This is a genomic window from Azospirillum palustre (genome assembly GCF_002573965.1).
GTDB lineage: Bacteria > Pseudomonadota > Alphaproteobacteria > Azospirillales > Azospirillaceae > Azospirillum > Azospirillum palustre.
Map to the genome: position 1 here is coordinate 1167852 of NZ_PDKW01000043.1, position 55739 is coordinate 1223590.

The 55739-nt window shown below is 67.2% G+C and carries 54 protein-coding genes, 2 tRNA genes and 2 pseudogenes (1 of these 58 only partly in view); 25 read left to right on the plus strand and 33 right to left on the minus strand.

All coding sequences use genetic code 11. The features are described from left to right. Positions 1 to 14: 14 nt before the first annotated feature. Positions 15 to 434, minus strand: coding sequence for an NAD(P) transhydrogenase subunit alpha part 2 (locus tag CRT60_RS27855; RefSeq protein ID WP_045582195.1), 420 nt, complete (start codon positions 432 to 434; stop codon positions 15 to 17). 26 nt (positions 435 to 460) lie between these two features. Continuing rightward, a pseudogene (locus CRT60_RS27860) lies at positions 461 to 1155 on the minus strand (Rossmann-fold NAD(P)-binding domain-containing protein). Between the two features lie 385 nt (positions 1156 to 1540). Between CRT60_RS27860 and CRT60_RS27865 the strand changes: the two are divergent. Continuing rightward, entirely contained in the window at positions 1541 to 1789 is a 249-nt protein-coding gene (locus CRT60_RS27865) for a DUF2312 domain-containing protein (RefSeq protein WP_012973951.1), read from the plus strand. A 53-nt stretch (positions 1790 to 1842) separates the two neighbouring features. Here CRT60_RS27865 and CRT60_RS27870 read toward each other — a convergent pair whose 3' ends face one another. From CRT60_RS27870 to phoU, 3 genes and pseudogenes are all read right to left on the minus strand, one after another. Further along, positions 1843 to 4095 carry an anthranilate synthase gene (locus tag CRT60_RS27870; RefSeq protein WP_098739729.1) on the minus strand — a complete coding sequence of 751 codons (2253 nt, stop codon included), beginning with the start codon at positions 4093 to 4095 and terminating at the stop codon, positions 1843 to 1845. A gap of 404 nt (positions 4096 to 4499) precedes the next feature. Further along, positions 4500 to 4835, minus strand: a pseudogene (locus tag CRT60_RS27875) (ISAs1 family transposase); the annotation flags it as partial. Between the two features lie 104 nt (positions 4836 to 4939). Next, complete coding sequence (gene phoU / locus CRT60_RS27880; RefSeq protein WP_098741065.1) at positions 4940 to 5659, minus strand: phosphate signaling complex protein PhoU; 720 nt, start codon at positions 5657 to 5659, stop codon at positions 4940 to 4942. 188 nt (positions 5660 to 5847) lie between these two features. Here phoU and CRT60_RS27885 point away from each other — a divergent pair, with 188 nt between their 5' ends. Further along, positions 5848 to 7161, plus strand: a complete 1314-nt coding sequence (locus tag CRT60_RS27885; protein WP_098739730.1) for a pentapeptide repeat-containing protein — start codon at positions 5848 to 5850, stop codon at positions 7159 to 7161. 95 nt (positions 7162 to 7256) lie between these two features. On the opposite strand, the gene CRT60_RS27890 is transcribed toward CRT60_RS27885, so the two are convergent. Then, positions 7257 to 7790, minus strand: a complete 534-nt coding sequence (locus CRT60_RS27890) for a MarR family winged helix-turn-helix transcriptional regulator (RefSeq protein WP_098739731.1) — start codon at positions 7788 to 7790, stop codon at positions 7257 to 7259. A gap of 532 nt (positions 7791 to 8322) precedes the next feature. On the opposite strand from CRT60_RS27890, the gene aguB reads away from it, so the two are divergent. Next, positions 8323 to 9231, plus strand: a complete 909-nt coding sequence (gene aguB, locus CRT60_RS27895; protein WP_098739732.1) for an N-carbamoylputrescine amidase — start codon at positions 8323 to 8325, stop codon at positions 9229 to 9231. A gap of 50 nt (positions 9232 to 9281) precedes the next feature. Here the strand turns inward: aguB and CRT60_RS27900 are convergent, their stop codons facing one another. Beyond that, a complete protein-coding gene (locus tag CRT60_RS27900) occupies positions 9282 to 9878 on the minus strand; it encodes a putative metalloprotease CJM1_0395 family protein (RefSeq protein WP_098739733.1) in 597 nt (198 codons plus the stop codon). A gap of 101 nt (positions 9879 to 9979) precedes the next feature. Next, positions 9980 to 11014, minus strand: coding sequence for a histone deacetylase family protein (locus CRT60_RS27905; protein ID WP_098741066.1), 1035 nt, complete (start codon positions 11012 to 11014; stop codon positions 9980 to 9982). 391 nt (positions 11015 to 11405) lie between these two features. On the opposite strand from CRT60_RS27905, the gene CRT60_RS27910 reads away from it, so the two are divergent. The 3 genes from CRT60_RS27910 to CRT60_RS27920 all read left to right on the plus strand — a co-directional run bounded on the left by CRT60_RS27910 (position 11406) and on the right by CRT60_RS27920 (position 15549). After that, positions 11406 to 14156 (plus strand): SLBB domain-containing protein, encoded by a 2751-nt coding sequence (locus tag CRT60_RS27910; protein ID WP_244592803.1) that lies wholly within the window; start codon positions 11406 to 11408, stop codon positions 14154 to 14156. A 35-nt stretch (positions 14157 to 14191) separates the two neighbouring features. Next, a complete protein-coding gene (locus CRT60_RS27915) occupies positions 14192 to 14947 on the plus strand; it encodes a glycosyltransferase family protein (protein ID WP_244592804.1) in 756 nt (251 codons plus the stop codon). A 134-nt stretch (positions 14948 to 15081) separates the two neighbouring features. After that, positions 15082 to 15549, plus strand: coding sequence for a helix-turn-helix domain-containing protein (locus CRT60_RS27920; RefSeq protein WP_098739736.1), 468 nt, complete (start codon positions 15082 to 15084; stop codon positions 15547 to 15549). On the opposite strand, the gene CRT60_RS27925 is transcribed toward CRT60_RS27920, so the two are convergent. Genes CRT60_RS27925 through CRT60_RS27945 form a run of 5 tightly spaced genes read right to left on the minus strand, consistent with a single transcriptional unit; the run spans position 15459 to position 20587 of the window. After that, positions 15459 to 16523, minus strand: coding sequence for a glycosyltransferase family 2 protein (locus tag CRT60_RS27925; protein WP_244592805.1), 1065 nt, complete (start codon positions 16521 to 16523; stop codon positions 15459 to 15461). The genes CRT60_RS27920 and CRT60_RS27925 overlap by 91 nt on opposite strands. Continuing rightward, positions 16520 to 17521 (minus strand): hypothetical protein, encoded by a 1002-nt coding sequence (locus tag CRT60_RS27930; protein WP_098739737.1) that lies wholly within the window; start codon positions 17519 to 17521, stop codon positions 16520 to 16522. Before CRT60_RS27930 ends, CRT60_RS27925 begins: the two co-directional genes overlap by 4 nt. Then, positions 17514 to 18770: a glycosyltransferase family 4 protein gene (locus CRT60_RS27935; protein WP_342210685.1), complete on the minus strand. Its 1257-nt coding sequence runs from the start codon at positions 18768 to 18770 to the stop codon at positions 17514 to 17516. The genes CRT60_RS27930 and CRT60_RS27935 overlap by 8 nt, the downstream gene beginning before the upstream one ends. A gap of 43 nt (positions 18771 to 18813) precedes the next feature. After that, positions 18814 to 20052, minus strand: coding sequence for a hypothetical protein (locus CRT60_RS27940; RefSeq protein ID WP_098739738.1), 1239 nt, complete (start codon positions 20050 to 20052; stop codon positions 18814 to 18816). A gap of 31 nt (positions 20053 to 20083) precedes the next feature. Continuing rightward, positions 20084 to 20587, minus strand: a complete 504-nt coding sequence (locus tag CRT60_RS27945) for a hypothetical protein (protein ID WP_098739739.1) — start codon at positions 20585 to 20587, stop codon at positions 20084 to 20086. Between the two features lie 380 nt (positions 20588 to 20967). On the opposite strand from CRT60_RS27945, the gene hutG reads away from it, so the two are divergent. Then, on the plus strand, positions 20968 to 21792 hold the full coding sequence (gene hutG / locus CRT60_RS27950) for an N-formylglutamate deformylase (RefSeq protein WP_098739740.1): 825 nt from the start codon (positions 20968 to 20970) through the stop codon (positions 21790 to 21792). Positions 21793 to 21900: 108 nt separating this feature from the next. On the opposite strand, the gene CRT60_RS27955 is transcribed toward hutG, so the two are convergent. The 7 genes from CRT60_RS27955 to CRT60_RS27985 all read right to left on the minus strand — a co-directional run bounded on the left by CRT60_RS27955 (position 21901) and on the right by CRT60_RS27985 (position 29246). Beyond that, positions 21901 to 23520, minus strand: a complete 1620-nt coding sequence (locus CRT60_RS27955; RefSeq protein ID WP_244592807.1) for an ATP-binding protein — start codon at positions 23518 to 23520, stop codon at positions 21901 to 21903. A 534-nt stretch (positions 23521 to 24054) separates the two neighbouring features. Further along, positions 24055 to 24537 carry a MarR family winged helix-turn-helix transcriptional regulator gene (locus tag CRT60_RS27960; protein ID WP_425290420.1) on the minus strand — a complete coding sequence of 161 codons (483 nt, stop codon included), beginning with the start codon at positions 24535 to 24537 and terminating at the stop codon, positions 24055 to 24057. Positions 24538 to 24760: 223 nt separating this feature from the next. After that, positions 24761 to 25540 carry an SDR family oxidoreductase gene (locus CRT60_RS27965; RefSeq protein WP_098739742.1) on the minus strand — a complete coding sequence of 260 codons (780 nt, stop codon included), beginning with the start codon at positions 25538 to 25540 and terminating at the stop codon, positions 24761 to 24763. A 23-nt stretch (positions 25541 to 25563) separates the two neighbouring features. Further along, positions 25564 to 26286: an HdaA/DnaA family protein gene (locus CRT60_RS27970; protein WP_098739743.1), complete on the minus strand. Its 723-nt coding sequence runs from the start codon at positions 26284 to 26286 to the stop codon at positions 25564 to 25566. A gap of 13 nt (positions 26287 to 26299) precedes the next feature. Further along, complete coding sequence (locus CRT60_RS27975) at positions 26300 to 27367, minus strand: AI-2E family transporter (RefSeq protein ID WP_098739744.1); 1068 nt, start codon at positions 27365 to 27367, stop codon at positions 26300 to 26302. After that, on the minus strand, positions 27364 to 27924 hold the full coding sequence (locus CRT60_RS27980) for a CDP-alcohol phosphatidyltransferase family protein (RefSeq protein WP_098739745.1): 561 nt from the start codon (positions 27922 to 27924) through the stop codon (positions 27364 to 27366). The genes CRT60_RS27975 and CRT60_RS27980 overlap by 4 nt, the downstream gene beginning before the upstream one ends. Next, the gene (locus CRT60_RS27985; RefSeq protein WP_244592808.1) at positions 27921 to 29246 is read right to left on the minus strand and encodes a DUF2066 domain-containing protein; all 1326 of its coding nucleotides are present in this window, start codon (positions 29244 to 29246) and stop codon (positions 27921 to 27923) included. The genes CRT60_RS27980 and CRT60_RS27985 overlap by 4 nt, the downstream gene beginning before the upstream one ends. A 142-nt stretch (positions 29247 to 29388) precedes the next feature. On the opposite strand from CRT60_RS27985, the gene purM reads away from it, so the two are divergent. The 3 genes from purM (at position 29389) to CRT60_RS35885 (ending at position 31394) form a co-directional block, all read left to right on the plus strand. Beyond that, positions 29389 to 30450 carry a phosphoribosylformylglycinamidine cyclo-ligase gene (purM, locus tag CRT60_RS27990; protein ID WP_098739747.1) on the plus strand — a complete coding sequence of 354 codons (1062 nt, stop codon included), beginning with the start codon at positions 29389 to 29391 and terminating at the stop codon, positions 30448 to 30450. A gap of 22 nt (positions 30451 to 30472) precedes the next feature. Next, complete coding sequence (gene purN, locus CRT60_RS27995) at positions 30473 to 31126, plus strand: phosphoribosylglycinamide formyltransferase (RefSeq protein WP_098739748.1); 654 nt, start codon at positions 30473 to 30475, stop codon at positions 31124 to 31126. A gap of 124 nt (positions 31127 to 31250) precedes the next feature. Next, positions 31251 to 31394, plus strand: coding sequence for an aa3-type cytochrome c oxidase subunit IV (locus CRT60_RS35885; RefSeq protein WP_109051686.1), 144 nt, complete (start codon positions 31251 to 31253; stop codon positions 31392 to 31394). A 47-nt stretch (positions 31395 to 31441) separates the two neighbouring features. Here CRT60_RS35885 and CRT60_RS28000 read toward each other — a convergent pair whose 3' ends face one another. From CRT60_RS28000 to CRT60_RS28020, 5 genes are all read right to left on the minus strand, one after another. After that, positions 31442 to 34090, minus strand: a complete 2649-nt coding sequence (locus CRT60_RS28000; protein WP_193548463.1) for a valine--tRNA ligase — start codon at positions 34088 to 34090, stop codon at positions 31442 to 31444. Between the two features lie 66 nt (positions 34091 to 34156). Beyond that, positions 34157 to 34849 (minus strand): DUF2497 domain-containing protein, encoded by a 693-nt coding sequence (locus tag CRT60_RS28005; RefSeq protein ID WP_098739750.1) that lies wholly within the window; start codon positions 34847 to 34849, stop codon positions 34157 to 34159. A 96-nt stretch (positions 34850 to 34945) separates the two neighbouring features. Next, entirely contained in the window at positions 34946 to 36349 is a 1404-nt protein-coding gene (locus tag CRT60_RS28010) for a TolC family outer membrane protein (protein WP_098739751.1), read from the minus strand. A gap of 2 nt (positions 36350 to 36351) precedes the next feature. Next, complete coding sequence (locus tag CRT60_RS28015; protein WP_098739752.1) at positions 36352 to 36678, minus strand: rhodanese-like domain-containing protein; 327 nt, start codon at positions 36676 to 36678, stop codon at positions 36352 to 36354. Positions 36679 to 36780: 102 nt separating this feature from the next. Further along, positions 36781 to 37437 (minus strand): protein-L-isoaspartate O-methyltransferase family protein, encoded by a 657-nt coding sequence (locus CRT60_RS28020; protein ID WP_098739753.1) that lies wholly within the window; start codon positions 37435 to 37437, stop codon positions 36781 to 36783. A 305-nt stretch (positions 37438 to 37742) separates the two neighbouring features. On the opposite strand from CRT60_RS28020, the gene CRT60_RS28025 reads away from it, so the two are divergent. From CRT60_RS28025 to CRT60_RS28035, 3 genes are all read left to right on the plus strand, one after another. Further along, a tRNA-Cys gene (locus CRT60_RS28025) sits at positions 37743 to 37816 on the plus strand. 231 nt (positions 37817 to 38047) lie between these two features. Further along, a tRNA-Asn gene (locus CRT60_RS28030) sits at positions 38048 to 38123 on the plus strand. Positions 38124 to 38387: 264 nt separating this feature from the next. Beyond that, positions 38388 to 38639 carry a hypothetical protein gene (locus CRT60_RS28035; protein WP_098739754.1) on the plus strand — a complete coding sequence of 84 codons (252 nt, stop codon included), beginning with the start codon at positions 38388 to 38390 and terminating at the stop codon, positions 38637 to 38639. A 35-nt stretch (positions 38640 to 38674) separates the two neighbouring features. Here the strand turns inward: CRT60_RS28035 and CRT60_RS28040 are convergent, their stop codons facing one another. Together CRT60_RS28040 and CRT60_RS28045 are read right to left on the minus strand one after the other, a co-directional pair. Continuing rightward, positions 38675 to 38917, minus strand: a complete 243-nt coding sequence (locus tag CRT60_RS28040; RefSeq protein WP_098739755.1) for a hypothetical protein — start codon at positions 38915 to 38917, stop codon at positions 38675 to 38677. 69 nt (positions 38918 to 38986) lie between these two features. Further along, on the minus strand, positions 38987 to 39166 hold the full coding sequence (locus CRT60_RS28045; protein WP_098739756.1) for a hypothetical protein: 180 nt from the start codon (positions 39164 to 39166) through the stop codon (positions 38987 to 38989). A gap of 226 nt (positions 39167 to 39392) precedes the next feature. On the opposite strand from CRT60_RS28045, the gene CRT60_RS28050 reads away from it, so the two are divergent. From CRT60_RS28050 to CRT60_RS37260, 8 genes are all read left to right on the plus strand, one after another. Next, on the plus strand, positions 39393 to 40421 hold the full coding sequence (locus CRT60_RS28050; protein ID WP_098739757.1) for a S1C family serine protease: 1029 nt from the start codon (positions 39393 to 39395) through the stop codon (positions 40419 to 40421). 98 nt (positions 40422 to 40519) lie between these two features. Next, positions 40520 to 41131, plus strand: coding sequence for an NUDIX domain-containing protein (locus CRT60_RS28055; protein WP_098739758.1), 612 nt, complete (start codon positions 40520 to 40522; stop codon positions 41129 to 41131). Positions 41132 to 41284: 153 nt separating this feature from the next. Further along, positions 41285 to 42286, plus strand: a complete 1002-nt coding sequence (locus CRT60_RS28060; protein ID WP_098739759.1) for a cysteine synthase A — start codon at positions 41285 to 41287, stop codon at positions 42284 to 42286. A 17-nt stretch (positions 42287 to 42303) separates the two neighbouring features. Next, complete coding sequence (locus tag CRT60_RS28065; RefSeq protein ID WP_098739760.1) at positions 42304 to 43011, plus strand: alanyl-tRNA editing protein; 708 nt, start codon at positions 42304 to 42306, stop codon at positions 43009 to 43011. Between the two features lie 53 nt (positions 43012 to 43064). Further along, positions 43065 to 43952 carry a sulfurtransferase gene (locus tag CRT60_RS28070; protein WP_098739761.1) on the plus strand — a complete coding sequence of 296 codons (888 nt, stop codon included), beginning with the start codon at positions 43065 to 43067 and terminating at the stop codon, positions 43950 to 43952. Continuing rightward, entirely contained in the window at positions 43949 to 44383 is a 435-nt protein-coding gene (locus tag CRT60_RS28075) for a GNAT family acetyltransferase (protein WP_098739762.1), read from the plus strand. The genes CRT60_RS28070 and CRT60_RS28075 overlap by 4 nt, the downstream gene beginning before the upstream one ends. Beyond that, positions 44359 to 44976, plus strand: a complete 618-nt coding sequence (locus CRT60_RS28080; RefSeq protein ID WP_098739763.1) for a GNAT family N-acetyltransferase — start codon at positions 44359 to 44361, stop codon at positions 44974 to 44976. The genes CRT60_RS28075 and CRT60_RS28080 overlap by 25 nt, the downstream gene beginning before the upstream one ends. 275 nt (positions 44977 to 45251) lie before the next feature. Beyond that, the gene (locus CRT60_RS37260; RefSeq protein WP_280177262.1) at positions 45252 to 45365 is read left to right on the plus strand and encodes a DUF6460 domain-containing protein; all 114 of its coding nucleotides are present in this window, start codon (positions 45252 to 45254) and stop codon (positions 45363 to 45365) included. 321 nt (positions 45366 to 45686) lie between these two features. On the opposite strand, the gene CRT60_RS28090 is transcribed toward CRT60_RS37260, so the two are convergent. The 5 genes from CRT60_RS28090 to CRT60_RS28110 all read right to left on the minus strand — a co-directional run bounded on the left by CRT60_RS28090 (position 45687) and on the right by CRT60_RS28110 (position 51297). After that, positions 45687 to 46772: a pyridoxal phosphate-dependent aminotransferase gene (locus CRT60_RS28090; protein ID WP_098739764.1), complete on the minus strand. Its 1086-nt coding sequence runs from the start codon at positions 46770 to 46772 to the stop codon at positions 45687 to 45689. 162 nt (positions 46773 to 46934) lie between these two features. Beyond that, on the minus strand, positions 46935 to 47720 hold the full coding sequence (locus tag CRT60_RS28095) for an amino acid ABC transporter ATP-binding protein (RefSeq protein WP_098739765.1): 786 nt from the start codon (positions 47718 to 47720) through the stop codon (positions 46935 to 46937). Positions 47721 to 47750: 30 nt separating this feature from the next. Continuing rightward, a complete protein-coding gene (locus CRT60_RS28100) occupies positions 47751 to 48857 on the minus strand; it encodes an amino acid ABC transporter permease (protein ID WP_098739766.1) in 1107 nt (368 codons plus the stop codon). Positions 48858 to 48862: 5 nt separating this feature from the next. Next, positions 48863 to 50062 carry an amino acid ABC transporter permease gene (locus CRT60_RS28105; protein WP_098739767.1) on the minus strand — a complete coding sequence of 400 codons (1200 nt, stop codon included), beginning with the start codon at positions 50060 to 50062 and terminating at the stop codon, positions 48863 to 48865. A 215-nt stretch (positions 50063 to 50277) separates the two neighbouring features. Next, on the minus strand, positions 50278 to 51297 hold the full coding sequence (locus CRT60_RS28110) for an amino acid ABC transporter substrate-binding protein (protein WP_098739768.1): 1020 nt from the start codon (positions 51295 to 51297) through the stop codon (positions 50278 to 50280). Between the two features lie 403 nt (positions 51298 to 51700). Here CRT60_RS28110 and metC point away from each other — a divergent pair, with 403 nt between their 5' ends. From metC to CRT60_RS28130, 4 genes are all read left to right on the plus strand, one after another. Beyond that, a complete protein-coding gene (gene metC, locus CRT60_RS28115; protein ID WP_098739769.1) occupies positions 51701 to 52879 on the plus strand; it encodes a cystathionine beta-lyase in 1179 nt (392 codons plus the stop codon). A gap of 30 nt (positions 52880 to 52909) precedes the next feature. Beyond that, the gene (gene hisI, locus CRT60_RS28120; RefSeq protein WP_098739770.1) at positions 52910 to 53344 is read left to right on the plus strand and encodes a phosphoribosyl-AMP cyclohydrolase; all 435 of its coding nucleotides are present in this window, start codon (positions 52910 to 52912) and stop codon (positions 53342 to 53344) included. 573 nt (positions 53345 to 53917) lie between these two features. Beyond that, positions 53918 to 54601: a calcium-binding protein gene (locus tag CRT60_RS28125; RefSeq protein ID WP_098739771.1), complete on the plus strand. Its 684-nt coding sequence runs from the start codon at positions 53918 to 53920 to the stop codon at positions 54599 to 54601. Positions 54602 to 54751: 150 nt separating this feature from the next. Next, positions 54752 to 55237 carry a PRC-barrel domain-containing protein gene (locus CRT60_RS28130; RefSeq protein ID WP_098739772.1) on the plus strand — a complete coding sequence of 162 codons (486 nt, stop codon included), beginning with the start codon at positions 54752 to 54754 and terminating at the stop codon, positions 55235 to 55237. A gap of 103 nt (positions 55238 to 55340) precedes the next feature. Here CRT60_RS28130 and CRT60_RS28135 read toward each other — a convergent pair whose 3' ends face one another. Continuing rightward, positions 55341 to 55739, minus strand: partial view of a TRAP transporter large permease gene (locus CRT60_RS28135; protein WP_098739773.1) — the 3' end only. Its footprint extends 1113 nt past the window's final position; 399 of the gene's 1512 nt are visible here — the last part of the coding sequence; its start codon lies off the right edge, out of view; it ends in the stop codon at positions 55341 to 55343.

Here is a 55739-nt window from a genome sequence, read left to right on the forward strand (position 1 = left end):
AGGTTTCCATGGTCTTACTTGCCCTTCTTCTTGAACATGGAGAGCATGCGCTGGGTCACGAGGAAGCCGCCGAAGATATTGACGGACGCCAGGATGACGGCGAGGAATCCCAGGACCTTGGAGAAGCCGAAGCCGGCCGGTCCGGCGGCGACCAGCGCGCCGACGATGATGACCGAGGACACGGCGTTGGTGACGGCCATCAGCGGCGAATGCAGGGCCGGGGTGACGCGCCAGACGACATAGTAGCCGACGAAGCAGGCCAGCACGAGCACCGTCAGGCCGGTGACGAAGAAGCTGCCATGACCGCCGGCGGCCTCGGCGGCGGGCTGGGCCGCGTGCGCGACCTGGGCGGCCAGCTGGTCGGCCTGCTGGCCGAGCGCCGCGAGGTTCGCCTTGAGCTCGGCAATACGGGCGGACAGTTGGGTCTGATCCATTGCGGTAAGTCTCCTCGGGCGCCCGGTCAGCCGGCGAAGGCGGGGTGAACGACGGCGCCGTCGCGGGTCAGCGCGATGGCCTTGACGATCTCGTCATCCCAGTTGACGACGACGCCCGTCTCCTTGCCGTGCAGCGACGTCAGCAGCGCCAGCAGGTTCTTGGCGTACAGGAGCGACGCGCTCTCGGCGATGCGGCTGGCGTAGTTGGCATGGCCGACGATCTTCACGCCGTTGGCCGTGGTCACCACCTCGCCCAGCTTGGAGCCCTCGACGTTGCCGCCCTGCTCGCGAGGTTGGCCTGGGAGGACAGCACGTCCATGACCTGGGCGCGGGTGATGCGCGGCATGAACTCCATGGCGAAGGCATTCACGCCGGCATCGGCGTAGGCCTTCACATGGTCGCGGCTGTTGTAGGGATTGAGGATGGCGAACAGCAGCGCGCCCTTGCGGATCAGCGCCAGTTCGTCCTCACCGCCCTCGGAAGCGATCAGCGGCCGCTGGACCTTCAAGACGATGTCGGCATCGGCCAGCGCCGAAGCCTGGTCGACGGCGATGGCGGCCCCCGCCGCCTCATAGGCCGCGTCGGTGATGCTGGAACCGAGGCCGGCCCCGCTCTCCACCACCACGTCCAGTCCCAACCCCTTCAGTTTCTTCACCGTTTCCGGTGAGGCGGCCACGCGAAGTTCGCCCGCACGTCGCTCCTTTGGAATGGCGACTTTCATTAGATAAAACTCCCCTGCCTCAAATACGCCGATCCCGGCATCCCCCATGGGTTATCGGCACAGACGACGCGCATACATGCCGGATCCATGTGACTTTGTGAAGCCGAACCCACCGATGGTAATACCAGCCTATTGGGTGCGCCGCAACAAAGGGAATGGCTGCGTAGACCTATCGTACGATTGTTTCATGCAAACAGACAAATCAGCCACGGGCTGTTCAAATTCCGCCGACGCTCCCGCTTGTACGAAGGAGTTGCCGCGACGCGATGACGCAGCCGTGCCCCTGCCGTGCGCCGGCGCGGCGCATCGCCGGCTTGCCATTCCCCCCGCCCGCCGATATTGTCCCGCCCCGTTCACGAACACCCCCATCGTTTGAGGTTTAGCCATGTCCGACGTCGGCGGCATCGCGGCGGATCGCCTGAAGTCCTTTGTCGAGCGCATCGAGCGTCTCGAAGAGGAAAAGCGCGGTCTGCAGGAAGACATCAAGGAAGTCTACGCCGAGGCGAAGGGCACCGGTTTCGACACCAAGATCATCCGGCAGATCATTCGCCTGCGGAAGATGGACAAGGCCGACCGCCAGGAGCAGGAAGCCATCCTGGAACTCTACAAGGAAGCGCTCGGCATGGTGGAGTGACGGCTTTCCGTCACTCTCCAGAGCTTACCGGACTTGCGAAGCGGCGGCCCCTTTCAGGCCGCCGCTTCGCGTTCCGGCACCTCGGCGGCACGCCCGGCCAGCGTTTCCATGACGTTGGCGACCAGCGCCAGCCCAGCCCCTCCATTGGCCCCGCCGCCGTCAGCCCCGTCCAGCGTCAGGATCGATTCGGGATGGAACTGCACGGCAGCCAGCGGCAGCGACCGGTGTTCGACCGCCATCACCGTCCCATCCTCCGTCTCCGCCGTCACCCGCAGGTCCGGCGGCAGGCTGTCGCGCCGCGCCACCAGCGAATGATACCGGCCGGCCCGCATCCCCTGCGGCAGCCCGTCGAAAAGCCCGTCCCCCTGGTGACGCAGGCTTGACGCCTTGCCATGCATCGGCTCCGGCAGGCGGTCCAGCGTCGCACCGAAATGCTCGACCATGCCCTGCAAGCCCAAGCAGACGCCGAACACCGGCACACCGAGATCAAGCGCCGCCTGCACGCTGCCGCCGACATCGAAATCGGCCGGCCGCCCCGGTCCCGGCGACAGCACCAGCAAGTCGGGCGGGTCGTTGCGCAGGGCGGCACGCGCATGGGTGTGGCGCAGGGTCGTGACGCTGGCGCCGGTCTGGCGGAAATAGTCGGCCAGCGTGTGGACGAAGCTGTCGTCGTGATCGACCAGCAGCACCCGCCTGCCCTCCCCGCTCCCTTGCCCTCTCCCCCGGGCAGCGCTCTCAACCACCGACAACCGCGGGCCGGCACCGCGCACCGCGTCGAGGAAGGCCGATGCCTTCAGCCGGCACTCGGCATCCTCGGCATCCGGATCGCTGTCGGACAGCAGGGTGGCGCCGGCGCGGACGAAGGCCACCCCGTCCTTCATGCGGATGGTGCGCAGTGTCAGCCCGGTGTCCATCCCGCCGTCGAAGCCGATGCGTCCGAACGCCCCGCCGTACCAGCGGCGCGGCGACCGTTCGGTATCCTCAAGGAACTGCATGGCCCAACGCTTGGGCGCGCCGGTCACCGTCACCGCCCAGCTATGGGTAAGAAACGCATCCAGCGCGTCGAAGCCGTGGCGCAGCCGCCCTTCCACATGATCGACGGTGTGGATCAGACGGGAGTACAGCTCGATCATCCGCCGGCCGATCACGCGGACGGAACCGGGTTCGCACACCCGCGCCTTGTCATTGCGGTCGACGTCGGTGCACATCGTCAGCTCCGCCGCATCCTTGGCCGAGTTCAGCAGCGTCAGGATCTGCGTCGCGTCGGTCAGCGCATTGCTACCGCGCGCCACGGTGCCGGAGATCGGGCAGGTTTCCACCCGCCCCTGACCGACGCGCACATACATTTCCGGGCTGGCGGCGACCAGGAACTCGCCGTCGCCAAGATTGATCAGCGCCTCGTAGGGGGCGGGGTTGGCGGTGCGCAGACGGCGGAAGATCGTCGCCGGGCTGTCGGCGCAGGGCTCGGCGAAGGTCTGGCCGGGGACGACCTCGAACAGATCGCCGCGGTTGAAGGCCTCTTTCGCCGCCCGCACCGCCTGCTGGTATTCGCCGGGGGCATGGTCGCACTCCGCGGCGGCGTTGGTGTCGGAACGATAGCCATGGACCCGCCCGCCACCCGCGATGCCCTCGGTCGAGATGCCGTCCACCACGAACTCATAGGCGAAGCGGCGCGCCACCCCGGCGGCATGGTCGACCACCAGCAGCCGGTCGGGCAGATACAGCACGAGGTCGCGCTGGTCGTCCGGCCGCACCAGCCGGCGGCGGATCGGCTCGAACTGGAAGGCGAGATCGTAGCCGAAGGCGCCATAGAGTCCCAGGAACGGCTCGTCCGGGCAGGCGAACAGCGCCATCAGCGCCCGCAGCACACTGAAGACGGAAGGCTGGCGGCTGCGCTCCTCCTCGGCGAAGGCCCCGGCCGGACGGCGCACCAGGGCGGTGACCCGGCCGGCGGTGACCTCCAGCCCGACAAGCGCCTCATGCCCGTCCAACGCCCCGGCCACGGCGGGCAGCAGCAGCCGGCCGCGCGGATTCAACGCATCGATGCGCACGGTGCGGCCGCGGGCGGTCACCGACAGCGGCGGATCGACGAAGCCCAGCGCCTGACGCCGGTAGCGGCCGGGCGCCTCCACCCCGCCGGACAGCAGCAGCCCGCGCCGCTCGTCGAGGGCGGTGACCAGCGCATCGACAGCCTCGGCCGACGCAACCGGCTCGGCAGTGCGGTGCAGACCGAAGCCACCGCCGGTCTTGGCCGCGAACGGATCGAGAAAGGCAGGATCGGCAAGGAACAGGTGGGACGGGATCATGGCGGCGGTGCTCCGGTTCGGGCGTCTTTTCGGTGACGCCACCCGGTGCTTCCGCCTGCCTGTCCGTTCTTCCGCTGGGTGACCCGCTGTGACGGGTCAGGAAAAAGGCCGCTCCGGATGCACCGGGCGGCCTTTTGTTCTCAATCCACGCTCACGCGCGTCGCCAGGCCGGCCCGTTGGAGACGGGCCACCACCAATGCTGCGACAGGAGGGGCGAGGACATGTTCATGACCGCAACCGCAACACAGGGCGGTGCCGCCTGTCAAGTGCTCCCTTCAAGCGGTCCAGGGTCATCGCATTTGGCCGAGGATGGATCTTGCGAAGTCGTCGGACCATCCTGAGCGTTTTCGCTTACGGCGGACGGAGACGTCAGGTCGGGCGCGGTTGAGGACGTTGAGGGCGAGCTTGCGCAGGGTCTTGCCATCGATGGCGAGCACGCCCGCGCCTGCCGCCCCCAGTTCGTCCAGAAACCGCCCGAAGCACGCCGCAAAGGCGGCCGGATCGAGAAGCCGGAAGATCCGCGAGAATGTATCGTGGCTCGGAATCCCGTTCTCCAGCCGCAAGAAGTCCCGGAACAAAGCCTCCCGATCCACCGCAAAATCGGCATAGTCCGAGCAGCTCTCAGCCCCGCAGATCGATGCCGTCAGCGCGATCGTGAGAACCTCCAGGAGGTCGTGCCGCTTGGCATTCCCCGTGCGAGGGTCTGGTAATGCGGCAAACACTTTGGCGTACCACGACATCGGGCGCTCCTCCTCTGACCGTCAGAGCCTCCCTACAGAATCCTTTTCAGATCGATGCGCTACCGTCTTTTCTCAAATGCGATTCCCCTGTCAAGCGGTCCCTGTTACGCGCGGTCCTGCGGCGGGGCGATGGCGTAGCTGCTGAGGTCCTCCTTGCGGCGCTCGTCCGACGGCAGACGGCCCTTGACCAGGAAGCTGATGTTCTCCGCCACGTTGGTGGCATGGTCGCCGATGCGCTCGATCGACTTGGCGGCGAACAGCAGGTGGGTGCAGCCGGTGATCTGCGCCGGCGTCTCCATCATGTAGGTCAGGAACTCGCGGAAGAGCGCGGTGTAGGCGGCGTCCACCTCCCCGTCACGGTCGCGGACGGAGGTGGCAAGCTCCGGATTCTGTTCGGTATAGGCGCGGCGCATGTCGCCGATCATCGCCTGCACCATCCGCCCCATGCGGACCAGCGAGGCGACCGGCGGAGCCACCGGCAGGGTCGACAGCGTGACCGCGCGCTTGGCGACCGATCCGGCGAAATCGCCCATGCGTTCGAGGTTGGAGGCGATCTTCAACGCCGCGACGATCTCGCGCAGATCCTTCGCCATCGGCTGGCGCAGGGCCAGCAGGCGGACGGTCATCGCCTCCACCTCCGCCTCCAGCCGGTCGATCTCGGCATCGCCCTTCAGAACCTCACCGGCGATGTCGGCATCGGGGCCGGCCAGCGAATCGAGCGCCAGCCCGACCTGCCGCTCCACCAGTTCGCCCATACGGTCGATGGCGCTGCGCAGCGCCGCCAGTTCGGTGTCGAAAGCCGCAAGCGTGTGTCCACCCGACATGATCCCCAACTCCTTGTTCCCACTTGGCTGCGACCGGCGTTTCGGCGCCCGACGCCCCGCAGATGGGGCCTGACCCCGTCCACGCCAAGGCGGCGCGGCACTGGATGCGGCATTAACCTTTGGCATAGATTATTTAGGAACACTGGTCTATCGATGGACCACGCAACCATGCAGACCGGACAGGATCGATGACACCGCACGAGTTGGTTGCCGTGCTGGAAAAGCACGAGCGCTGGCTGAAGAACAAGTCGGGCGGTTCGCGCGCCAACCTGACCATGGCGAACATGGAAGGGTCGAACCTGTCCGGGGTCAATCTGGCCCAGGGCAAGCTGTCCGGCGCCAACCTGTCCCATTGTGACCTGTCCAACGCCAATCTCAGCACCGCCGACCTGTTCGCCGCGCACCTGACGAAGGCAGACCTGTCGGGCTGCAACCTTTATCGCGCCGACCTGCGCGGTGCCCACATGCGTGGCGCCAAGCTGAAGCGCGCGATCCTGAAGGAGGCCGACCTGCGCGGCGGCGCCCTGCTGTATGGCGGGCATGGCGGCAAGAATGGCAAGGGGCTCGATTTCGTCCGCTCCGACCTGTCGGGCACGGATTTCGACGACGCGTCGCTGAACAACGCCAACCTGTCGGGCGCCGACCTGACCGACGTGTCGATGAACGGCGCCGATTGCGAGGGCGCGCTGCTGACCGGCGCCACGCTGATGCGCGCCAGCATGAAAAGCTGCAATCTCGCCCGCGCCGACCTGCGCGGCAGCAACCTGTCCGGCGTGAATTTGCAAGGTGCTGTGCTGCGCGACGCCAACCTGACCGGCGCCATGCTGGCCGGAGCCAACCTGCGCAACGCCGACCTTCAGGGGGCGAAGCTGGAGGGTGCCGATCTGGCCGGGGCCGACACCACCGGCGCCAATCTGGCGCGGTCGGCCGACAATTTCTCGGTCCAGATCCAGCAGGCGCTGCACAGCCATTACACCTGGATCAACACCAACGGAACGATGGGCGCCAGGGCCGACCTGACCGCCGCCGACCTCAGCCACATCGACCTGACGGGGGTCAACCTGTCGGGCGCCAATCTGAAGCGGGCCAATCTCAGCGGCGCCAAGATGCGCGAGGCGCTGCTGATCATGTGCGACATCTCAGAAGCGGTGCTGGACGGTGCCGATTTCAGCGGGGCGATCCTGGACGGCGCCAATCTGCGCGGCGCCAACATGACCGGGATCCGGCTGGACGGGGCGGGAGTCGGCTGGGTCGATATAAAGGGACCGGACGGCCAGCCGACCGGTCGCCTGTGGGCGGCGAACCTGACCGGCGCAAGGCTGACCGGCAGTTCCTGCATCCGCACCAACCTGCGCGGCGCCAACCTGTCCGACTGCGATTTCAGCAACGCCAACCTGACCGGTGCGATCCTGAGCGACGCCAACATCCGCGACGCGAAATTCACCGGGGCCAACCTGACCGGCGCCAGCCTGCCGCCGCCGCCGGACCCGGACGACGATTGACCCGAGATGCGGCCGATCGGGCGGCCGCTTCCGGCAGGTGTTCCGAGATCGACTGAAACGGGACGGCGGGAGCAGCGGACCGAAGCGGCCTTGCGCTACCTCTCGTCCCGCCCGTTCCCATCTTCGCCGTCGCGGGCCGCCGCACAGGCCGCGTTGAGGTTGGCGCCGACACGGCGCAGCACTTCCAGCGTCAGATCCAGATCTTCCGGCGCAATGCCGTCGATGGCGATCTGGGCGATCTCCGACGCGCTGGGCATCATCGTCTGGCGCAGGGCCCTGCCCTTGTCCGTCAGAAAGACGTTCATCTTGCGGCGGTCGTGGCTGTTGCGCACGCGCTGGACCAGCCCCTGGCTCTCCATCACGTTGACGGCGGTGACCGTGGTCGGCTCCATCATGCCCACGCGGTGACTCAGCTCCCGCTGGGTCAGTCCGTCCTCTTCCCACAGGGCACGCAGGAAGAACCATTGCCCCATGCTGACCCCCGACCGCGCGATGCGTGTCTGGAGGGCGCGGGCGAAGGCGCGATTCACGTCCCGGACGACGAACGATAAAGCACCGTCAGCCGAACCGGCCGCGTCTTCCGACTCGCCGGGGCGTTCCGGCTCCCACCCCTTGACAGACGCCTCCATACCGACAATCTCTCTGCCGTCGTTCCGCCCACAGCCACCCCAGCCCTTTGGCTGCGATGGACGGACAGCCGCCTGTCGAGGCGACGCCGCCGCATTGCATCCACCGGGTCCATGCCTGTCTGGTAACACCACCTTGACACGAGTGGGCATGGCTGCGTCATCCAATCATAACGTGTTGTGTGCAAAGCGCAAATCAATTGCGCAGCCATCGGTCGCCGGCATGCAATGATATGTCGGCTTTGGTCATCCAAATCGCCGGCACCGTAAGCAGAACACATCCACCGACTCTTCGCATGGCCGACTTGTGTCACATCCATCTTTTTGGCGCCGCCGCCAGACACCATATCCGCATATGATGATCGATATGATGATTGCCGATTGGATCGGTTTTATTTGGCAATTCGTACAGCACCGGAGCGTTAAATTAATATTTCGCTAAATTTTTGGGAATTCCCTTCCGACCGCTTGCAACTGCCGCGACCTTTGGTCACACAAGCCCCGAACCGCCCTTCACAGGAGCCGTGAGCCCGCAATGACCGCTTCGCCGACCGTCCCTTCGTCCCGTACCGTCACCGTCGCCGCCACCCAGATGGCCTGCAGCTGGGACCGTGCCGCCAACGTCGATGGCGTCGAATCGCTGATTCGCGAGGCTGCCGCCAAGGGCGCGCAGATCGTCCTGCCGCAGGAGCTGTTCGAGACCCCCTATTTCTGCAAGGACCAGAAGCAGTCGTTGTTCGAACTGGCTGCGCCGGCCGAAGGTCACCCGGTGATCGGACGGATGCAGGCCCTTGCGCGGGAGCTGTCGGTGGTCATCCCCGTCAGCTTTTTCGAGAAGGCCCGCAACGCCTACTACAACTCGATGGCCATGGTCGATGCGGACGGCAGCCTGCTGGGCATCTACCGCAAGTCCCACATTCCCGACGGCCCCGGCTATCAGGAGAAGTTCTATTTCAGCCCCGGCGACAGCGGCATCCAGGTGTTCAAGACCCGATACGCCACGGTGGGCTGCGCCATCTGCTGGGACCAGTGGTTCCCGGAGACGGCGCGCGTCATGGCGCTGAAAGGGGCGGAGATCCTGCTCTACCCCACCGCCATCGGGTCGGAACCGCAGGATTCCTCCATCGACAGCCAGGGCCACTGGACCCGAGTGATGCAGGGCCATGCCGGCGCCAACCTGATGCCGCTGGTGGCCTCCAACCGAGTCGGGGTTGAGCAGGGGGAAGGCTGCGCGCTGACCTTCTATGGCTCGTCCTTCATCGCCGGCCCGCAGGGGGAGATCGTCGCGCAGGCCGACCGCGAGAGCCGGACGGTCCTGACCGCCAGCTTCGATCTCGACCGCATCGCGGCGCAACGCGCCTCCTGGGGCGTCTTCCGCGACCGGCGGCCGGAGCTGTATGGCGCCCTGCTGACGCTGGACGGCGAAACCACCCCGCGTCGCTGACCGGTTGAGGGGGGAGCCGACGCTGGCGACCGGCTCCGGCCGCCGCGGCGTCAGACCGTCAGCCCCTTCCCCGTTCCGGAATTGCGTCCCGCAGTGCCGAGCGCCTGTGCCGCGCCATAGGCGGCGGCAGCGCGGGAGGATGCCGTATCGCCACCCTGCCGGCGCTGGTCTGATTGGGCTTGCAGCTTCGCCGCATCGGCCTGTGCGGCGACTCGCAAGTCCTGAGGCGAGGGATCGGCCGGTGCGAGCGCCGCGGCCTTGACCTGCTCCATCTTGGCGACGGTGGCCGCCGGTTCCGTTTCGGCGCTGACATCGATCGGCACCTCGCCGGCGGTGGCGTAGTTCTTGCCGTCCGGACCGCGGGTAAAGGTGAAGGAGGCGCCGCCGGCATGGGCACCGCCGGCCGCCTGATGCGCCGCCTCATGCTGGCGGACGCTGGTGTCGGCCTGCTTGAGTTTCTGGACCTGCTGCCGGGCTGCGTCGGACAGGGTAACGCTGTCGGCGGAGCCGCTCTTGGCATCCTGAGCGCCGGAGTCCTGGGCACCGGACGCGTCCTTCCCGTCCCGCCGCAGCGGCACGCTGCGCGGGGTGGAATAGGTTCCGACCGACGGGCTGGAGATGGAAAGGTCGGCAGCCACCGCCCGCATCCTCACTCAGATGCCGAACTTCCCATCAATTTAGGACGATTCGTCCGCACCGGCAACGGTATGGACATCCCTGCGTCCGTCCCTAGGCCCGTCCCTCCGCCTCAGACCTGCTCGAAGCCGGTCAGGACATTGGCGACATTGACGCCCAGATCGTCGACGGCATAACCGCCTTCCAGCACGAACAGGGTCGGCAGGCCTATTCCGGCAATGGCGGCGCCCATGCGCAGGAAATCCTCCGACACCAAGCGGAAGCGTGAAATCGGGTCGCCGCCATAGGTGTCGGCCCCCAGCGACAGCACCAGCGCGTCGGCGCCGAACTCTCGGATGCGCGCCGCCGCGACGGCCAGCGCCTGGGCGTAGGCGTTCCAGTCGGTCCCCCAGGGAAGCGTCAGGTTCAGGTTCGCCCCGTCCCCGACACCCGCTCCGGTCTCATCGGCATGACCGCAGAAATAGGGGAACTCGTCGGCCGGATCGGCATGGATCGACACGAACAGCACGTCGCCACGCTCCCAGAAGATCTCCTGGGTGCCGTTGCCATGGTGATAATCGACGTCCAGCACCGCCACGCGCGCGGCCCCGCCGTCGCGCAGGGATTGCGCCGCGATGGCCGCGTTGTTCAGGAAGCAATAGCCGCCATAGAAGGCGTGGCCGGCATGATGGCCCGGCGGACGGCACAGCGCAAAAGCGCTGCGGTCGCCGGCCCGCAGCCGGTCGGCGCCGGTCAGTGCGCTGTCGGCTGCGGATGTCGCGGCCCGCCAGGTGCCGGCGGTGATCGGCGTCCCCGCGTCGAAGGAGTAGAAGCCGAGCCGCCCGTCGATGGACCGGGGCACCCGCCGCCGCGACATTCCCGGCGCCACCCAGTTCAGCGGCAGCGCGTCGATGTCAGCGCCATGCTCAGCCACCCAGTCGTCCCAGGCTGTCTGGAGAAAGCCGAGGTAGCCGGCGTCATGCACCCGCTCCAGCGGGGCGATGCCGTGACGGGTGGGTTCCACGATCGGCCCCAGCCCGACCGCCTCGATCCGCGCCCGGACGATGTCGGCACGCGCGGGCTTCTCGTAGCAGGGAACGAGTTGGCCATCGTTGAGTTCGGACCGGCCGGCCTGCAACCGGTGCTCTTCGCTGTGGATGACGATCACGCCGTTGGCTTCCTTGACTGTTTCGCCGTCCCGGAAAGGGTCGGACCGGCGGAATGCGGCGTCATCATAGCGCCGCCCCACCATCCGCGGATGCCACCCTTTTGCATGGCGCCCCGGACGCAGGCCATTGCCTTCCGGCCTATTACACGCGATAGTGTTCAACGCTGATCACTCGCGCTGTGCGGGTGGTTGCTGGGGTTGTTTGACATCCATGTTGGCTGCTGCGTGCAGGATATTCGCCCAAATTGCGCCCGGGGCGGCGTTGATTCTGTGGGCGTGCGCCGTGTCGGCCGCCGAGCCCACGCGGGGCGATCCACTATTGCCGCGGTCTCAGTTGGCGTCGACGGACTCCCCCCTGGAGGCGGCCTTCTCCGCGCGTGCGGGAGAACCGTTGCGCCAGTTCGGCTATGACCTGTTCGCCTCCGCAACCGATGCGGTTTCGGCGGCCGAGGCCGCGCCCGGCGCCATCCAGGGCGACTATGTCCTGAACACCGGCGACACCGTTCTGGTCACCCTGCGCGGCCAGAAATCCTTCAGCAAACGCTTCACTGTCGACCGAAACGGCCAGCTGGTGGTGGACGATCTGCGACCGCTGACCGCCGCCGGCCTGACGCTGGACACCCTGCGACGCGACTTGGCCGCCACCGTCGCCGCCACTTGGCCCAGCACCGATGCCTTCGCCTCGCTGGCGGAGGTGCGGCGGATCGGGGTGCTGGTAACCGGCGCCGTCCACCGCCCCGGCCGGCAGGAGATCAGCGCCTTCGCCACCGTGCTCGATGCGCTGTCGGCCGCCGGCGGCGTGGATCGCGGCGGCAGCCTGCGCGCGGTCAGGCTGATGCGGTCCGGCGGTGCGGTCATGGTCGACCTCTACGCCCTGCAAATCGCCGGTGCCACCGGCAACGCGGATATGCCGTTGCGTGACGGTGACCGCCTGTTCGTCCCGCCGCTCGGCGCCACCGTCGCGATTGCCGGACCGGTGAAACGGCCGGGCATTTATGAACTGCCACCGGATGGTGGCCCCTTGTCGGCGTCGGAGATGCGCGACCTCGCCGGTGGCACGCTGCGGCCCGGCCGCGGCCGGCTTGTGCGATTCGGCATCGGGCCGTCGGGCGAGGAAGCGACGGAGGAGATCGCCGACCCCGACGCCAAGCGGTTCGGTGACGGCGACCTGCTGCTGATCGCGCCGGAACGGGAAGACCGCCGCGGCGAGGTTCGGCTCGACGGACATGTGCTGCGTCCCGGCCCGCGCGCGCTGACCCGGGCTAAATCCTTGTCCGGACTGCTTTCCCGTGCGGACCTGCGCCCATCGGCCTATTTTCCCTTCGCCGCCCTGGAAAGCACGGCCCCTGCCACGGCGGCGCGCAGCCTGCGGCCGGTCGACCTGTCGGCCGTTCTGAACGGACGCGACCGCCGGCAGCTTTCGGACGGCGACACGCTCTATGTCCTGGGGACCGCCGACGTCGATTTCCTGACGTCGGAGGCGGTGCTGGCCCTGCTGCGCGGCGAACGCCAGCCGCGGCAGGATGCCTGCCCCGGTCTGGTCGCGCTGGCCCGCATCCTGGCGGCGGAGCCGGCCGGCCCCCTCGCCACCGGTCCGCAGGCACGCGCCGCCGCCACGCTGACCGGTTCCCGCACTCCCTGCCCGCCCCTGTTCTCGACGGTGCCGGATCTGCTGCCCCTGGCCCTGCGCCATTCCGTTCTGCGCCTGACCGGCGCGCCGCGGCCCGGCTTCTATCCCGTGGCCGATGGGCCGGAGAGTGCCGGCGCGCGCGAGACCATCGTCGAATCGGAAGCGCCTCAGTACGAGCTGATCGGCCATGTCCGCCGGCCCGGAACCCGCCGGTTGCCGGCCGGATCCACGCTTCGTCAGGCGCTGGCGGAGGGCAAGGCGCTGAAGCGCGACGTGTATCCGCTGCTTGGCATCGTCGAACGTTATGACAGGCGGACCTTGACCCGCGCCTATCTGCCCTTCTCCCCGCAGGAGGTGGCTGCCGGACGTGCCGACCGTGCCCTGAGCGACGGAGACCGCATTCACCTGTTCGCCGCCGACGACATCCGCGGCCTGGTGAAGCCAGCCGAATCTAGGGCGGACAGCAAGGCGGACGACGAGTCCGAACCGCCGATGCTGGCGGCCCTGCTCGATCCGGCCATCGTGGCGGTGATTGGAGAGCGGACCGTCCAGCTGCGTGGCGCCGTGCGCGATCCCGGCGGCTATCCGGTCGCCGACCTCACGCCGCTGGCGGCCCTGGTCGCTGCGGCAGGCGGGCTGTCCACCGACGCCGACCCCACAGTGGCGGAGCTGATGGCCGCCAACGGCACACGCAACGCCATCGACCTGACCCGCGACGGCGCCCGCAGGATCGGCCCCGGCGATGCGCTGCGGATCAACCCGCGCCCACAGGCGCTGGAGGCGCGCGCGGTTGCCATCGAGGGGGCGGTGCGCCGTCCCGGCCGCTACGATATCGGCCGCGGCGAGACGCTGTCCTCCCTGATCGCACGGGCCGGCGGCCTGATCGACGACGCTTATCCGGCGGGAGCCGTGCTGACGCGCGAGAGCGAACGCCGCCGCGAGAAGGAGCAGTTCCAGCTGCAAGCGCGCGAACTGGAGCGCACGCTGGCGCTGGAGGTGGAGAAGGGCGAACCGGTGAAGGCGGAGAATGTCGCGCTGGCCCGCCAGCTCGCCGCTCAACTCCGTGCTGCCGAGCCGCTCGGCCGCGTGGTGGTGGAGGCGGATCCGGCTGTCCTGCGCAGCCGCCCGGCTCTCGACCCGCTGCTGGAGCCCGATGACCGGATCGTGATCCCGAAGCGACCGCTGACCGTGGCGGTGTCGGGCGAGGTTCTGCATCCGACCGCCGCGCAGTTCGTCAGCGGCAAGGGTGCCGAGGATTACCTGAACGAGGCGGGCGGCCCGACTCGCGATGCCGACACCGGCCGCAGCTTCCTGGTCCTGCCGGACGGCCGGGCACGGCCGCTGGCGCTGTCCTCGTGGAACCATCGGGTGGACGCTATCCCGCCCGGGTCGATCCTGGTGGTGCCGCGCGACCCCCGTCCCTTCGACGGGCTGGACGCCACCAAGGCCGTCGGCAACATCCTGAGCCAGCTGGCGATTACGGCCGCCTCGATTTCGGTGATCACGCGATGACGGCGTCCGCCCCGCTCCGACTCGCCATCCTGACCGTGGTCCGCAACGACTGCGCCGGACTGGCCGACACCTATGACAGCCTGCGCGGGCAGCTCGGTCCCGGCATCGTCTGGCTGGTCGCCGACGGCGCCTCCACCGACGGAACGGCGGAATGGCTGATGGACCATGCCGATGTCCCGCTGTGGTGGCGCTCTGCCCGCGACTCGGGACTGTACGATGCGATGAACGATGCGCTCGCCGCCGCGGGCCGGCTGGGCTGCAGCCATGTGCTGTTCCTGAATGCCGGCGACCGGCTGGCGGAGCCGGGCAGCGGCATGCGGCTTTTGCAGGCGATTGCCCGGCATCCCGATTGCGCCCTTCTCTATGGCGATGCGCTGGAACGGCTGGGTGACGGACGTATCCTGCTGAAGCGTGCCCGCTCCCACCGTTGGGCAACGTTGGGCATGTTCACCCACCATCAGGCGATGATCTATTCCGTGTCCGCACTGGCAGGGCTTCGCTTCGACTCCGGTTACCGGATCGCGGCCGATTATGACTTCACCTTGTCGGTGCTGAAGCGCGGACGGGCCGAACGGCTGCACTGGCCGGTCTGCCTGTTCGCGGCCGGTGGCCTGTCGCAGCGCGACGCAACCGCTGGCCGGCATGAACAAACTGCGATTCGACAAAGGCATTTCAGCCACGGAGCCATACACGCGGCAATGATCGCCATGGCTCAACGAGTCGCACTGGCATTACGCCATCGTCTTCCCGCTCTATACGCGAAATTACGTTTCCGATGCCCTGAAATTTAATGTCTTTCGCTCTCTTCCTCCCCCTTCCACCCAAACGGACCGTTGATACGCACAAATGGTTGCATAGAATTTACTTTCTGAACTAAGCATTCCCGCGGCGCCTTCCCTCTGGCTTTCCTTTCGAGGTACGACTTATGAGCGCGACCAAGACCAAACTCGCCCCCGCCCACACCCTGTCGCGCCGCGGCGAAGGTCCCAACCCCATCGACATCCATGTCGGAGCCCGCCTGCGGCTTCGCCGGACCCTGCTTGGCCTGAGCCAGGAGAAGCTGGGCGAAGCGGTCGGGATCACCTTCCAGCAGCTCCAGAAATACGAGCGTGGATCGAACCGCATCAGCGCCAGCCGCCTTTACAACCTCTCCCAGGTTCTCGGTGTGCCGGTCAGCTACTTCTTCGACGACATGCCGTCGCCCGACCAGATTGCCGCCGAAGTCCCGTCCGAGGCGATGAGCGAGACGGACGAGTTCGAATCGATGGCCCGCCGCGAGACGCTGGAACTGGTGCGCGCCTATTACCGGATCGAGGATCCGGGTGTGCGCAAGCGGACCTTCGACCTGCTCAAGGCGCTGGGTGGCGACCGGATCGCGCTGCTCGAAGAATAAGGGTCGCCGGCCGGACGGCCAGTCCGGACAGACTTGGAAGCGGCGCGGATGGACGGGAAACGGTCGAACGCTCCCGGTGCCATTGCCGCCGACCGCATCTTGAGCCCGACCTGCCAATAGTAGAACGCGCGCGCCAGCGCGTGGTCGAGCCCGGCTGCGCCATCGAGGACGCCAAGGCGCAGCACATAGGCATGCAGAAACGCCAAGAGCGGCCGGCCCGGCAGGCGCTGGAAAAGCCGCTTCTGCATACGCCGGCCGATGAGGGCGCGGAGGCTGGGAAAGGCACTAAAGCCGCCATCCGCTTCACCCATTATCAGCCGCTCCATCCGACCGTCGGCACGAATCGCCGCCTCCCAGTCGGAATAGCGGTTGTGGCGGTCGAACCAGGCCGAGAGCGGCTTGGCATCCTCATGGTCCATCGGGTGGCGAAGCCGGCCGGTCGTGCCGGCCACCTGCGGCTGGTAATGCCCCTCCACCTCCCACATCGCGGCGATATCCAGGTCGGGCTGATCGGGAAAGCGCGCGCGCCGACGGTCCAACAAGGCAAGCTTGCGATTCCAGCAGCCGAAACGCAGCCGTCGGCCGCGGACGACCGGCCTGCCGTCGATCCAGTAGGCCGCGCAGGCCGGGCCAGCCGCCATCAACCGGGCGATCTCCTCAACCAGTTCCACCGTCAGCCGCTCGTCGGCATCGACGAACAGAACCCAGTCATGGGTGAATGGCAGGGTATCCAGGCACCACTGCTTCTTCTTGGGGTAGCGGCCATTCCAGCGAAAGGGGATCAGGCGGGCACCATGTGATCGTGCGATGTCCGGCGTACCGTCATCGCTGCCGCTGTCGACCACGAAACACTCGGCGAATCGGGCAAGCGCCGGCAGGCACTGCGGCAGGTTCGCCGCCTCGTTGCGCGTCATCACCACCACGGAGACCGGAATGGCGGTCATGGCGGGCGCAGGCATGTTGGACATCCTCATGGCGCTGCCTCCACCCCCGTTGTCCGTTCCCGCAGGGCATGGGACACGGACAGGGCGAATCCGGCGGCGACAAGCCCGACCAGCCCAGCCAGCGGAATCACCACGGCCGGGTTCGGCCAATCCGGCAGGGTGGCGGCGGTCGGCGGCTGGATCATGTCGGCGGCGAAGGGCAGATCGACGCCGATCATCATCGCCACCCGCTCCTGGTCCAGCAGCAGGTCGCTCAGCGCCTGCCGGTGTTCCGCCACGGTGACGGCACCGAGACGAAGCTTGATGTGGGCGATCTGGGCGGCACTGCGCCGGGCCGCTTCCGCGCGCAGATGGGCGTCGGTGGCAGCGGCGATCCGCCCGAGCAGTTCCACTGCAATCGCCCTGTCGGCATGACGGAAGGTGATCCGTCGCATCGGCCCCGACCGCAGCATGTCGACAACCAGCCGGTCACGCAGGGCGCGCGCCACGCGGTCTCCGTCCGGCTCAACCCAATCCTCACGCCCGACCATCGCCAGCAAAGCCCGCTTCACCGCCGGAAACAGTCCGCGCGGCGGACGCCAACGCTCCGCCTCCGCATCCCAGCGTTCGGCAAACAGGGCGCGCAGGATGGCCGGGTCCGCAGCCAGACGGTCGGCCACCGGTCCCGAACCGAACAGTTCAAGATAGCGGGCGAAGTCGGACAGCGATTCGTCCCCCGCCCCCGGTTCGGCAACACCGGCGGAGTCGCGGCCGTTGAGCGTCGGCACCCGGGCACCCATCGCGGCGGAGCCGACCCGGGCCGTCGGACCGATCACCATTGCCGCCGTATAGGCCGGCGTCACCAGCCACAGAGCCGCCACCGCCAGCGCCAGACCGCCCAACCAACCGCCGAGCAGCCAGCGCCAGCCGGTCCGCAGGGTACGAACGACGCTGCGCAGGTCGCCCTCCCCTCCGGCCATCGGCAGGGCCAGCGTCACGGCATGCGGCTGAGGCTGGGAGTGACGCGGGGCGATGACGCCGTCAGGCATGGGGCAACGGCCTCCCCAACAGGGGCCGGACGGCACCGCGTGTCTCGACCAGACGTTCGGCCAACCCGACGAAGGCCGCGGCGGCACGGTCGGCCGTCCAGGCTTCGGCCTTTCTGGCAGCGCGCCTCCCCTCCGCTGCGCAGCGGTCGGGGGCGGCGGCATAGGCACGAACGGCTTCGGCGATGGCGGCCCCGTCGAACGGGTCGATCACCATGCCGCATCCGTCCATATGGGCCGCAGCCTCGCTTCCGGCCGGTCCCAGGAACAGGCAGGGCCGGCCGGCCGCCTGCACCCCGGCCAGCTTGCTCGGCACCAGCATCCCCTCCGCCGCCGGGTCCATCGCCACCAGATGCAGGTCGGCGGCGGACAGGCACTCCGCCAGCCGGTCGGCAGGCTGCCAGGGAAGCCGGCGCAGGTTGCGCACGCCCTTGCGGCGTGCTGCCTCTTCCACCGCAGCGAAGCCCCTGCCCTCGCCGACCAGCAGGAAAATCACGGATGGATCGCTGTGCTGCAGCCGGGCCGCCGCCTCCAGCACGCCGTCCATCGGATGGGCGAGCCCCAATGTTCCAGAATAGGCCACCAGAAAGCGGCCGTCGCCCTCCGCCAAACCCAGCAAGCGGCGGACGCTGTTGCCGGCCTTCTCCAGGGGGCGGATCGCCGGATCGGGCCAGTTCGGCAGCAGGGTCACCCGGTCCGCCGCCACGCCGGACGCGACGATGCGTTCGCGCATGCAGCGCCCGATGGCGATCACCCCATCCTGCCGCCGCAATGCCCGCGCCATGCCATGCCCGGCGACGCGGAGGAGAAGGTCCGGCACCCGCACACCCAGCACCGGAAGAAGGTCCGGGTAAAGATCCTGGCACCAGTGCAGCGACGCCGCACCATGGCGCGCAGCCAAAACCGGGCCGGCCAACGCCAGCATCGGCGGATCGGTCATCGTCACGACGAGGTCATGGCGTGGCAGGCGCAGGACCTGAGCCGTGAGTCGGCAAAGCGAGTCGAGATAGGCGCGCGTGTCGGGCCGCTCACCCTCCGGCACCCTGCGGCCGGTACGGATGATCGTGACCCCATCCGGAACAGCGCGGTTCGGCGCCTTGTCGCCGACCGGCCCGCCATCCGCCACCACCGTCACCCGCCAGCCGGCAGCCGCGATTCGCCCGGACAAGTCAGACAGGCAACGGCCGGTCGCCCCGCGGTCAGGCGGGAACACCCGGTTGACGAAAATGACGGACGGTCGGTTGAGCGGCACGGCGCACCGAAGCGTGAATTACACGCGAAAGTATGAAGATCCTCTAGGGATCAGACAACCCCTTCCTGCACTCGGCCGCCAAAAGCATCATGGAGAGGATGATTCCGGTGTCGAGATACTTGAAACTGGTGTGCAGGCAGAGCGCCATCGCCAGCGGCGGCACCACCGTCAGGGCCAGCGGCGGATCGGCCGCCAGCAGCCTGCACCAGGGCCTGACCAGCGCGCCGAGATAGGCCGCCAGCGCCACCATCCCGCACAGTCCGGTCTTCAGCAGGCTGTAGCTCGCCAGCGTGTGGGTATAGCTGACCCGCCAGCCGCCCACCGCCGGATTGGCGATCCGCGCGCCCCAGCCGTCGCCGAACAGCAGTGCCCAAGGAGAGGCGACGGCATGCTCGATCACCGCCGCCGCCTCTTCCCACCGGGCGTTGATCCCGGTCAGCCGCGTCTTCTCCGCCGCCTGCTGCCACGCCCCGACCAGCGCATCCCCACCGACGGCAGCCGCCAGCCCCAGACCGATCAGCAGAGGCAAGGCCAGCCACGCCTGCCGCCGCGCCCACCACAGGGCGATCAGCGCCAGCGACAGCAGCGCCAGCCCCAGCGCGGTGCGGTGGACCGCTCCGGCCAGCGCGGCAAGGCAGAGAGCCCCGCCGACGGCGCAGGGGATCGCGGCAAGCCACGAGCGGAACCGGCCGCCGATGCCGATCAGCGACAAGGCCGTCGCCGGCAGGACCACGGCGGCGAACAGCACCGCAGGCGCATTGAGCAGATAGGCGCCACCGTCGGCCATCGCCCGCTGTCCGATGGCGCCGAACCCCCAATCCGCCTGCCGCCACCAGCGCAAGGCCAGCAGCAGGCCGGCAATGCCAATCCCACCGGCCAGCGCCCGCACAGCGTTTCGCCCCGCGGCGCGCAGCGCCGGCACCAGAAGCACGGGAAGGAACAGGTATAGGAGGGGCACGACGTCGCGCAGGATGTCGACCACATCCCACCCCAACGCTGCCCCGCGCAGCAGCGGCACCCACAGCAACCAGGCGAATGCCGCAACCGCCACCGGCATCCATCCCCTGCCGGACTTCATCCATCCAGCGCCGGGAGGTGTCCGCAGCGCATGGCCGCTCGCCACCGCCAGCGGCCATTTCCAGCCGATCGACAGCAGGATCAGAAGGCCGATGGCCCCCTCCACCCCTCGCAGGGCCGGCGGCGCCGGCACGCTGAGGCCGCCATAGAGAAGCAGGGCCGCCGCCATCGCCAGCGCGCCCATCCGTGCGGCGGCCACCGTCATGGCCGCCCCTCGCGGAAATCGGCCGCGTGGCTCAGGCCCAGCGCTGCTCGGCGCGGTCCAGGCGGTAGAACAGACCCTCCTGCGGGCGCAGCCGCAAGGTTCCGGTCAGGGTCAGCGGTTCCCGCGTCGCCGGCAGGGCGATGGCGGTGTGGACATGCATCATTGTCGCCGGCCCTGGGCTTTCGCAGGCGGGACAGCCCATCGGATTGGCCGACAGGATGAAGCGGTTGTGGGCAGCGCCGTCGGTCAGCGGCACCATGAAGCCGCACACGGTGACCGGCCGGCCGTCCAACGCCGACACCTTCACGGGAAATTGCGGATCGCCGGCCAGACCGCCCATCCGCACGGCGCCCAGGTCGCGCCAGATCGCCGTGGACTCGTCCAGCGGAAGATGAAAGGGGCCGGCAGGGTGGCTCGGCGCCTCCGGCGTTCCGGCAGCCCAAACGGCCCAGCCGGCGACCGGGGCGAGCGCAAGCGGCAACAGAATCTGGCGCCGGCCGGGCATGGCCGTGCCAAGACGGGTGGCGGTGGTCATGGTCGCTTCTCCCCTGCTGCGTTGCTTCGTCACCGGGGCTGCGAAATCGGGGCGCCGTATGTTGTCGAAGTCTTTTGTCCGGTCGCCTGGGAACTATCCGAGGAACAGCTGTGTCCGGTGCGGGGCGACGCCTTCTGTTGGGCGGTCGCCGATTGCGCGAAAGTCTCCGGCAAGCGCAGGTCAAGGTCAACCGGCAATTCTGCCGGACGCAGCAGGAAATGGAACGCGTAAGGATAGGTTTCCACCACCCCGGCATCCCCACTCTTTCAAAAAAACGCAATCTGTTTGACGGGGTGCGGCACCGCCCGTCATAGTCCCACCGCTTCCCCTGCCGCACTGCACACAGTGCGGCGCAAGCCGTTCCGATGACGAGACGAGCCATGGAAACCTTCCGCTTCCAGCCGGGCGAAACCCCGGTCCTGCTCAGCATTCCGCATGTCGGGACCATGATTCCGCCGGACATCGCCGCAACGATGACGCCGGGGGGACTGGCGCAGCCCGACGTCGACCGCCATCTGGACCGGTTGTACCACTTCGCCCCCGCGCTCGGAATCGGTTTTCTGACGGCGCTGTGCTCGCGTTATGTGGTGGACCTCAACCGCGATCCCGACGGCATCGTGCCGCAGCCGGGACAGGATCCCACCGAGATCTGTCCCCTGACGACGTTCGACCGCGCCCCGATCTACCGGCCGGGACTGGAGCCCGACCGTGCGGAGATCGAGCGGCGGGTCGGCGCCTATTGGCGTCCGTATCATGAGCAGATGCGCAGCGAGCTGCGCGCCTTGCGCGACCGCTATGGCGTGGCGATCCTGTTCGACGCCCATTCGGTGCGCAGCACGGTTCCGCGCTTCTTCGACGGCACCCTGCCCGACTTCAACCTGGGCACCGGCGACGGCAGCAGCGCCGCCCAGCCGCTGGTCGTCCGGCTGATGAATGTGCTTTCGGCATCGGAGCGCTATTCAGCCGCGCTGAACGGCCGCCTGCGCGGCGGTTTCATCATCCGCAGCTATGGCCAGCCGGAAGAGAACATCCACGCCATCCAGCTCGAACTGACCCAGTCCACCTATATGGACGAGGACTCCCCTTATCACTTCCGCCCGGCACTGGCGGCGGAGGTGAAGCCGTCGCTGGAGCGGCTGCTGAGCGTCGTGGTCGAATGGGCATGGCAGAAGGCCAGCGGCCAGCGGCGGGCGGCGTTCCTGTAACGCCCCACCGCCTGCGAGGAGAACCGCCGTGCAAAAGGGTCCACCATGAAAGAGTGGCCCTCCCCCGTCACCGGGGAAGGGCCGAAGGACGGCCTGATCGGGGATGGATCAGATCTGGCCGCGCTCGCTGGCCTGACGCATCAGGACATATTGGCGCATCATCTGGTTGCGGAAGCGGTAGCGCTCCAGTCCCGGCTCGACCACCGGGGCCAGGACGCCGCCATGGTCCTCCCGCGTCAGGCGCTTCAGCAGGTCGAGCGTCGAGGCGCTCGGCAGTTCTCCGCTGTCACCAGCCAGATCGTTGGGATCGAAAACGCCATAGGCATCGGCCGGACACAGCGCCGCAGCCAGCAGCCCATCCTCCAGTTCGGCCCGGCGGTCGGCGGCCAGCGCACGGGCGTAGCTCTCGACAATGCCGCGCTCGGCTTCCTGCAGGCAGCGGGCGACGGCATAGGCCAAGTCCGGCCGCTCCACCAGCTTGCTTCCGCGGCTGACGGCGCTGCGCGCCGCATGCAGGCCGAGAAGCTGGGCGTAATAGGGCAGGCCACGCACGAACTCCGCAATCCGCCGCACCACGTCGGGGGCGAACTCGATGCCGGCATTCTGTGCACCGGCCTGGATCAGCCGGCCGATCTCCTGATCGGTCATCAGCGGCAGGTGCACCGGAACCAGCGAGCGCTGGATCGACGGATGCTTGCCCAGCAGCTGGTCGAGATTCTCGGCAACGCCGACCACCAGCAGGGTGACCGGGATCGAGCTGTCGGTCAGGTTCTTGAACAGCTCCGCCAGCTTGTTGCGGAAATCCTCGTCCTGGACGCGGTCGTACTCGTCCAGGATCAGCAGCACATGGGTGGCGTGGATGCCCGACAGAACCTCGTTCAGCTCGGTGACGCTGAAGGTGCCGTCCGGCAGCAGCTCGTTCAGGCTGGCGAAGTTGCGCCGCGCCGCGAAAGGATTGTCGAGCGCGGAACGGTAATAGGTCGACGGGATCTTCTTCAGGAAGTGCCTGAAGATGTCCTCGAAACTCAGTTCGCCGCTGCAGGTCAGCTTCAGCGACAGATAGCCCGCCTGCCCGGCGATCTTCTCAATCGCATTGGCGACGGAGGTCTTTCCGCGGCCGCGGTCGCCATAGAGGATGACATGCGCCCGCTCCTCCTCGATGGCCGAGATGATGCGGCGCAGCGTGTCGTTGCGGCCGATGAACAGGCCGTTCAACTGCTGCTTCGGCCGGGTCGGCGTGAAGGCTTCGCGCAGCAGGCCGTTCAGCTCAGGCGTCAGGCCCTTCAGCATGGCCGGCGCATTGGCACCCATGCCGCCGCGATAGCCGCCGTTGACCGACATGGTGAAGCGCGGCAGGTCGTGCTCGCCCTCGGCATCCTGGCCGCCCGGCTGCGGGAACATGTGGCCGCGGCGGTCGCCGGTGGCCTCGTTGTCGATGATATCGGGCAGCCGCGGCGCAGCCGGACCGCGCATCGCTTCGAATCCGGCACGGCCACCGATGCCGCCGCCCATGTTGCCGTCCACCGGACGCAGGTGAGCCCCACCGGGCCGGGCGAATCCCGGTCCATTGCCAAGGCCACCGGCCCCGGCATTGCCCATACCAGGCCCCGCGACGCCGGGAGCGCCCATGCCCGGACCACCCATGCCCGGCCCGCCGGTCAGCGGGTTCGAACCAAGGCCGCCACCGGTGATGCCCGGATTTCCAAGGCCGCCACCGGCAGCCGGCATGCGCTCGTCGGCCACAGCGGCCGAACGACGCTTTCGAAAGAAATTCCGCATCCGTCCCAATCCCCACGCGTTGTCGGCGTTCGCGGAACCGCCCCCCTTTCGGCTTCTCGGATGGGCCAGGGACGGGTCCGCGTGTTCCCGATGTAAGCGCTGCGCCGGCCGGGGTGGGCTGGGATTTCGGATATAATACCGACGCGGCATTCCCCCTTTGGGGACCTCTTTCGAAGGGATGCGCCCCCGAAACCCTCGGGCGCATCCCGGCCATCCTCAGCCGATCAGAATCGGCCCGACCGTGGCCCAGCCGTAGAGCACCGCCAGGAAAATTGCGAGAGTCATGCATTCGCGCAGGAAAGCCAGAACCGACATGCCAACCTCCATTGTTCGCGTCTTGTTCTTACAGAGCTACCAGAACGGACGCAGAACGGCAACCGGTCAGTTCTTCCTATGTTCTCGTTCCGGACTCAGGTGTTCCATTCCGGACACAGATCGAACGGACAGGAGGTTGGAAAGTTACGTGTCGAATGCAGGAATCTGTCAGGCCGGATCGGCGTCGTCGTAGCGGATCAGGTCGGTCCAGGCGCGCTCCAGCCGGCGCAGCGTGCGATAGGTGGTTTCGAAGTCGGCACCGTCACTGTCGGTGCGCAGCAGGCTGTCGGCGCGCGTCGCTTCCAGCTTCTTCAGCGCTTCGCAAGTGGCAAGCCCCTGGGCGGACAGCTTGAGGCGGGCTGCCCGCCGGTCGCGCTGGGACGGGCTGCGGTCGACATAGCCGGCCTCCACCAGATGCTTCAGATTGTAGGATGCGTTGGAGCCCAGATAATAGCCGCGCTCCAGCAGGTCGCGGACCGACAGTTCCTCGGTGCCTATGTGCAGCAGCATCAGCGCCTGTGTCGGGCTGAGGTCGGTCACGCCGATGCGGGCCAGTTCCATCCGAAGCACGTCAAGGAAGCGCCGGGTGATGCTCTCCATGACGCGGCCAAGGTCGGTGTAGACCGCGGGGGCCGCCACACTCTGCTGCATGCTCATCGTTCCTGTGCCAGTGGCTCGCAAAAGCCGTTGTCCGGTCGCCGCGGCACTGCCGCGTTTTGCCGACCGGCGGACCGGGGAAGCGGCGCCCAAGCCGATGCTGGAGCCCCCCTTCCCGTCGCCGTTTCTTAATGGCCTGTGACGATGGGCGGATTTTATTGCGAATTGGAGAGACAAACTTGAGACGCGGCGGCGGCCCGTCTCCCGATACCGCAGGTTACATCGTGCCGGGGAAGGCTCCGCCATCCAAAAGGATGTTCTGCCCGGTCATGAAACCGGAGCTTGCGGCACAAAGAAAGGCACAGGCAGCCCCGAATTCCTCCGGATCGCCGAATCGGCCGGAGGGATTCGACTTGCGGCGCAGTTCCATCTCTTCGTCGATGCTGCGTCCGCCGGCCTTGGCACCGCCTTCCATCGTCTTGCGCAGGCGGTCGGTCTCGAAGGGGCCGGGCAGCAGGTTGTTGATGGTGACGTTGTGCTTCACCGTCTGGCGTGACAGGCCGGCGACGAAGCCGGTCAGGCCGGTGCGGGCGCCGTTCGACAGGCCCAGGATCGGGATCGGAGCCTTCACCGCGGCCGAGGTGATGTTGACGATCCGGCCGAACCCCCGGGACATCATGCCGTCCACCGTCGCCTTGATCAGGAAGATCGGCGTCAGCATGTTGGCGTCCAGCGCGCGGATCCAATCCTCGCGGTCCCAATCGTGGAAGTCGCCCGGCGGCGGACCGCCCGCGTTGTTGATCAGGATGTCCGGCTCCGGGCAGGCGGCGAGCGCCGCCGCCCGCCCCTCCTCCGTCGAGATGTCTCCGGCGGCAGTGGTGACGGTGACGCCGGTCGCCTTGCGGATCTCCTCGGCGGTCACCTCCAGCGCATCGGCGTTGCGGGCGGTCAGGGTGACATGCACGCCCTCGCGGGCCAGCGCGAAGGCGCAGGCGCGGCCCAGCCCCTTGCTGGCGGCGCAGACGATGGCGCGGCGGCCGGAGATACCCAAATCCATGGTCGTCTCTTCCCTTGTCGGTATCAGAGGGTCGTTTTGGAACCGGATCGTTGCGGTTCCGTCCGTTGCAGTTCCGAAAGGACTTCGCGGGCCAACGGCACGGTCACGCCGCGATGGGCGGCCAGCGACGCATGGTCCAGCGCCGCCACCAGACGGCGGGCGAAATCGAGCGACCGCTCCATCCGCGCCAGCAGATAGGTGACGACCTCCATCCCCGGCCGCAACTGGCGGTCGGCGAACAGCTTGACCAGCACCGCGGCGAGCAGCGCGTCGTCGGGCGGCCGGACCTCGACAGCCGGCGCGCCCTTGATGCGCGACCGCAGGTCGGGAAGCTTCGTCCGCCAGCGCGACGGCGCCTTGCGCGACAGCAGCAGAAGATGGCCCCGCTGTTCGCGGGCGAGGTTGTACAGGTGGAACAACGCCTCTTCCCGCTCCGGCCGGCCGGCGACCATGTCGGCATCCTCGACGACCACCGCGTTGGCGGGGGCCAGCAGCGACGGCACCGTTGCCGACTCGAGGGCATCGCCCCGGGTCACCAGGGCATGGCTGCGGGCGCGCCACACCTGGGACAGGTGGGTCTTGCCGCAGCCGGCGGGTCCGTACAGCGTCAGCGCCGGGGCGGGCCAGGACGGCCAGCGGTCCAGCCACGCCACGGCATCGGCGTTGCTGGGTGCGACGAGGAAGTCCTCGCAGCCCATCGCCGTCCGGTGCCCGAGGTCGAGCGGTATCTGCGCCGGCAAGCTCATGCGGACACACTCATCAGCGTTCCGCGTCGGTGCCGCGGTAGTACGGGCTTGAGAGATACTGTCGCAAGGCGAAGCGGGTCAACACGCCGATCACCGCAGCCACCGGAACCGCCAGCAGCACGCCGACGAATCCGAACAGGCTGCCGCCGGCCAGCAGGGCGAACATCACCCACACCGCATGCAGCCCGACCTTGTCGCCCACCAGCTTCGGCGTCAGGACATTGCCTTCCACCGCCTGCCCGAACAGGAAGATGCCGATGACGATGGCGACGCGCCAGAATTCGTCGAACTGCAGCAGGGCAAGGCCGGTACTGGCGACGAAGCCGAACAGGGTGCCGACATAGGGTATGAAGGACAGGAGCCCGGCCATCAGGCCGATCACCAGCCCGAAATCCAGCCCCGCCGCCGACAGCGCCAGCGCATAGAAGACGCCGAGCACGACGCAGACCGTCGCCTGTCCGCGCACGAAGCCGGACAGGGTGACGTTCACCTCGCGGGCCTGCTCGCGCACCGTCTCGGCATGCTGGCGCGGCAGCCAGGAATCGACCTTGCCCACCATCAGGTCCCAGTCGCGCATCATATAGAAGGCGACGACGGGGGTGATGAACATCAGGGTGACGATGTCGAACAGCGCCAGCCCGCCCGACAGGATGCGCGTGACGACGCGGCCGACCAGCCCCGCCACCTCTCCGGCATAATTGCCGGCGGCGGCGCGCAGTCGCTCGACATCGTCGGCCGGCAGGCGGTGGATGAAGCGGTTCAGCGCCGGGATCAGCCGTTCCTTCGCCAGGGTCGCATAGTTCGGCAGCACCTCCAGCAGATGGGAGACCTGCCCCTGCACCAGCGGCAGCAGGAGAAGCGCCATCAGCACCATGACCAGCACGAAGCCCAGCAGCACCAGCGTGGTGCCGAGCCAGCGCGGCAGCCGCGCCGCCTCCAGCCGGTCGACCGCGGGGTCGAGCAGATAGGCGATGGCCAGCCCGACCACGAAGGGCAGCAGCATGTCGGCCAGCAGCCACAGCGCCAGCACGAACAGCCCCAGGCCGATCAGCCAGAAGCGGAGCTGCTTGGCCGGCGTCACGGAACGCCGCCGAGCCGGTTGAACAGCAGGGCGCCGCGCCGGGCGTACAGCACACCGGACAGCACCGTCGTCACCGTGCAGACGTACACCAGCACATCGACCAGTTCCCAGCCATACAGGTGGATGTCCGGCAGCCCCAGTGCCGGCGGCGCCAGAACGGCGGCGGCCAGCGCGATCTGCACCACCGTGTTCACCTTGCTGATGTAGAGCGGCTGCATCGCCAGCGTCTCCTTCAGCGTGAACAGCAGGATGACGCCGCCGATGATCATGATGTCGCGGAACACCACCATCATCGCCAGCCACAACGGGATGGTGCCGACCCAGGCAAGGGCGATGTACACCCCGACGATCAGCGCCTTGTCGGCCAGCGGGTCGAGATAGCCGCCGAGCACGGTGCGCGCGCGGAACATGCGGGCGATGGCGCCGTCCAGCGCATCGGACAGGCCGGCGGCGACGAAGAGGGCGAAGGCCCACTCCATCCTGCCGGTCAGGATCATGTACATCGCGGCCGGAACCGCCACGATGCGCAGGAAGGTGATGATGTTGGGTACGCTCACGGTGCGCTCTTCGCCGGCAGCGTTCCCAGGTTGCGCGGCGGGGCGCCCATCGTGCCCACGGCGCCCGCATCCATCGGCGCCGAGGGCGCCAGCGACGTCGGGGACGCCATCGGCGCGGCGGAGGACGGAACGGCACCGGCCGACGCGGCACCCGACCCGCGCGGCAGCAGCGTCAGCTGCCAGTCAGCCGACGGAACCGGCAGCGCGGGGTAACCGGCGGCAACAGGGGCGGCGACGGGAGGTGCTGCATGCGTGAACCCCAGATCCTGGCGGGCGAGCGCCTGGGCCAGCTGTTCGGGCGCACCCCGATAGGTCAGGGTAATCAGCGCTTCGCTGCGGGTGATCGACATCAGCGTGTTGCGGGTCACCGCATTGACGGCGGACAGCCGCTTGCGCGTTTCCACCCAGTCGTTCACTGCCGTCAGCGGCACGCGGACGAGGGTGTTCTGCTCCGGCCCGGTGGCGGTGGTGTGCTCGCGCTTCCACGAATCGTCCACCTGGGTGCCGACCGACGCGACGGCACGGTTCAGCAGTTCCTCGGCAGTGCCGCCACCCTTCACCTGCACCGTCTGGTTCTCGCGCGTCCCGTCGAGCCCGTAACGGGTGACGTCGACCGTCAGGCCGCGGGCCGGATCGGGGCCGTTGGCCGGAAGATCGGTGCGGGCGACGACCACTCCGCCCGCCTTGTAGGCCTGGGCGATGCGGGCGAGCGCGTCGGCATTGCCGGCGACGGCATCCTCGCCGCTGATCGCCTGGGCATCGGACAGTTCGCCGTCCGGCACCACCAGCGGCACCAGCGAGGCAGCGGGCTGCCGCGCCTCCCAGGCCGCGCGCCAGGGGGTGCGGTCCTGCCACAGGATGGTGCGCCCGTCGGTCAGCGTCACCGGCAGGATGACGAAGGGCCGCGATGGCGGCTCCACATACTGGGCGGCACCGCCGCTCTGACCGAGGGCATCGCGCACCGCATTGGGCCGGAACCGCACGGTGATGGCGCCGACATAGCGGCTGGCCGACACCTTCTCCTCGTCGATCTCGAAGCCCTGGACCAGCTTGGCGATCTCGCCGTCCGACAGGCGCGGCGGGTTGCCGCCGCCGGGAACGAGCCGGCGGTACAGCTCCGTCCAGGCCTTGGCCTGCGCCTCGCGGATCGCCTGATCGCGCACGGTGGTCGGATTGCTGCCGTTGATGTCGACCCGGACGCCGGACACCGCGAAGGGGTCTGCGGCGGACGGAGCGGTGGCGGCAGAGGAGGCGGCCGGCGGCGGAGAACCGGTCTGCGCCCCGGCCGGCCCGGTCATCGCAACGACCAGAGCGGTGGACATGGCAGCAAGACCGGCGAGGAGCGGCGCGCGGCGGCGGTGGAGCATTGCAAAGCCTTCCGATTCGAGTATGTTCGGCCCGAGCCCAAGGCCCGGTATATAGCTCAGCCCAAGCGAGGATACCATCAGCACCCAGTCCTATAACATGTCCGACGCCTACAAGCAGGCCGGTGTGGACATCGATGCGGGCAACGCGCTTGTCGAAGCGATCAAGCCGCTTGCCCGCTCCACCGCGCGTTCAGGCTCCGACGCGGGCCTGGGCGGTTTCGGCGCGCTGTTCGATCTGCGCGCTGCCGGCTACCAGGATCCGCTTCTGGTCGCGACGACCGACGGCGTCGGCACCAAGCTGAAGGTGGCGATTCTCGCCAACCGTCACGACACGGTCGGCATCGATCTCGTCGCCATGTGCGTCAACGATCTGGTGGTGCAGGGCGCCGAGCCGCTGCTGTTCCTGGATTACTATGCCACCGGCAAGCTCGACGTGGCCGCCGGCCGTGACATCGTCGCCGGCATCGCCGAAGGCTGCCGTCAGGCCGGCTGCGCGCTGGTCGGCGGCGAGACCGCCGAGATGCCCGGCATGTATTCCGAAGGTGACTACGACCTCGCCGGCTTCTCCGTCGGTGCGGTGGAACGCCAGCACGCCCTGACCGGTTCCGCCGTCCAGGCGGGTGACGTGGTCCTCGGCCTCGCCTCGACCGGCGTGCACTCCAACGGCTACTCGCTGGTGCGCAAGCTGGTCGAGAAATCGGGCCTCGGCTACGATTCCGCCTGCCCGTGGGACGCGTCGAGGACGCTGGGCGAAGCTCTGCTGACCCCGACGCGCATCTATGTGAAGAGCACGCTGAAGGCGGTGCGCGCCGGCACGGTCCGTGCCATGGCCCACATCACCGGCGGCGGCCTGATCGAGAACATTCCGCGCGTCCTGCCGGACGGGCTGGGTGTCGTTCTCGACGCCTCGGCCTGGACCCTGCCCCCCGTCTTCTCCTGGCTGATGAAGACCGGCGGCATCGCCCCGTACGAGATGGCGCGCACCTTCAACGTCGGCCTCGGCATGGTCGTCGTGGTTCCGGCCGACAAGGCGGCCGAGGCCATCGGCATCCTGCGCGAGGGCGGCGAGACGGTCTTCACCGTCGGCACCGTCACCGCCCTGAAGGACGGCGACGCCCGCGTGACCGTCACTGGCATGGACGCGGCCTGGACCGCGTAAGGGACGCCTCAAGGATCCGTTGATGAGCAAGTTGAAGCTCGGCGTCCTGATCTCGGGGCGCGGCAGCAATCTGCAGGCGTTGATCGACGCCTGCGCCGCGCCGGGTTTCCCGGCCGAGATCGCGCTGGTGCTGTCCAACAAGGCCGATGCCTTCGGGCTTGAGCGTGCATCCGGCGCCGGGATCGCCACCGCGGTGGTCGACCACCGCGGCTATCCCGGCGACAAGCCGGCCTTCGAGGCGGCGATGGATGCCGCTCTGCGCGAGGCCGGTGTCGAGCTGGTCTGCCTTGCCGGCTTCATGCGCCTGCTGTCGCCCTGGTTCGTCGGGCAATGGCACAACGCGCTCATCAACATCCACCCGTCCCTGCTACCCTCCTTCAAGGGCCTTGATACCCATGAGCGGGCGCTGGCCGCCGGCGTCCGTTTCCATGGCTGCACCGTGCACTACGTACGTCCGGAAATGGACGAGGGTCCGATCATCGCCCAGGCGGCGGTGCCGGTCCTGCCCGGCGACGACGGCCACAGGCTGGCCGACCGCGTCCTTTTGTCGGAACACAGGCTCTATCCGCATGCCGTTCGCCTGATCGCCGAGGGCCGTGCCCGAGTCGATGGCGATATGGTGCGGATCGACGGTCCGGTTCCGGACCTCGCTGCCCTGGTGAACCCGCCGCTATAGGGCCCTGCCCCTTCCGATCACCACCCTTCCGGCATGGTTGACGGTTCCACTCGGAATCTGTTGCGTTTCTGTGCGTCCGCGTCAAAATTTGCGGGTAGAAGAAACTGTTGGAGGGTTGATCGATATGGCGGCCGTGAGTCCCAATCCGGTCAGTGCGGAGACCGTCCGCTCACATCAGGCGACCTGGATCGCCTTCACCAAATTCATGAAGCTCAGCATCGCCGGTGTCATCGCGGTGCTTGTGCTGCTGGCGATCTTCACGCTGTAGCGGACGGATGGGAAGGGGGCCTGTAATCAAGCCCCCTCCCCCACACATCACCCGGCCAGCATCTCCAGCGCCTTCTGCAGCTTGTCGCGAGCCTGATCGGCGGCCTCGCGGCGGTCGCGCTGCTCCTCGATCACCTCTTCCGGAGCCTTGGCGACGAACTGCTCGTTCGACAGCTTGGCGTCGATCTTCTTGATCTCACCGGCCAGCTTGTCGATCTCCTTGGACAGGCGCGCCTTCTCCTTGTCGAGATCGACGATGCCTTCCAGCGGCAGAACCAGCGTCGTCTCGTCCAGCACCGCCTGGACGCTGCTCTTCGGCACATCGCCATGGAGCGGCTCGACGCTGGACAGGCGCGCCATGCGCAGGATCAGGTCGCGGTGGGTGTCCAGCCGCTTCAGGCTGACCGCATTCGGATCCTTCAGCTTCAGCTCGATCTGCGCCGCCGGCGGGACGTTCATCTCCGACCGCATGGAGCGGACCGAGGTGATCAGCCGCACAACCCAATCCATCTCGTCGCGCGACGCCGGATCGACGCTGTCGGCGGCGAACTCCGGCCATTCAGCCGAGATCAGCCGGTTGGCGCGGGCCGGCGACAGCTGCTCCCACAGCTCTTCGGTGATGAAGGGCATCAGAGGATGCAGGATGTGCAGGATCTGGTCGAGCACCCAGGCGGTGGTCGCCCGGGTTTCAGCCTTCGCCGCCTCGTCGGTGCCGGCGAGGATCGGCTTGGTGAACTCCATGTACCAGTCGCAGAAGGTGCCCCAGGTGAACTGGTAGGCGGCACCGGCGGCCTCGTTGAACTTGTAGGCGTCGATCGACTCGGCGACCTTCTTCGCCGCATCGGCCAGCGCGCCGACGATCCAGCGGTTGACCGTCTGGGTCAGGCCGACCGGCTTGTAGCCGGCGACCGGATCGCAGCCGTTCATCTGGCAGTAGCGGGCGGCGTTCCACAGCTTGGTGGCGAAGTTGCGGTAGCCCTCGACCCGGTTCACCGCCAGCTTGATGTCACGGCCCTGTGCGGCCATCGCCGACAGGGTGAAGCGCAGCGCATCGGTGCCGTACTGGTCGATGATCTCCAGCGGGTCGATGACGTTGCCCTTCGACTTCGACATCTTCTGGCCCTTCTCGTCACGGACAAGGGCGTGGATGTAGACGGTGCGGAAGGGCACGTCCTTCATGAAGTGCAGGCCCATCATCATCATCCGGGCGACCCAGAAGAAGATGATGTCGAAGCCGGTCACCAGCACGTCGGTCGGGTAGTAGCGGTCCAGCTCAGGCGTCTGGTCCGGCCAGCCGAGTGTCGAGAAGGGCCACAGCGCCGACGAGAACCACGTGTCGAGCACGTCGGCATCGCGCGTCAGCTCGACATCGCTGCCGTAATGCACCGTCGCGGCGGCGCGCGCCTCCACCTCGGTCTCCTCGACGAAGAAGGTGCCGTCCGGACCGTACCAAGCCGGAATCTGATGGCCCCACCAGATCTGGCGGCTGATGCACCAGGGCTGGATGTTGCGCATCCATTCGAAATAGGTGTTTTCCCACTGCTTGGGCACGAACACCGTCTTGCCGGTCTCCACCGCCTCGATGGCGGGCTTCGCCAGGGTCGCGGCATCGACGTACCACTGGTCGGTCAGCCACGGCTCGATGGCGACGCCGGAGCGGTCGCCGTGCGGGACCATGTGGGTGTGCGGCTCGATCTTCTCCAGAAGCTCAAGCGCTTCCAGCTCGGCGACGATCCGCTTGCGCGCCTCGTAGCGGTCGAGCCCGCGGTAGGCCTCGGGAACATTGTCGTTCAGCCGGGCGTCGCGATCCATGATGTTGATCTGCTCGAGCCCGCAGCGCTTCCCGACCTCGAAGTCGTTGAAGTCGTGGGCCGGCGTGATCTTCACCGCACCCGAGCCGGTCTCCGGATCGGCATATTCGTCGCCGACGATGGGAATCAGGCGGCCGACCAGCGGCAGGCGGACCATCTTGCCGATCAGGTCCTTGTAGCGCTCATCCTCCGGATGCACCGCCACGCCGGTGTCGCCCAGCATGGTTTCCGGACGGGTGGTGGCGACCACGATGAAGCGGCCCTCCTCCCCATCGATGGGGTAGCGGAAGTGCCAGAGGTTGCCCTTGATCTCCTTCTGCTCGACCTCAAGGTCGGAGATCGCGGTGTGCAGCTTCGGGTCCCAGTTGACCAGCCGCTTGTCCTTGTAGATCAGGCCCTGGCGATGCAGTTCGACGAACACCTTGCGGACGGCGCGGCTCAGCCCCTCGTCCATGGTGAAGCGTTCGCGCGGCCAGTCGGGCGAGGCGCCCAGGCGGCGCAGCTGGCGGGTGATGGTGCCGCCCGATTCGGCCTTCCACTCCCACACCTTGTCGATGAAAGCGTCGCGGCCGAAATCGTGGCGGGTCTTGCCGTCCTTCGCCAGATTGCGCTCCACCACCATCTGGGTGGCGATGCCGGCATGGTCGGTGCCGGGCTGCCACAGGGCGTCGCGGCCGCGCATGCGGTTGTAGCGGGTCAGCACGTCCTGGATGGTGAAGGTCAGCGCATGGCCCATGTGCAGGCTGCCGGTGACGTTCGGCGGCGGCATCATGATGGTGTAGGGATTGCCGTTCCCCTGCGGCTGGGCGGCAAAGGCGCCCGACTCTTCCCACAGGCGGTAGTGCTTCTCCTCGACCTCGGCGGGCCGGTACGTCTTTTCCAACATCACCACGAACTTTCGCTAGAAACGTCTTAATCGGGGCTCAAACGGGCAGGGATCGAGAAGGCGGGATCAGAATTTCTGCGACCGCCGGATCATGCGGTCGATCTCCTGCTGGACCAGCCGCTCGACCACCGTCGGCAAATTCTCGTCCAGCCATTCCTTCAACAGCGGCTTCAGCAGCTCGCGCACGACCTCTTCCACCGTGCGGATGCCGATGGGCATCGGTCCGATGGACAGGTCGTCGCCCAGCTCGCGCGCCAGATGGGTCAGGTGGTGCGAGGCATCCTCCGCCGTCCGGCGGGAGATCAGACCGGCATCCGGATCGACCGCGCGGCGGCGCGGACGCGGCGGGGGCGGCGGCTCGTCATCCTCGAAATCGTCGAAGGCCGGCATCGGCCGCCGGGCGGCGGGACGCGGCGGCGGCATCGGGTCGGGATCCGGCTCGTCCCAGCGCGGCGGGGGCGGAGGGGGAGGCGACGGCTCCGGAAAGGCCGGCTCCTCCGGCCAGGGGTCGGGATCGGGCTGGCCGAAGTCGGGCCGCTCGTCCGGTTCATCCTCCACCATCTGGGTCAGTTCCAGAACGTCGTCGTCCTCCTCCACCATCGGGGGTGGGGGGGGCGGCGGCGGAGGGGGCGGCGGAGGTGGAGGCGGCGAAGGCGCCTGGGTTTCCGATTTGGCAGGCTCGCCGTCCTCGGAAATGATCCGCCGGATGGAGGCGAGGATTTCCTCCATCGAAGGTTCTTGCTGGCCCTTATCGCTCATCTTGGCAACCCGAGACGTCAACCTGCCCCAAACCTAGGGCAGGGCTGGCAAAAAAGCCATAATACAAAAACGGCCCGCTTTCGCGGGCCGCTTCGTTCATTCGGTCACCGAAGTTCCGAACCACTTGCCCCGCGTCTTGTCGTAATTCGCGGTCGGGTCGTATTTCTGGACCGGCAGGTTCAGACGGTCGGCCGTCAACTGTCCGCTGGACGCCAGTACATTGAAGGCCGCGACCATTTCGTCGTGCTGGGCACGGACGAGGAAGACGCGGGCGTTCAGCAGTTCCTGTTCCTGGTTCAGCACGTCGAGCACGGTGCGCGAGCCGACCTGCGCCTCCTGACGGACGCCTTCCAGGGCGATCTGGGCCGCCTTGATCTGCGCCGAGTAGGACTCGATGCTGGCGCGGGCCGTCTGCAGGGCCTGCCAGGCGCTGACCGCCGATTCGGTCACCTGGCGGCGGGACTCCTCGATCTGCAGGCGGGCCTGGTTGGCGGTCTGCTTGGCTTCGCGGACCAGGGCTTCCGGCTGGCCGGCCTGATAGAGCGGGATGGTCACCTGGGCGGTGACCTGCGCACTGTCGGAACGGTTCAGGTCGATGCCGGACGAACGGCCCGGATCGTAGGTGCGGGTGCCGCTGGCCGAGAGGTTCACCGACGGCAGCAGGCGGCCGTACTGCTGGTCCACCGCCTCGCGCTGCGCCGCCTCGGTGTAGGAGGCGGACAGGACGTTCGGGTTGTTGGCGCGGGCCAGCTCGACCAGCTCATCCAGGTTCTTCGGCAGGCGGAAGGCCGGCTTCGGCGCCTTCAGCTCGCCGGGAGCGGCACCGACCAGACGCTCGTAGGTGGCGCGGGAGGCGCGCAGCGTGCCTTCGGCCGAAATCTTGGAGGCGATGGCGGCCGACAGGCGCGACTCGGACTGGCTGACGTCGGTGCGGGTGTATTCACCGACGCGGAAGCGGTCACGGGCGGCGTCCAGCTGACGGCGCAGCACCTGCTCGTTGTTGGTCTGCAGCTGCAGGATGGCCTGGTTCTGGACGATGTCCAGATAGGCCTGCGCGGCGGCCAGCAGGACCGACTGTTCCGAGGCGATCAGGGTGGCGCGCTGCGCCTCGACCAGCCGCTCGGCGCGGCGGACGGCCGGGGCGACGGTGGCGTCGTAGATCGGCTGGGTGGCGGTGACGCCGACGCTCTTGGCGTTGGCTTCCGAGCCGGTCGAACCGCCGTCGAACTTGCTCTCGCTTGTCGAGCGGGAGATGCCGGCGGTCACGCGGGCGGTCGGGCGGTAGCCGGACAGCGCCTGGGGCACGCCTTCGTCGACGGCACGCAGGCGGGCGCGCTGGGCACCGATCGTCGGGTTGTTGGCATAGGCCTGGGCGAGGGCCTGTTCGAGGGACTGGGCCTGGGCCGTACCACCGCCGGTCACTGCTGTGCCCATCGTGGCGGTCAGGGTCAGGGCCGTCGCCAGCAGCCAGCGGCGCGCAAAACGGCTTCGCACGGTCATGTTCAGTAGACCTTCATGTTCGGGTCGATTCGGCGCGCCCAGGCATCGACACCGCCATCCAGGTTGATGGCGCGGTCGAAGCCCTTGGAACGCAGCCACATGGTGACCTGCGCGCTGCGGCCACCGTGGTGACACACGACGACGACATCGCGGTCCTTCGGCAGCTCCTCCACCCGACCGGGAAGCCCGTTCATCGGGATGTGCAGGCTGCCGTCGATGGCGCACAGCGCAAACTCCCACGGTTCGCGCACGTCGAGGACGACCGGTTCGTCGCCGGCCTTGCGGCGGCGGTCCAGTTCTTCCACCTCGATCTCAAACGGTGCGGCCATGGTTGCTCACTTTCGTGCAAGGGCGACGGCGACGGTAGCGCAGAACCGCGCAGAGGTAAACTGCACGGTTCAGTTCAAGACCAGTCCAACCGGCGAATCCGGTCAGAACACGAAGGAGGCCTTCTTTTCGAAGCCCGGCAGCGCGTGCGGCTGTGCCTCGAACAGGATGCGGCTCGACACCACGCCGGCGGTGCGCTGGAACAGCCGGACCTCGCCGACGCTGCCCTTGCCCTGGACGATGGCGAGCAGACGACCGCCTTCCGCCAGCTGGCCGGTCAGCGAAGCCGGCACCTCCGGAACGGTACCTTCGACGACGATCACATCGTAAGGGGCGTTTTGGGCGTACCCCTCCGCCAGCGGACCGGTTACGGTCTTGGCATTGGCGATCCCCTGCCCGGCCAGCGCCGCGGCCGCGGCCGCGGTCAGCTCTTCGTCGCAATCCAGACCGACGACCGACGAGGCGAGTCGCCCCAGCACCGCGGTGGAGTAACCGCCTGCGGCCCCGACGTCGAGCACGCGGTCGGTCTCCTGCACGGCGGCAGCCTGCAGCATCCGGGCGAAGACCATCGGCTCCAGCAGGAAGCGGCCCTTGCCGATAGGGAGATCGTCGTCGACATAAGCGACGCCGCGCGCCGACGAAGGAACGAAGGCTTCGCGCGGAAGCTCCGACAGGACATCGACGAGACGTTGATCCGTCACCTTGTTGGGGCGGATCTGTCCCTCGACCATGAAATAGCGTGCGGCGGCGAAATCGGTCATGGCGGTCGCTTATTGATGTGTTGTGACGACACCGGCACCAAGCCGAACAGCGAACGGCTTCCTGCCATGGCCGTATATAGCCGCAAAGGCTTGGCGAACACAACGTCACGAGCGATATGCGGGCGGGCTTTGCCGAAGGCCGGGAAAACGGCCGGCGAAGGCGTCGGCAAGGGGCGGTCATGCCGGTTCGATCGACGATGTTCAAAAATCGTCACCATTCGCCTTGACCGCACCGTTTCAGGCCGCTATACCACCGCTCCACACCGAGGGCGCACCGGAAACGGCGCGCTGGTGCCGGTCAGGATGGCGCGGTGGCAGAGTGGTGATGCAGCGGACTGCAAATCCGTGTACGTGGGTTCGATTCCCGCCCGTGCCTCCATACCTGACAGCAGTATAGATGATGGTCAACCAGACCGAACGCAGCCCCGCTTCCAGCGGGGCTTTTCGCGTTTTGGCCTTGTTTTCATTCGCAGAATGCCCCTCGCCCACCGCTTCGCCTGCCGTCAAAAGAAAATTCGTTTTTCTGTCGGAATTGGCTTGGCAGGTCCGAATGGTTCGGCTATACACCCGCCACGCCAACAACGGCGGCGGCCGAAAGGTCAGTCACCGATCCCGGTTAGCTCAGTTGGTAGAGCAGCGGACTGTTAATCCGCTTGTCGCTGGTTCGAGTCCAGCACCGGGAGCCAGATCGAAAAGGCCGGATGCCAAGCGCATCCGGCCTTTTTGTCTTTCTGCGCTCTTGCCGCTTGACTGTGGCGCTTAAGTAACCGAATTCGGTTTAAAGCAGTTGGGCTAGGACTGACGGTGGCCCGCCACGGCATGAACTAGTCCCAAAAGACGATCCTGCCTTGCCGGAAGCGAAGTGCCGTGCACGTCTGCACGGGGTTAGACTTGGAAAACAATCCGGGCCGAGCCTTGGGCCGGGCGTCTCCAGCCGATGGAGGACCGCCGTGCTTCTGCCATTCCAATCCGAACATTTCCGCACCGCCCCGCCGGTCGGCAGCACCGGCCACCGTTCGTCCGATTCCGATGAGCGTCCGGTCCGGACGGTTGACTGCGTCACGGCAATGCTGCTGTTCCTGGCGGCCGTGCTGGTCGCCCTGCTGGCTTTGAGCGCCGACTGGAGCGGACCTGTCGCCGACCGCAATCCGCAGGCCTACGAGAACACCCCGGTTCTGGTGATCCCGCCCAATCCGCGCTGAACGGTCGGGAGCAAGGCACCGGTCGGTAAGGCGCCCTACTCCACCAGATCGTCATAGATGCTGTCGTCGGACTCCGATGGGTCGCCGCCCGCCGCGGCAACCGTCACCCGCTTCCATTCCCCGCACCAGTCGGTGGACAGGGTGATCGGGAAGTCGCCTTCCGGGCTTCGCGGGGTCACCACCGGCGGATAGCGCCGGCAGGTTCCCTTCGGCCCGCGCTGGCGGAGCCCCTGCCCCTCCCAGAAGCGGCAGGTGTAGCAGGTGTCGAGTCGCTTCATTGCGGACCGCTCTCCTTCATGATGGCCGGCGTTATGTCGGTCGGCCAGGCGGACCCGCGTCCCCCTCCGTCAGCCGGTGGAGGGCGGCTTGGCAGGCCGCATCGTGTCCGCGCATCTGGCGTAGTACGACTTGATGTCCGCGTCCAGAACACTGCGGCGGCGTCCCTCCTCGGACCCCTCCGGTGCGTCGCTCAGGCGCTGGAACTCCTGGACGGCCTGTTCCAGCTCCTGTTCGCTTTCGATGGGCATGCTGTCTCCTTACCCTTGGAATTCGGAACCCGGAGAGGACAACACCGGGCGGCGGCCGTATGTTTCCATCACCTTTGTCGCGCTTATGGTCGACAACCGCGCGATCACGGCTTGATGAGCCGCGACTCGAACGCAATGTCATGCTTGTGTCACCCGAGTCGCGACGGACAGGGCCGCGCGGCGCCGGGGGTGCCCTTGGCCCTGCCTTGCGCGGGAGTGCGGCGTCATGCGGGTCGTCTCAACACCGGTTGTGCCGCGTCTGGCGGCGACCGTTCTCTTCCTGATCGGCCTGCAGTTGGCCGTCCCTGATGTCCTACCGGCCAATGCGGCGGAGTCCGCTCAACTCGACCCGGAGCGCGTCGTCCGTTCCGTCGTCGGCATCACCGCGACCGTGCCGGCCGACAGCCAGAGCGCCCGCACGCTGGGGACCGACCGCGAGGGCAGCGGGGTCGTCATCGACGGTTCCGGCCTGATCCTGACCATCGGCTATACGGTGATGGAGGCGTCGCAGATTCAGGTCATCGCCGCCGACGGACGCAGCTATCCCGCCAGCATGGTGGCCTACGACCCCGTCAGCGGCTTCGGGCTGCTGCGGGCGGAGATGGGGTTTTCAGCTCCCTGGCTGCGGCTGGCCGGTCCAGGCGCCGCGAAGGAGGGCGAGACCCTGCTGGCGCTCAGCGGCGGCGGCAATCGCGGAGCCACCGCCGTGAAGGTGGTCGGCAAGCGGGAGTTCGCCGGCTATTGGGAATATCTGCTGGACGAGGCGCTGTTCACCTTCCCGCCGATCCGCGCCTTCAACGGCGCCGCCCTGGTCAACCGCGAGGGCCGGCTGGTCGGCATCGGATCGCTGCTGGTGGCGGAGGCGGTGGAGGGGCGCAGCCTGCCCGGCAACATGTTCGTCCCCGTTTCGGCGCTTGAGCCGATTCTGGCCGACCTTCTGGCTTACGGGCGACGGCAGGAACCCGCCCGTCCCTGGCTGGGCGTCACCTTGCGCGAAGAGATGGGGCGGCTACTGGTGGAAAAGGTGTCGCCACGCAGCCCAGCCGAGTCGGCGGGCCTGCGCCCCGGCGATTGGATCGTCGGTGTCGGCGGCCAGCGCTTCAATGGACTGGCGGATTTCTACCGCAAGCTCTGGGGGCTGGGACCGGCCGGCATCGTCGTTCCGCTGGAGGTGATGCGCGGCTCCACCCTGACCCCGGTTCCGGTGACCTCGGCCGACCGCGTACGGTTCCTCAGGCTGAACCCAACGCTGTGATGCCTGCCCCGATGGCCGGTTGCCTTCCCGGGCGCTTGTGGACGGCGCGCCAGCATAGCACCTTGTGGGAAACAGCCATCCATGGACCCGCCCCGATCATGAATCATCCCGACATCGAGATTCTCGAAAAGAAGACCCCCTACAAGGGCTTTCTGACCATCGACGTCTACCGCCTGCGCCACAAGAAGTTCGACGGCACCTGGACCGACGTGCTGCCCCCCCGCGAGGTGTGCGACCGCGGGGCCGCGGTGGGTGTCCTGCTCTACGATCCCGACCTCGACACCGTTGTGATGATCGAGCAGTTCCGCGTCGGCTCCGCTGCGGCCGGCGGCCCGGCCTGGATGACCGAGATCGTCGCCGGCATGGTCGGCGAAGGCGAGAGCGCGGAAGAGGTTGCGCGCCGCGAATCGATGGAGGAGGCCGGCTGCGCCATCCAGGAGATCGAGCAGATCTGCGATTATTACGTCAGCCCGGGCGCCTTCACCGAGGTCGTCACCGTCTTCTGCGGCCGGGTCGACAGCCGCAACCTCGCCGCGACCGGCGGCTTGGAGGAGGAACATGAGGACATCCGCATCATGGCCCTGCCCGCCGACGAGGCGATCGGCATGATGGACGAGAACCGCCTGCGCAACTCCGTCGCCATCATCGCCATCGGCTGGCTGGCCCGCCACCGCGAGTCTCTGCGCAAGCGCTGGCTGGGTCAGGGGTAAGGCGCGGGGAGTTCCCGGTTCCCAAGGTTCCGTCGTATATTTCACGCGTCATTCTCGTTCAATGCAGCATTCCACACACCCCGCCTTGAAACCGTGACCCTGCGCGCTGATAGTATCGGCAGCAATCCACACCTGACTTTGGGAGTACCCGCCTTGGACATCCGCAACGGCTTCATCGGCGCCATCGGCAACACGCCGCTGATTCGCCTGGAAGGGCCATCGAAGGCGACGGGCTGCGAGATCCTGGGCAAGGCGGAGTTCCTGAACCCCGGCGGGTCGGTGAAGGACCGCGCCGCTCTCGCCATCGTCCGCGACGCGGAAGAGCGCAGGCTGCTGCGCCCCGGCGGCACCATCGTCGAGGGTACGGCGGGGAACACCGGCATCGGGCTGGCGCTGGTCGGCAATGCGCTCGGCTATCGCACCGTCATCGTGATGCCCGAGACGCAGAGCCAGGAGAAAAAGGACATGCTGCGCCTGATCGGCGCCGACCTGCGGCTGGTCCCGGCAGTCCCCTATTCCAACCCCGACAATTACGTCCGCTATTCCGGCCGTCTGGCCGAGGAATTGGCGAAGACCGAGCCGAACGGCGTCGTCTGGGCCAACCAGTTCGACAACACCGCCAACCGCGAAGGTCACCGCACCACCACCGGGCCGGAAATCTGGGACCAGACCGGCGGCAAGCTCGACGCCTTCACCTGTGCGGTGGGCAGCGGCGGCACGCTGGCCGGCATCGCGCTGGCACTGAAGGAGCGGAACCCGAACATCCGCATCACGCTGGCCGACCCGATGGGCGCCGCCCTGTTCAGCTACTACACCAGCGGCGAGCTGAAGTCGGAAGGCAGTTCGATCACCGAAGGCATCGGCCAGGGCCGCATCACCGCCAACCTGGAATATGCGCCGATCGACGACGCCGTGCAGATTCCCGATGAAGAGGCGCTGCCGATCGTCTTCGACCTGATCAAGACCCAGGGTCTGGTGCTGGGCGGCTCGTCGGGCATCAACATCGCCGCCGCCATGCGGGTGGCGCGCGACCTCGGCCCCGGCCACACGGTGGTGACCATCCTGTGCGACGGGGGGCAGCGTTACCAATCGAAGCTCTTCAATCCTGACTTCCTCCGTGAGAAGAATCTTCCTGTGCCAGACTGGCTGGCCTGACTCTCTCCGAGGGGGATATGGACGCGCTTTTCCGTGAGGACGCCTACGCCCGCAACTGCGTCGCCACCGTCACGACGGTGGACGAGCGTGGCATCCGGCTCGACCGCTCCGTCTTCTATCCGACCGGCGGCGGCCAGCCGGGCGATACCGGCGTCCTGCGCTTCGACGGCTTCGAAGTCCGTATAAAGGACACGGTGAAGGGCGACGGCGGCCCCGACGACGTCATCCATGTGCCGGAAGACGGGCAGGAGCTGCCCAGCCCAGGCACCGCGGTGGAGGCGGAGATCGATTGGGACCGCCGCCACCGCCACATGCGCATGCACACCGCTCTGCATCTGCTGTGTGCGGTGGTGCCGGGCTCGGTGACCGGCGGGCAGATCGGTGCGGACAAGAGCCGGCTGGACTTCAACGTCCCCGCCGAATCGCTGGACAAGGACGCCATCACCGAGGCGGTGAACCGGCTGATCACCGCCGACACTCCCATCGGCACCCGCTGGATCACCGACGATGAGATGGCGACTCAGCCGGAACTGGTGCGCACCATGTCGGTGAAGCCGCCGACCGGCAGCGGCCGGGTGCGTCTGCTGGATGTGGAAGGGGTCGATTTGCAGCCCTGCGGCGGCACCCATGTCGCCCGCACCGGCGAGATCGGCGGCATCGAGGTGACCAAGATCGAAAACAAGGGCAAGCAGAACCGGCGCGTCGTCATCGCGCTGAAGGATTGAGCCCATTTCGCCGATCCGTTGCCCGACAGCCCCCAATTCAAAGGACGCGCAGCATGAGCGACAGCATTGTTGAAGCGCTGACCGGCCCCGTCGTTTCCACCGACTGGCTGGCCCGCAATCTCGGCCGGACGGGGCTGAAAATCCTCGACGGGTCCTGGCACATGCCGGCCCTGAAGCGCGACATCCGGGCGGAGTTCGCGGCGTCCCGCATCCCCGGCGCGCGCCTCTGCGACGTCGACGAGGTGGCGGCGCCGAACACCGCCCCCCTGCCCCACATGGTCCCGGACGAAGAAGCCTTCGCTGCGAAGATCGGCGCGCTGGGCATCGGCGACGGCGACACCGTCGTCGTCTATGACAGCGCCGGCATGGCGACCGCGGCGGCGCGTGTGTGGTGGCTGTTCCGCCTGTTCGGTTTCGACCGGGTAGCGGTTCTGGACGGCGGCCTGCCGAAATGGCTGGCGGAAGGCCGCCCGACCGAATCGGGCGACGCCGCCCCGGTCCAGCCGGCGGTCTTCACGGCACGCAAGCGGCCGGACCTGATCCGCAGCGCCGATCAGCTGCTCGCGAACATCGACGCACAGGACGATCAGGTCACCGACGCGCGCGCCCAGCCGCGATTCGAAGGTGCGGTGGCCGAACCCTGGCCCGGCCGGCGCAGCGGCCGCATTCCCGGCAGCTTCAACCTGCCCCACACCGACCTGATCGACGCCGACAGCAAAACCCTGCTGCCGCCGGACATCATCGTTCAGAAGGCGCGCGCGGCGGGGCTGGACCTTGGTCGTCCGGTGGTCGCCTCCTGCGGCAGCGGCATCACCGCCTGCGTCATCGCGCTGGGCCTCGCCACCGCCGGCAAGCCGGACGTGGCGATCTATGACGGCTCCTGGGCCGAATGGGGCCTGCGGGAGGAGCTGCCGCTGGAAACAGGGCCGCGGCAGCCGTGAGCGACTCCCTCACTGTCAGGTCCTGCGCAGCGGAGGATTGCAACGCCGTCGTCGCGCTGTGGACGGCCTGCGGGCTCGTGGTGCCATGGAACGACCCGGCAGCCGATTTCGCGCTGGCACTGTCGAAGAGCAGCTCGACGGTGCTGGCCGCCATCGAGGACGGGCGCATCGTCGCCACCGCCATGGTCGGGCAGGACGGGCATCGCGGCTGGATCTATTACGTTGCCGTCGATCCGGCCTTGCAAGGCCGGGGACTCGGCCGCCGGATGGTGGCGGAGGCGGAGGGTTGGCTGGCTGCGGCCGGCATGCCCAAGGTCCAGTTGCTCGTCCGCGAGACCAACCAACGGGTGCTGGCCTTCTATGAGAGGTTGGGCTATGCCAGATCGCCCGTTACGATGATGCAGAAATGGCTGACCAACCCTTCTCCCTGACCCGCCCCGCCGTGCCTGCCGCCAGCCGGCCGGGCCATCTGCCGGTGATCGTCACCTATCTGGAGATGACGGCGCCGCCGGCCCATGCGCCGGTGCGCCAGCCGGCCGGCAACCTCACGCTGGTGCGGTCCAATCCGCCGAGCTGGTCCTTTTACCGCTATCTCTACGACTCGGTGGGCGAGCCCTGGCTGTGGCACGAACGCCGCCGCATGCCGCGCAAGGAGCTGGAGCGCTCGATCCTCGACCCGCGGGTGGAGGTGTGGGTGCTGTATGTCGACGGCACGCCCGCCGGTTACGGCGAGTTGGACCGGCGGACGCAGGAAACCGACCTCGCCTATTTCGGCCTGATCCCCGACTTCATCGGCCACAAGCTGGGCCCCTGGCTGCTCGACACCATCATCCGCAAGGCGTGGGACGGCGGTGCGTCGAAGCTGGTCGTCAACACCTGCACCTTCGACCATCCGAAGGCCCTGCCGCTCTACCAGAGCATGGGCTTCGTCCCCACCCGTCATGTCGCCCGCGAGGTTCGCGACCCGCGGCTGGACGGTGTGCTGCCGCGCAGCTCGGGCGATCATATTCCGCTGGCGGGGTGAGGCTGGGAAAGCCGGCCCACCTCCCCCCTTGACCACCCCGACCACTGCGCCCCATCTACCGCGGAACGCCGGAACCCTGTTGCGGACCGGCGCGTTCCTTCAGACAGGCGGAAGCTCCGCCATGACGAGCGTGAGGTGGGGCCTTGATGGGTTGGATCATTCGGACGCTGGTGTTGTGCTTCGTCGTCGGCTTCGTGCTGTCGTTCCTGCGCATCGATCCTGCCAGCATCCTGACGAACAGCTGGCAGACGGTGTAGGACATTGCAGAACTGGTCATCGAAGCCGGGAGCTGGGCCCTGCCCTACATCCTGATCGGTGCGGTCGTGGTGGTGCCGCTGTCGCTGATCGGGCTGGTCATGCGCTGGAACCGCTCGCGTCCGCCCTCCTGAGATCCGGACAAAAAAACAGGAGGCACCGGAACCGGAGCCTCCTGTGAAACAGGGAGGGTTAGAGACAGTCATAGGTCTACGCCCGATCACCCCTTCCTGCGTTGATTCATGTCAACGGACCGACACTTTCCCCAACCTTTGCTGAAACTTCCGGCCGGAAAAGAAAAAGCCGGAGCCATCCATGCGGATGCTCCGGCTCAGTGATACAGGGAGGTTTAGAGACGAGACGGACCTTATGCCGAAACGCATAGGTCGTTCGTTGATCTGAATCAAAAGCGCTCAAATTTCCGGCAAGCTGCTCCCATTGTCCCACCGCTGCTCTCAGCCGAGAATCTCCGCCAGCGCCACCACCAGCGCCTTGTTCTCCTCCTCGCGGCCGACCGTAATGCGCAGGCAGTCGGACAGGCCATATTCGGTCACCGCCTTCACCAGGATGCCCCGGTGGGCGAGATGGTCGATGACTGCCTGGGTGCCCAGGGACGGATCAGTCGGCACGCGCGCCAGAACGAAGTTGCAGACGCTGGGATAGACGCGCAAGCCCACCCGTTCCAGTTCGCGCGACAGCCAGGGCAGCCATTGCGCATTGTGGGCGAAGGTCGCCTCCTCATGCCCGGCATCACTCAGCGCGGCCGCGGCGGTCAGTTGGGCGGGCAGCGAGACGTTGAAGGTGCCGCGGATGGCGTTCACCGCCTCGATCACCGTGGCCGGACCATAGCCCCAGCCGACCCGCAGGCCCGCAAGCCCATGCATCTTGGAGAAGGTGCGGATCAACATGACGTTGTCGCAATTCTCGACGATCTCCGTACCGTCGCTGTAATCCGGCAGGCGGCAGTAATCGGCATAGGCCGAATCCAGGACCAGCAGCGTGTGCGGCGGCAGCCCGGCGCGCAGCCGCTGCACCGCGTCGGCCGGGATGTAGGTGCCGGTCGGGTTGTTGGGGTTGGCGAGGAAGCAGATTCTGGTGCGCTCGCTGGCGCGGTCGATCAACGCCTCAACATCCACCACCATGTCGCGTTCCGCCGCGATGACCGCGGTGGCGCCCGCGGCGCGGATCGCCTTGAGGAAGCCGCGATAGCCACGTTCGTGGCACAGCACCTCGTCGCCGGGCCCGGCGAAGGCCTGGGCGACCAGATGGATCAGCTCCTCCGATCCCGCGGTGCAGACGACGTGATCGACGTCGATGGAATGGCGGCGTGCGATGGCGTGGCGCAGCGGCTCCTGGTCCCAGTCGGGATAGCAGTGGATGCGGGTCGCCGCCTCGCAATAGGCGTCCAGCGCCAGCGGGCTTGGGCCGAGCGGATTGTGGGTCAGCGAGAGGTCGATCCACCGGCGGCCGTCGCGTGGGGGGCGAGCGGGACGGTACGGCTTGATCTGGCCAACGCTGGGACGGGGGCTGAGCAGGTCCATAACCTCGGTCTCCGGTAGCGGATCGGTCGAACAGCACGTCAGGCGACCGATTGAACCGCAAACCGGTGCGCGACGCTACAGGACATTGCGCCGCGCACCCTAAGTCGAGGTGTTTTGTTTCCGGATGGCAGGCCGAACGGAACCGCCGGCCTGCCGACCGTCTCAGTGGTTTAGAATTTGGCTGAGGAAGAGGCGCGTGCGGTCCGACTTCGGATTGGAGAAGAACGCGTCCGGCGTGTCCTGCTCGACGATCTCGCCGCGATCCATGAAGATCACGCGGTCGGCGACCGACTTGGCGAAGCCCATCTCGTGCGTGACGCACAGCATGGTCATGCCGTCCTCGGCCAGGCCGATCATGACGTCCAGCACCTCCTTGACCATTTCGGGGTCGAGCGCGGAGGTCGGCTCGTCGAACAGCATCACCTTCGGGCTCATGCACAGCGACCGCGCGATGGCAACGCGCTGCTGCTGGCCGCCGGACAGCTGGCCGGGATACTTCTTGGCCTGCTCGGCGATGCGCACCCGCTTCAGGTAGCTCATCGCCCGCTCTTCCGCTTCCGCCTTCGGCATCTTGCGGACCCAGATGGGCGCCAGCGTGCAGTTCTCCAGCACGGTCAGGTGCGGGAACAGGTTGAAGTGCTGGAACACCATGCCGACTTCGCGGCGGACCAGCTCGATGTTCTTGAGGTTGTTGGTCAGCTCGATCCCGTCGATGACGATCGTGCCCTTCTGATGCTCCTCAAGCCGGTTCAGGCAGCGGATCATCGTCGATTTGCCCGACCCGGACGGGCCGCAGACGACGATGCGCTCGCCCTTCTGGACGCTGAGGTTGATGTTTTTCAGGACGTGGAACTCGCCGTACCACTTGTTGACGCCCGTGCAGCGGATGATTTCCTCGCCGCTGAGGGCGTGCTTCGGCTTGGCTGCCTGGGACATGGCCTGGGACATGGGTTCTCGTGTCTCCCTTGACGGCAAGGATCAGCGACGGTGACCGCGATTGAGATCGCGTTCGAGCTTCTGGCTGTACTTCGACATGCTGAAGCAGAAGATCCAGTAGATCACGCCGATGAACAGATAGGCCTCGCGGTAGAAACCGCGCCAGGACGGATCGGACAGCGCGGCCTTCGCCGTGCCGAGCAGATCGTACAAGCCGATGATGATGACCAGCGAGGTGTCCTTGAAGAAGCTGATGAAGGTGTTCACCAGCGGCGGGATGGCGACGGCCAGCGCCTGCGGCAGGATGATCTTGCGCATCTTCTGCCAATAGCCAAGCCCCAGCCCGTCCGCTGCCTCATACTGCCCCTTCGGGATCGCCTGCAGGCCGCCGCGGATCGCTTCCGCCATATAGGCGGCGGCGAACATGATGAAGGCGATCTGCGCACGCAGCAGCTTGTCGATTGACACGCCGTTCGGCAGGAACAGCGGCAGCATCACCGACGCCATGAACAGCAGGCTGATCAGCGGCACGCCGCGGATCAGCTCAATGTAGGTGACGCACAGCACCTTGACCGCCGGCATGTTCGACCGGCGGCCCAGCGCCAGCAGGATCGACACCGGGAAGGCCACGGCCAGACCGATCACCGACAGGATAATGGTCAGCGGCAGGCCGCCCCACAGCGTGTTCTCGACATAGGTCAGGCCGAAGACGCCGCCCCACATCAGAACCGCCACCAGCGCCAGACCGGCGGCCCAGACCAGCCCGAACCACGGCTTCCAGAAGCGGCGGTCGCAGCTGGCGACCAGCAAGGCGATGAAGACGGCGATGGTCACCAGCGGCCGCCACTGCTGTTCCCACGGGAACATGCCGAACATGATGAAGCGCAGCTTCTCGCTGATGAAGCCCCAGCAGGCGCCGCCGGCATCCTGCCGGCAGACGGTGGAGGTCGCGTCGAAGCCGTGGGCGCGGAACAGCAGCCAGTTCATGAAGGGCGGGATCGCCGACGCCAGCAGCCCCAAGACCAGAATGGTCAGGATGGCGTTGTACCAACTGTTGAACAGGTTATTGCGCAGCCACGCAATCGGGCCGACGGTGTTGGCCGGCGGACGTTCGTCCGGCAGGCCGACGCTTTGCACGTTGTCGGTCATGGCCGTTACCGCTCCACCAGCGCAATGCGCTTGTTGTACCAGTTCATGAAGATCGAGATGCTGAGGCTGATGACCAGATAGGTGCCCATGATCATCGTCACGCCTTCGATCGCCTGACCGGTCTGGTTCAGCGTCGTGTTGGCGATGGACACCAGATCGGGATAGCCGATGGCCAGCGCCAGCGAGCTGTTCTTCGTCAGGTTCAGATACTGGCTGGTCAGCGGCGGCACGATCACCCGCAGCGCCTGGGGCAGGATCACCAGACGCAGCGTCGGGCTGCCCGGCAGGCCTAGGGCACGGGCCGCCTCTGTCTGGCCCCAGTTGACCGCCTTGATGCCGCTGCGCACCACCTCGGCGATGAAGGCCGCGGTGTAGAGCGTCAGGCCGGTCAGGATGGCGAAGAATTCCGGGGAGATGGAGGCGCCGCCGGTGAAGTTGAAGCCGGCCAGCTTCGGCACGTCCATCGCGAGCGGCGCGCCGCCGGCGAGCCAAGTCAGGACCGGCAGGCCGACGATCAGGCCGAGGCCGGCCCAGCCCGCCGGGAACGGCTGCCCGGTGCGCGCCTGCCGTGCCCTGGCCCAGCGCGACACGCCCCAGGCGGCGGCGATGCCGACCAGCAGGGCGATGCCCATGTTGGCCCAGACTGGATCGGGGGCGGGCACCGGCACGCGCAGGCCGCGCTGCGACAGGAAGACGCCCGGGATCGGGTTCAGCGCCTGGCGCACCGGCGGCAGGCCGTCGGACACCAGCGCGTACCAGAAGAACAGCTGAAGCAGCGGCGGGATGTTGCGGATGATCTCGACATAGGTCGAGGCCAGCTTGGCGATCAGCCAGTTGCTGGACAGGCGGGCGACACCGATGATCGTGCCGATGATCGTCGCCAGGATGACGCCGATGACCGACACCTTCAGCGTGTTCAGCACGCCGACCAGGAAGGCCCGGCCATAGGTGTCCTTCGGCGAATAGTCGATCAGCGACTCGCCGATGCCGAAGGCCGCTTCACGCTCCAGGAAATGGTACCCGGTCGCGATCGAGCGCCGCGCGAGGTTGTCGAGCGTGTTTGAAATGAGGAACCAGCCGACCAGGACGACCGCGCCGACCACCAGGATCTGGTAGACGATGGCGCGGAACGTCGGGTCGCTGAGGGAAAACGATATGCCACCCGGCGGCGGAGCGCCTTGGGTGGTCCGGGTCTCGGTCGCCACGGACTACTCTCCCCCAACCATCGCGCCCCACACGGTGCCCACGCGGTCCCGGACGTTCTTCCGGGCATTTCCCACACCGTAGGGGATGCGACATGTCTCCCAAATGCGGCCCCCTGCGCAGGCGCTTCGCTGGCGCCCTTCGCGACCGCTCCCAAAAGAACCGGAAGGCCGCCCCCGGCAACGGGCTGCGGGCGGCCTTCAGACGGTGACGTGCCTTACCGGAACGGCTGCGCGTACATCAGGCCGCCCTTGGTCCACAGCGCGTTCAGGCCGCGCTCCAGCTTCAGCGGGGTGCCCGGGCCGACGTTGCGGTCGAAGATCTCGGCATAGTTGCCGACCTTCTTCACGACGTTGTAGGCCCACTTCTCGTCCAGGCCCAGGGCCTTGCCCATGCCCGGCGAGGTGCCGAGGAAGCGCTGGACGTCCGGGTTCTTCGAGTTGGTGAACTCGTCGACATTCTTGGAGGTGATGCCGAACTCCTCCGCCTGGATGGTGGCGAAGACGGTCCACTTCACGATGTCGAACCACTGGTCGTCGCCATGGCGCACGGCCGGGGCCAGCGGCTCCTTGGAGATGACTTCCGGCAGGATGACGTGATCGTCCGGAACCGGGGCGACACCGGCGCGGGTGCCGGCCAGACCGGACACGTCGGTCGTCAGCACGTCGCAGCGGCCGGCGAAGTAGGCGGCGTTCACCTCGTCGTTCGACTCGATGACGACCGGGTTGTAGGTCATGTTGTTGGCGCGGAAATAGTCCGCGAGGTTCAGTTCGGTCGTGGTGCCGGACTGGACGCAGACGGTGGCGCCGTTCAGCTCCTTGGCGCTCTTCACGCCCAGCTTCTTCGGAACCATGAAGCCCTGGCCGTCGTAATAGGTGACGGGGGCGAAGTTCAGGCCGACCGAGGTGTCACGGGTCAGCGTGGCGGTGGTGTTGCGCGACAGCAGATCGACTTCGCCCGACTGGATGGCGGGGAAGCGCTGCTGGGCGGACAGCGGGGTGAACTTGACCTTGTTGGCATCGCCGAAGATGGCGACGGCGACGGCACGGCAGTAATCGACGTCCAGGCCGGTCCAGTTGCCGGCGCTGTCGGGGTTGCCGAAGCCCGGAAGGCCGGCGTTCACGCCGCACTGCACGAAGCCGCGCTGCTTGACGGTGTCCAGCGTGGCAGCACCGGCGACGGCGCTGGCGGAAACGACCACGGCCGCTGCGGCGGCGGCCAGGAACCCTGACTTCATATTATGAACTCCACCCTGTTCTTGCGTTCTTCGCTTTGAGCGGTCTGATGACGCGCTTGGTCACGCCGGCTCCATAATCCAACCGGAACGACCCTGCCGGACCGATCCGCCTGACAACCCGGCGCACCGATCCCCAGTGGACCCGTCCTGTGAGGATCGCGACGCAGCCATGCGCGTGGGACAAGAGTGTATCAACTTGATCCGGCTTGTCGAATCCTCTGTGCATTGGTGGTGTTACCAGAACATCCCGTCCGCTGACGGCCGTTGCGCGCAATCCGCGATGGCGGCGGGGCGTCCGGGGTGACACAATGTTCGGCCGCGCCCGCACCGCCTGCCCTGGGGTTCTCCCGGCTACGGCGGACTCGGACGGGCCGGATTGCCGCTCCAGCCAAACGGACAGTCGATGAAGGACGTCACCAAGGACACGATTCTCGTGCATGCCGGCCGCGACCCGCGGAACAACCACGGCATCGTCAACCCGCCGGTCTATCATTGCTCGACCGTGCTGTTCCCGTCCTTGGACGCGCTGGAGGAAAGCGACCGGAACATGCTGACCAGCGTGAACTACGGTCGCATGGGCACGCCCACCACCTTCGCCTTCGAAGAGGCGGCGGCTGAACTGGAAGGCGGCTACAAGGCGGTGAACACCGGCTCCGGCCTCGCCGCCATCGCCATAGCGCTGTCGGCCTTCACCAAGGCCGGCGACCATGTGCTGATCACCGACAGCGCCTATGGCCCCACCCGCCGCTTCGCCAAGGAGACGCTGATACCCTATGGCGTGGAGGTGGAATTCTACGATCCTTGCATCGGCGCCGGCATTTCCGCCCTGCTGCGGCCCAACACCAGCGTGGTCTTCCTCGAATCGCCGGGCTCGCTGACCTTCGAGGTGCAGGACGTTCCGGCCATCGCCGCCGCCGCCAAGACGGTCGGCGCCACGGTGATGATCGACAACACCTGGGCGACCCCGCTGTTCTTCCGCCCCTTCGACCATGGCGTCGATCTGTCGATCCATGCCGCGACGAAGTACATGGTCGGCCATGCCGATGCGATGCTGGGCGTCGTCACCTGCCGCGACGAGGAAAGCTGGACGGCCGTCAAGAAGACCGCCACCCGTTTCGGCGTCTGCGGCGGGCCGGACGATCTCTATCTCGGCCTGCGCGGCCTGCGCACCCTGTCGGTGCGCATGCGCCAGCACCAGGAGAGTGCGCTGGCGCTCGCCGACTGGCTGGCGGCCCGGCCGGAGGTGACGCGGGTGCTGCATCCCGCCCGCCCTGACTTCCCCGGTCATGAGCTGTGGAAGCGCGATTTCACCGGCTCCAGCGGCCTGTTCTCGGTGATCGTCAATCAGGTGCCGCGCAAGGCGCTGGCGGCGATGCTGGACGGGATGGAACTGTTCGGCATGGGTTACAGCTGGGGCGGCTTCGAGAGCCTGATCCTGCCGACGCGGCCGGCGGCGGTGCGCTCCGCCACCCGCTGGACCGATCCGGGTCAGGTTCTGCGCTTGCACGCCGGGCTTGAGAGCCCCGACGACCTGATCCGCGATCTTGAGGCCGGCTTCCGGCGGATGGCCGCCGCCCTTTGAGTGCGGCGGACAGTTGAGGAGTGATTTGCCATGACGGAAACACCGTCGACCGAGCCCGGTCCCTTTGAAGAGGTGCTGGCCGCTATCCGCTTCACCGCCGATGGGCTGGTGCCCGCCATCGCCCAGGCCGAGGGCAGCAGCGAAATCCTGATGATGGCCTGGATGAACCGCGATGCGGTGGTCGAGACCCTGTCAACCGGCCGCGTCTGCTACTGGTCCCGGTCGCGCGGCGGGCTGTGGCGCAAGGGCGAGACCTCCGGACAGGTGCAGCGGCTGAAGGATTTCCGGGTGGATTGCGACGGCGACACCCTGCTGCTGATCGTCGAGCAGGACGGCGTCGCCTGTCACACCGGCCGGCGCAGCTGCTTCTATCGTGCCTGGCGCGACGGAAAGCTGGAGACGATCCAGGCGGTCGAAACCGATCCGTCCATCCTCTATGGCGGCCAGTCGCACAGCCACGGCTGAGAGACCCGATTCGGGAGGGGCTGGGAAGGGAGCCGATTCGCCACGCGGGTCCATTTGTTGATCCACATCAAAGCGGCCCTCCTGCCGAAGGGTATACACACCTTCTTGTCTCTAACCCTCCCTGTATATGACTGCACCGGGCGCTCCTTTGGACGCCCGGTTATTTTTTGCCTCGACGGCTCCATCCGAAACTTCGGACAGCGTCCGGCGCGTTTGCGCCACGGATCCTCTTTCGGACGATCCGCTCCGACAGCCCGTTTGGCCGGTGGCCTACCGCCTCGCCGGCTTGCGCATCGCCTTGGTCAGCCGAGCCTGTGCCGTTCCGCAGCTCAAAACCTGCCCATATGGGAGAGAAAGTCTTTATTCAGTCACAGAAAGATCCTATTTTCGGCCACAAAAACAACGAATAAAGAAACAGTTCATTTCTTTAATTCGATCAAGTTTCAATTATCTGTGTCATCTCATCCGACCCCCTTTGTATTGCCCCTTTATCGCTTTTCGACCGCCCGGGGGCCATGGTTAACATCTGATTAATCGTTAACAGCACGTTAACGGCACTGATGGAGAGACGCCATGCGCCAGTTTTGGGGGACTTCGAACAACGACACCATGACCGGCACCGCCTTTGATGACCGTCTCGACGGCCTGGATGGCGACGACCGTATCAACGGCGCCGGCGGAAACGACCAGCTGTATGGCGAACGGGGAAATGACTCGCTGATCGGCGGTCTGGGCAACGACCAGTTGCATGGCGGCGACGGCAACGACTGGCTCGGCGACCCCTATGGCGGCAACGAGGCCGGCAACGATTCGATGTGGGGCGATGCCGGCAACGACCAACTGTTCGGCGGCGACGGCAACGACTGGCTGGACGGCGGCACCGGCGACGACATCCTGAAGGGGATGCGCGGTGACGACACCATGATCGGCGGAGCCGGCAACGACACGCTGTATGACAGCTATCGCGACGGCGGTGCCGACCTGTTCCGGCCGGGCACCGGCGACGACACGATGGTCAGCTACACCGACGGACAGGTCGATCGCTTCCTGATGGAGCAGGCGACCGGCGGCTTCGGTCACGACACGATCAATTATTTCGAGCGGGGGATCGACCAGATCGAGTTCCATGGCTACACCGCGGGCCAGATGTCGCTGACCTCCAGCGGCTTCCAGTCGACCTTTACCTTCGCCGACGGCTCGTCGCTGACCGTCGATCAGGTCGGACTGACCGCCGGCCACGATTTCATCTTCACCTGAACTGTCCGGCTCCCCTGTCCGGCCCCCCTATCCGGAAGGAGGTCTCCCGTGGGCGATGGGGTCACCCCGTCGGCGCGGGGGACCTCCGGCCACGCTCGTGCTGTTGTAGGGGCGGACACTTCCGCGCCGTCAGCAAAAAGGCCAAGAACGATGGACCACCGCCGCCTTTCCCTGCGCACGCTCCTCCCCGCCCTGCCGGCCCTGGCTCTCCTGCCGGTTCTGGCGTTGGGTGCCTGCGCCAGTTCCGACATGGGCGGCGTCCCGTCGGCGGAGGTCGCGACCCAGCCTCCGGTGGAACTGGTCGGGCTGACCGTGCAGACACCGGACGGCCGCCGCATCCTCGGCAACGTCACCGACCTGGTGATCGGGCCGACCAACCGGGTGGAGCAGGCGATCATCACCGTCGGCGCCCCCCGTTTCCCGAACGAGCACAAGGTGACGGTCGCCAGCGACAATCTGCGCTATGCCCGCAACCGTCAGGCGGTGATCCTCACCGGCATGACGGCGGAACAGTTCGCCGCACTGCCGCCCACCGCCGGAAGCGACCGCATGGTGTCGCTCGGCAACAATGGGGTGGTTCTGCCTGCCGGTGCCGCACCGACCAACTGGGCCGGGGCAACGACCCCGACGCGCTGACCCTTTCCCAAACGGAAACGCACCAATAAGAAAGGGGGCCGGATGAACCGGCCCCCCCTTTTGCTGCCCAGATTTTACTGTCTGGCCTTTGCGACGCTTTCCATCACTTGCCCTGAAGCTGCTTCATGATGTCGTCCGCCGGGCTCTGCTCCGACTGGCCCGGAGCGCCGAAGGGCGGAGCCACATCCTGATTGTCGAAGGCCGGAATCTCGATCTTCACGTCGTTCAGGTTGATCACCGGTCCCTTGTCGCGGCCGGCATCGACCAGTTGCGGGAAGCCGATGACGAGACCGACCATGATGATCTGGATGATCACGAAGGGCACCGCACCCCAGTAGATCTGGCCGGTGGTGATCTTCCCGATCTTCCTGCCGGTGACCTTGTCGATGTAGTCCATCTTCGGCGCCACCGACCGAAGGAAGAACAGCGCGAAGCCGAAGGGCGGGTGCATGAAGCTGGTCTGCATGTTGACGCCCAGCAGGACACCGAACCAGATCAGGTC

What these genes read in the sequence shown, in the direction of transcription:
- CRT60_RS27965 (WP_098739742.1), bottom strand. Translation starts at nt 25,540, where the DNA reads ATGGATTTGGGTATCTCCGGCCGCCGCGCCATCGTCTGCGCCGCCAGC.
- CRT60_RS28065 (WP_098739760.1), top strand. Translation starts at nt 42,304, where the DNA reads ATGGACGCGCTTTTCCGTGAGGACGCCTACGCCCGCAACTGCGTCGCC.
- CRT60_RS28020 (WP_098739753.1), bottom strand. Translation starts at nt 37,437, where the DNA reads ATGACCGATTTCGCCGCCGCACGCTATTTCATGGTCGAGGGACAGATC.
- purN (WP_098739748.1), top strand. Translation starts at nt 30,473, where the DNA reads ATGAGCAAGTTGAAGCTCGGCGTCCTGATCTCGGGGCGCGGCAGCAAT.
- CRT60_RS28050 (WP_098739757.1), top strand. Translation starts at nt 39,393, where the DNA reads ATGCGGGTCGTCTCAACACCGGTTGTGCCGCGTCTGGCGGCGACCGTT.
- CRT60_RS27970 (WP_098739743.1), bottom strand. Translation starts at nt 26,286, where the DNA reads ATGAGCTTGCCGGCGCAGATACCGCTCGACCTCGGGCACCGGACGGCG.
- CRT60_RS28080 (WP_098739763.1), top strand. Translation starts at nt 44,359, where the DNA reads ATGGCTGACCAACCCTTCTCCCTGACCCGCCCCGCCGTGCCTGCCGCC.
- CRT60_RS27945 (WP_098739739.1), bottom strand. Translation starts at nt 20,587, where the DNA reads ATGACCACCGCCACCCGTCTTGGCACGGCCATGCCCGGCCGGCGCCAG.
- phoU (WP_098741065.1), bottom strand. Translation starts at nt 5,659, where the DNA reads ATGTCGGGTGGACACACGCTTGCGGCTTTCGACACCGAACTGGCGGCG.
- CRT60_RS28125 (WP_098739771.1), top strand. Translation starts at nt 53,918, where the DNA reads ATGCGCCAGTTTTGGGGGACTTCGAACAACGACACCATGACCGGCACC.
- CRT60_RS28040 (WP_098739755.1), bottom strand. Translation starts at nt 38,917, where the DNA reads ATGAAGCGACTCGACACCTGCTACACCTGCCGCTTCTGGGAGGGGCAG.
- CRT60_RS28070 (WP_098739761.1), top strand. Translation starts at nt 43,065, where the DNA reads ATGAGCGACAGCATTGTTGAAGCGCTGACCGGCCCCGTCGTTTCCACC.
- CRT60_RS28095 (WP_098739765.1), bottom strand. Translation starts at nt 47,720, where the DNA reads ATGTCCCAGGCCATGTCCCAGGCAGCCAAGCCGAAGCACGCCCTCAGC.
- CRT60_RS28110 (WP_098739768.1), bottom strand. Translation starts at nt 51,297, where the DNA reads ATGAAGTCAGGGTTCCTGGCCGCCGCCGCAGCGGCCGTGGTCGTTTCC.
- CRT60_RS27890 (WP_098739731.1), bottom strand. Translation starts at nt 7,790, where the DNA reads ATGGAGGCGTCTGTCAAGGGGTGGGAGCCGGAACGCCCCGGCGAGTCG.
- CRT60_RS28090 (WP_098739764.1), bottom strand. Translation starts at nt 46,772, where the DNA reads ATGGACCTGCTCAGCCCCCGTCCCAGCGTTGGCCAGATCAAGCCGTAC.
- CRT60_RS28000 (WP_193548463.1), bottom strand. Translation starts at nt 34,090, where the DNA reads ATGTTGGAAAAGACGTACCGGCCCGCCGAGGTCGAGGAGAAGCACTAC.
- CRT60_RS27920 (WP_098739736.1), top strand. Translation starts at nt 15,082, where the DNA reads ATGAGCGCGACCAAGACCAAACTCGCCCCCGCCCACACCCTGTCGCGC.
- purM (WP_098739747.1), top strand. Translation starts at nt 29,389, where the DNA reads ATGTCCGACGCCTACAAGCAGGCCGGTGTGGACATCGATGCGGGCAAC.
- CRT60_RS27925 (WP_244592805.1), bottom strand. Translation starts at nt 16,523, where the DNA reads ATGAGGATGTCCAACATGCCTGCGCCCGCCATGACCGCCATTCCGGTC.
- CRT60_RS27865 (WP_012973951.1), top strand. Translation starts at nt 1,541, where the DNA reads ATGTCCGACGTCGGCGGCATCGCGGCGGATCGCCTGAAGTCCTTTGTC.
- hisI (WP_098739770.1), top strand. Translation starts at nt 52,910, where the DNA reads ATGACGGAAACACCGTCGACCGAGCCCGGTCCCTTTGAAGAGGTGCTG.
- aguB (WP_098739732.1), top strand. Translation starts at nt 8,323, where the DNA reads ATGACCGCTTCGCCGACCGTCCCTTCGTCCCGTACCGTCACCGTCGCC.
- hutG (WP_098739740.1), top strand. Translation starts at nt 20,968, where the DNA reads ATGGAAACCTTCCGCTTCCAGCCGGGCGAAACCCCGGTCCTGCTCAGC.
- CRT60_RS27955 (WP_244592807.1), bottom strand. Translation starts at nt 23,520, where the DNA reads ATGCCGGCTGCCGGTGGCGGCCTTGGAAATCCGGGCATCACCGGTGGC.
- CRT60_RS28015 (WP_098739752.1), bottom strand. Translation starts at nt 36,678, where the DNA reads ATGGCCGCACCGTTTGAGATCGAGGTGGAAGAACTGGACCGCCGCCGC.
- CRT60_RS28130 (WP_098739772.1), top strand. Translation starts at nt 54,752, where the DNA reads ATGGACCACCGCCGCCTTTCCCTGCGCACGCTCCTCCCCGCCCTGCCG.
- CRT60_RS28100 (WP_098739766.1), bottom strand. Translation starts at nt 48,857, where the DNA reads ATGACCGACAACGTGCAAAGCGTCGGCCTGCCGGACGAACGTCCGCCG.
- CRT60_RS27900 (WP_098739733.1), bottom strand. Translation starts at nt 9,878, where the DNA reads ATGCGGGCGGTGGCTGCCGACCTTTCCATCTCCAGCCCGTCGGTCGGA.
- CRT60_RS27960 (WP_425290420.1), bottom strand. Translation starts at nt 24,537, where the DNA reads ATGCAGCAGAGTGTGGCGGCCCCCGCGGTCTACACCGACCTTGGCCGC.
- CRT60_RS27870 (WP_098739729.1), bottom strand. Translation starts at nt 4,095, where the DNA reads ATGATCCCGTCCCACCTGTTCCTTGCCGATCCTGCCTTTCTCGATCCG.
- CRT60_RS27855 (WP_045582195.1), bottom strand. Translation starts at nt 434, where the DNA reads ATGGATCAGACCCAACTGTCCGCCCGTATTGCCGAGCTCAAGGCGAAC.
- CRT60_RS28055 (WP_098739758.1), top strand. Translation starts at nt 40,520, where the DNA reads ATGAATCATCCCGACATCGAGATTCTCGAAAAGAAGACCCCCTACAAG.
- CRT60_RS27930 (WP_098739737.1), bottom strand. Translation starts at nt 17,521, where the DNA reads ATGCCTGACGGCGTCATCGCCCCGCGTCACTCCCAGCCTCAGCCGCAT.
- CRT60_RS27885 (WP_098739730.1), top strand. Translation starts at nt 5,848, where the DNA reads ATGACACCGCACGAGTTGGTTGCCGTGCTGGAAAAGCACGAGCGCTGG.
- metC (WP_098739769.1), top strand. Translation starts at nt 51,701, where the DNA reads ATGAAGGACGTCACCAAGGACACGATTCTCGTGCATGCCGGCCGCGAC.
- CRT60_RS27940 (WP_098739738.1), bottom strand. Translation starts at nt 20,052, where the DNA reads ATGACGGTGGCCGCCGCACGGATGGGCGCGCTGGCGATGGCGGCGGCC.
- CRT60_RS28045 (WP_098739756.1), bottom strand. Translation starts at nt 39,166, where the DNA reads ATGCCCATCGAAAGCGAACAGGAGCTGGAACAGGCCGTCCAGGAGTTC.
- CRT60_RS35885 (WP_109051686.1), top strand. Translation starts at nt 31,251, where the DNA reads ATGGCGGCCGTGAGTCCCAATCCGGTCAGTGCGGAGACCGTCCGCTCA.
- CRT60_RS28005 (WP_098739750.1), bottom strand. Translation starts at nt 34,849, where the DNA reads ATGAGCGATAAGGGCCAGCAAGAACCTTCGATGGAGGAAATCCTCGCC.
- CRT60_RS28010 (WP_098739751.1), bottom strand. Translation starts at nt 36,349, where the DNA reads ATGACCGTGCGAAGCCGTTTTGCGCGCCGCTGGCTGCTGGCGACGGCC.
- CRT60_RS27985 (WP_244592808.1), bottom strand. Translation starts at nt 29,246, where the DNA reads ATGTCCACCGCTCTGGTCGTTGCGATGACCGGGCCGGCCGGGGCGCAG.